This window comes from Paenibacillus sp. FSL M7-0656 (assembly GCF_038003225.1).
Classification (GTDB): Bacteria; Bacillota; Bacilli; order Paenibacillales; family Paenibacillaceae; genus Paenibacillus; species Paenibacillus amylolyticus.
On sequence record NZ_JBBOOT010000001.1, the window covers coordinates 6,343,849 to 6,401,519 of the forward strand.

A 57,671-nucleotide genomic window follows, 5' to 3' on the forward strand; every position below is an offset into this window, starting at 1 on the left:
TTGGTATTTCAAAATCAGAAGACCATTCCATCTATGGGTGGACTGCTGATGGCCAAGTGATTCGGTGGAATAAGGACAATGCGCATATACCAGTAACGAAACAATTCAATGGTGTGATTAAGGTATATGGTCATGGATGGGTTCAGCTTCAGGATGGAAACCTTTATAATTTTGATGATCAGGCTAAGGTTTTGGAATCGATTATCGATGCGGATTCTTATAGTTTTGGAAGCGATTCTTCTTATAGCGCATTATCTTCATCAGGAGATATATATTATGACAAATACAACAAAATACGTAAAGCTGGAAATGTACCTGATGGTAAAGCAATTGCAACGAATGGTGTTTACGCAGCAGTGCTGAAAAATGATGGCTCGGTAGTGATCGTAAGTATGCTGTATGAGGATGATTACATCACGGTTGCGAATAATGTGCAATCTTTGATTTGGTGGGGGAGTACGCATAAGCTGCTCACGGTGAAACAGGATGGAAGCGTCTGGAGCTACGATCGAACTGCCAAATATAAGGGCGAGCAACTGCCTGGTCTAAGTAACGTATCGCGGATGGTGTATGCGCCTAATCTGGATGAGCTATATGCACTATTACAGGATGGATCATGGGCTACATATGATAATGGAAAGTTAAATCCTCTATCAGCTCCCGCGTTAAATCAAGTGACACTTACGGCATCTTCCAAGGAAGCTAATATTGGGGATATGATCACCCTTACCGTTCAAGAGAATTATAGTAATGGTTTCAAGAACAAACGTTCACCTTTGCCTGAAGAACTTATAGTGGAGCAGCCCCAAGTTGCACAGATTCAGGCAGGAGGCAAACTGAAGGTTACGGGCATAGGAACAACCAAAGTGACTTTGAAGATAGGTGATTTGGCCTCAAGTCTTCAACTGAACGTTGATTCACAGCAAAAGTTAACAGGCGCCACATTGTTGGATGGAAATGTATACTTGCCAGTACAGTCGGTGTTCAAAACATTGGGAGCCAAAATTGATGTGAAGGGCTCATCTTTTGAAATTCAATTTGGAGATGACAGTATTGTTTTGCAAAAAGGGAGTGCTGTTGCGCGATTAAACAACAAAGAGCTGAAGTTAAAAGGGAAAGTACAAATCATTGGAGGACAAACTGTATTTCCTGCGGACTTGTTAAGACAGGCTGCGGGTATTCAGGTTCGATGGGATGCTGAGCTAAAGCAGGCCAAGGTGTTGGTTGGAAATTCTTCTATTGTGGTGGAATCGAAGGATACACTTGCACTGATCAAGAAAAAAGAGTTGGGGAATCTTGCTCGCTTCATTGGCAAGTCCTACTGGATCAACAGTGATACGAGTTTAGGGCAACGTTTCAGTAAAGTGACCATATCAGATATCAAAATTGAGAAGATTAAATACGGTGATCGAAGTTACTCTATTATCTTCCGTAATGCAAAAGGAAAAACCGTTTCTGCCTACGCAGGAGGTGCACCTTCCAGTGTGACGGAGATGCTTGCCGATTCCAACCAATTCTTCTCTTCTGATCCGTATAAGAAATACAATTGGTCCAAGTCCACTTGGAATAAAATCATTGCTGGAGAAGTAGCTTTAGGAATGAACATAACTCAGGTGCGCCTTGCATGGGGAGATCCATCGAGCATTACGTATGAAACGAGTTCAAAAGGCAAAATCGAGGTTTGGGTGTATGCCAGCTCCGCAGGCATAAGAGCTTTAGGGTTTCTCAATGGCAAACTGATGGCGATTTACTAATGAATATACCAATTAATCACTTCTTTTGATTGCAAGTCACAGTACAAAAAAAGCCCGCTTTCCGTTACCCCCCCAGGAGGGAGAATATCGGAAAACGGGCCATTTTTTCAAAATGTAGAAGAAATATAAGAGCTACTCTACGCCATCCTTAAAGTGTTTGCTCCAGTGTTTGTCGCCCTTGTGCAACAGATCTTCTACCGTTTTCTCAAGAGTCATCAATAGCTGTGCTCTGACATCCAGTACGGTTTCTCTGTACAAGCGTTCTTCCGATCCAACGATTTTATCGCCGTATAATGCCTGTGCAGCTACGTACTTCCGATGTTCCTCGACCAGAGTATCAATGGACTCCAATGCATGTTCAACAAAGTGGGAAATACTTTGATATTCTTTGGGCATTTGTTCTTTTAAAGCTTGAATTTTCGCAAGAGCTGGCATGCTCATCACCTCGTGTTTATGAATGTAAATTTACAATACACTATTTTCATGAAAATTGCATTAAAATCAGCTTAAATTTGGACAAATTTCGACTTTTTTTATTTTAGGAACCAAAAAAGTGCTTATCTATAATGTATGCCATTGCATTTGAATTGAGTCGTGTAAGTAATGGAATCCCTTTTGGATACGTTTGGTGACTCGTTATGCAATTTCTGTTATTCTAAGAGAAGATTTCAGCGGCCCTAATACATACGCCGTTATTTTGTTATGGCAAATTAAAAAAATACTTAACTTTGCAACAATTTTATTGATGATCACGTCTGTAAGGTTGCAGGGAGAGGGGGATCCTTTGTGGTAGAGCCGGAACTCATCAGAGCCGCTCAATCGGGCGATCGCGACGCTCTAATTACCCTATTGCGGGAGATTGAACAACATGTCTATCGGACCGCATATTACATTCTAAATAATGAACAGGATGCTTTGGATGCTGCGCAGGAAGCGTTGATCCGAATTTACACCAAAATCAATTCATACGAAGAAAAGGCCCAATTCAAAACATGGGTACAACGCATCGTCACGAACATCTGTATTGATAAATTCAGAAGAACCAAGCCGTCTGTCTCCATTGATGAACATGACATGGTTTTTCAGGATAATCAGGATGTGGAGTACGAGGTCATGTCTACATATGTGGCCCAGGACATTCAGGATGCGATCAACAAGCTTCCCGAGCATCATCGTACCGTTATTGTTCTAAGATATTTGCAGGACTTATCCTACAATGAAATTGCGGATTGTCTCGATCTTCCGTTGAATACGGTGAAATCTTATTTATTTAGAGCCAGGCAGCAATTACAGAATCTACTACAGGAATATCAGAAAGGTGGTGTGACAGGATGAAATGCGAAGAGGTGGTGGAATGGATGCACCGCTATCTGGATCATGATCTGGGCGAGGCGGAAACCGCGCAGATGCTACAGCATGTGGCAAAGTGTCCGGAGTGCGCCGAGAATTTTAGTTTACTCAGAGCTCTTTCCAGAGAACTGGAAGAATTACCGCAAGTAAGCCCGAAATTTAGTCTGGTTGATGCGATTATGCCACAGCTTGATGCCATTGACGAAGCGCGGAAGGAACAAAGTAGCACCATACAGGAAATGAATCCTGTCCCCGCTGCATTTGAGAATTTACAACGTTCAAGTGAGCGGAAAACGAAGCAAAAATGGCTTAACTCGATGGCAGGACGTATGTCCATGGGTGCAGCGGCTGCGGCAGTTATATTGGGATTTGCCATCTGGGGAAATCCGCCTGAACAGATTGAGAATGCCGATTCCATGCTGATGAGCTCTGGAGCTTCTCAAGAGAGCGGCAATTTGGATGAGAACTCATTAAGCAAGAATATTGAAAATTATGATCCTGCCACTTCGTCCCAACCAAGCAGCAACGATGTGTTTGTGGGTCAATCGAATGATTCACCAACTAAACCAGATAACCAAGACGTAGAAACAATGCCTGAAGAGAACGGTGGAGATGAGGTACAGGAGCCTGAAGTTCAGTCAGATCCGACACCTAAACAACCGGCTACTGAATCAACGCCTGCTCCGAATAAAGGACCGCAGGATAATTCGTCCAGAACTCCTTCGACCGATAATCAGAAGAATCCGGCTCAGAACCAAGATTCTGAGCAGAGAATTCAGGAATCAGGAGATTCTCCTAAATCTTCTGCAGATGGGGAAGAGAATGGAGTAACAGAAACAGAAACAGAAAATGGAGATGCCCAATCCTTCACTTCTCAGGATACAACACCTAATATGACTGAAGATGTTCCGGTTGAAGGTAACACTGTACCTGATTCCAGTGCAGGTGCAGACGCTTCTGGAGGGAACAAAGGATTCGCAGCAGGACCGGATCAGGGAATGACTACAACAGCAGCACCAAAAGAATGGAAGTCACCTGACGGTTCCTATGTAGTTATGCTTATTGGTGATCAAATCAGCATATACTCCAAACCTGTGAGCGAACCGGATGTTCTAAATTTGGTTGAACAACGCAGCATAGAGGGGACACTGAAGTCAGCGAGTTGGTCAAAGGATGGTACCCTTTTTAATTACGAAACGGACAAGGACGGAACAACGGCGAAGAACTCGTTTAATGTACCTGTTGTTTCAGGTGGAGCTCCTGCGAAATAATTAAAAATGGGGAGTGCGCTCCTCTAAACGAAAGAACATTTTCAGTATGACAAGCATATAGTGGAAGTAACAAAACGTCCTATCTCAGTTCAAACAACTGACGTCGTATGACCGCGCACCGGCTTTTTCTAGAACTGCTGGTGTCAGCGTTTATATAGATGTAGGACAGGGGACCTTCATCCATAACTGGATGTAAGGTCCCTTTGTTGTCTTGCGCTTTTTCTGGTAGGATAAGAGGGATAAGGAGGCGCCGTGAATGGATGTAAAAAGTGCAACAAAGGCAATACGTAATGGAGAAACGGCACCGATCTATGTGCTGTACGGAACGGAGAAGTACCAGATACAGCAATTTACGGATATGTTAAAAGAACAGGTTATTGAAGAAGAACATCGTGATTTTGCGATTATTCCATATGATTTGTCTGAAACGGCTGTGGAGGTTGTTATTGAAGAAGCAGAGACTGTACCTTTTCTGGTTCCACGCAAATTAATTATCGTAAGGGATGCGAGCCTGTTCACCGCAGGTAAAGAATCCAAGATTGAACATCAGGTTGATCGTCTGCTTACATATATGGAAAATCCGGCAGATTACAGTACGATTGTTTTCCTGGCCCAAGGGGATAAGCTGGATGAGCGTAAGAAACTGGTGAAAGCTGTCAAGAAACAGGCAGTAGTTCTTGCTTTTGCTCCACTCAGTGGAGAAGAGTTATTGAATTGGATAGTGAAACTTGCGAAGCAGCGGGATGTTTCCTTGGAGACGGGAGCGGCGGAAACGTTGATCAGCTATGCAGGAACAGGTCTTCAGACCCTGTCTGCTGAAGTAGATAAGTTATGTTTGTTTGCGGGTAATGGGGGGACAATCAAACGTGCTGATATCGAGTCACTGGTTGCCCGTAGTACAGAGCAGAATGTATTTTCACTGGTGGAGGAACTTGCTAATTTGCGACTGGAGAAAGCGTTGGCTCTTTTCTATGAGTTGTTGAAGCAGCGGGAAGAACCGATTAAAATTGCGGCTTTAATCGCACGCCAGTTTCGGATCATGATCCAGGTGAAAGAGTTGGGACAACAAAGTTACTCCCAGCAGCAGATTGCCAGTCAGCTTGGTCTGCATCCGTATGCTGTTAAGATTGCAGGTGAGCAAGCCCGTAAGTTTCAGCCGGAACGTCTGAGAATGATTTTGAGTCACCTCAGCGAACTGGATTACCAGATGAAAACAGGAGCGGTGGATAAAGTACTTGGTCTGGAGCTGTTCTTATTGAGACTTGGTGCATGAATGGATAAGTAAACGTAATAGATTACTAGTGTGAATAACAAACAAAGCGACCTTTGCTCCATGATCGTTAAATCATCGGAATAAAGGTCGCTTTATCTTTGTCTTATACTTATCGAATCAGATACTAAAAAATCCTGAAAGCCTATGCTGTTCAGGATTTTTCCATTGGATCGTATAAGTAACGCTTCTTACGCTTGTGCGGAAAGAGCGTTCAGTTTTTTCGCCAAGCGAGACTTTTTGCGTGCTGCAGCATTTTTATGAACCAGACCTTTAGTTACAGCCTTGTCCAGCTTTTTGGAAGCAGCTTGAATCGCAGCTTTTGCAGTATCAACTTCGTTACTTACCAGAGCAGCATCAGCAGCTTTAACAGCTGTACGGAGTGCAGACTTCTGAGAAGCGTTGAGTGCGCGGCGCTTGTCGCTCGTTTTTACGCGTTTAACAGCGGATTTGATGTTTGGCATTACATTCACCTCCTGTAAGGCATTTGCATGAATACAAACGTTTCACAACTTAAAATATTCTATCACGCTAGCATGTAAAATGCAACAGATATTCCTACGATGTTCGACATGCTGTATAAAGAAACCCTTTTTCCCACACAATATGCTCAAATGCGGTAAGGGAGGCAAGGACAGAATGACACTGGATTTGCAAAACTATACAGTTCGTACCGATTTGGCGATCGACTCCAAGGAAATGGCGCAAGGTGGACAGAAACAGACGATTCCCGGACTACGGGAAGATGTAGAGAAAAAAGAGGGCATTACGATTACACGTATTGATGTCCTGACTGAAGAAGCAGCCACGGCCATTGGTCGGGTGAAAGGTCACTATGTCACCTTGGAAGTACCTTCACTACGGAATGGTGACACCGAGTTACAGGAGCGAGTTGCTGCCGAGTTCACACGTGAAATGGAAGATTTTATGGTTAAGGCCGGAATTAACAAAACATCCAAGGTCTTGATTGTGGGCCTGGGCAACTTAAATGTCACCCCGGATTCACTCGGTCCACTTGTTGTGGAAAATCTGATGGTGACGCGTCAGTATTTTGAATTGGTGCCAGATCAGGTTGCGCCAGGGTATCGGGAAGTCAGCGCGATTGCTCCCGGCGTGTTAGGTACAACGGGCATTGAATCCAGTGACATAGTACAGGGGATTGTAGACCGGACCAAGCCGGATGCCATTATTGCGATTGATGCGCTGGCCTCCCGTTCCTTGGAACGTGTAAATACAACGATTCAGGTAGCGGACATTGGTATTCACCCGGGTTCCGGTATTGGAAATAAACGGCGTGGCCTAACTCGTGAGATATTAGGTGTGCCTTGCATCGCCATCGGAGTACCAACCGTATGTTATGCGTCCACTATTGTGAACAATGTGATTGAGATGATGCGCTCACACTTCCGCCAGGAAACGGATCAGACCAAACAGATCATGGGTATGCTGGACGACATCGGTGAGCAAGATCGCTTGAGTCTGGTGAAAGAGGTACTGGAGCCACTAGGTCATGACCTCATTGTTACCCCAAAGGAAATCGATGAGTTTATTGAGGGAATTGCCAATGTTATCGCTACAGGACTTAACGCTGCACTCCATGATGCCGTAAATCCGGATAACGTAGCGGCCTATACACATTAAAACTTAAAACTGCTGAGAAGAAGGTCCGAATCTATCGGACTTTCTTTTTTTTTGTTTCTGGAATCTTTCATTTTCCTGTTCTATCAAATTAGGCCGGCTCATAGAGTTGAAGTATAAGAGTTGTCCAGCAGGGAAGGAGACAGCAGAATGAACAAGATATTGGCCTGGAATATTGGAAAGTGGAAAAAAAGATGTCTGCACGTGCTGGCCATGGGCCGTACGTTGTTGCTGCTTATGATCATATCTGCCTTGTTTTTTGTTGTACTGGGTCTGGGGGGCATGGCAGAGAAACGTTTGAATAATTCACCCGTTTCTTCCATGAAAGGATTTGCGAGTGCCGTATCAAGCCGCTTTTTTGTTGATATGCTCGGTATGGAGATGCCCCATCTCACTCAGAAGGAACAGACGTCTGCTATATCCGGTGAAAACCTCACCTCATTTGTTTTTCAATTACTAACGAATGTAAATCCTCAAGATCCAAAGAGCCTGATTGCGAGAGAAATGCCGGGCATGGGTTCCAACCAACCTGTTCTGCTCCGTCCTGGATCTGGTAACGAAAAAGCCGAGGCTCCCGAAGATTATCAGCCCGGTCCCGGTCTTACGGATACGGCTTCCGCAGGTGGAGGGAAACCCGGTAGTGAGCTGCACATTCCTCCAGGCCAGGATAATACGGATCCACCTGAGTCGAGTGAGCCTGGAGATGGAGAAGGTAAAGAAGATCCCCCAGCAAAGAATGGTGAGAAAGACAATTCAGGCTCACCGACAACAGGCAAAAAGTCAATTCTTATCTATCATTCCCATCCACGGGAAGGCTACAATCCACTGCTAGGTACGAAAAGTGATAATCCATCAACAGGCAAATCAACAGGCAATGTGTTTCAAGTGGGAACCTACCTCTCAGACAGTCTGGAGAAGCTGGGAATCGGCGTAGAACACGCCAAGGATGATTACCCCACTAAAGTTAAGGACTACAACTGGAACTATTCTTATAAATACTCCCGTCAAACGGTAAAAGCGGCACTCGCTCAAAATGATGATCTGACGTATCTCATAGACATTCATCGCGATTCACAACGTCATGGCAAAACAACAACCACTATTAATGACTTGGGCTACGCCAAAGTGTATTTCATTATTGGACATGAAAATCCAAATTGGCGGCAGAATGAAGCCTTTGCAGCGAAAATTCATAAGAAACTGGAAGCCAAGTATCCTGGGGTATCCCGTGGTGTGTGGGGCAAAGATGGCGGAGGAGCTAACAATGGAGAGTATAATCAAACCCTTTCACCCAACAGCATTTTGATTGAGATTGGCGGCATCGACAACACAGGAGCTGAGCTCCAACGGACATCGAAGATTCTAGCAGACATGATTGCCCAAGTGTATTGGGAAGATCAGAAGGTGGACAAAGCCAGTGCAGAAACGTCATCACAGGGTGGATAGGGACTATATATGTATGAAGAACAAAATAGTAGAGAGTGACAGGAGGCAAAGCATATGTCCAGATTCGGTAAAAGACTGTTATCCATCGCTGTATTAATGTTGCTGGGTGTGGTGTTTGGAATGCAGCTGGCTGGCAGCAACTTTCATATGGGTAATTCATCAGACGGCACGTCAACCGCTGTGACAACAGAGCCAACTTCACAGGTTACCGAATCTGTCCCGACTGCACCTGTCCAAAAGGAAATCAAAGAACCACCATTTGTACCTGTTCAGTCACCAAGCCAAGTGCTTGGGGCAGATCAAAATAAGGCTCCGGTTGATGTGTTGGCAGACAAAACGGCTGGACTACTGCAAAATCTCTCACACAGTGGAATCAAATGGGTGGTCTCTCTTTTTAGCGGCGTTGCTGAATAAAATACCATAATTTTAAGGTACAATATAACCTCTGGGAGTGCATGAAGACACTTTATTATAAAGTTGAGACATCACGGGATTGATGCACTGTGCTTCAACTGTTATAATGAAGTGATTGACACTAGGCTGTTTCTGGGGGTAAGGAATGACTGACATTCGGGCAAGACAACGTAAAATTCGTAACTTTTCTATTATTGCACATATAGATCACGGCAAATCAACACTTGCGGACCGGATCTTGGAGCACACAGGTGCGCTCACTTCACGTGAAATGCAGGAACAAGTTCTGGATAAAATGGACCTTGAACGTGAACGTGGAATAACGATCAAGCTACAAGCAGTAGCCTTGACTTACAAAGCGGATGATGGTGAAGAGTATTTATTGAATCTGATTGATACACCGGGACACGTAGACTTCACGTATGAAGTATCACGCAGTCTTGCTGCATGTGAAGGTGCTCTGCTGGTTGTGGACGCGGCTCAGGGAATTGAAGCCCAAACACTTGCCAACGTGTATCTGGCATTGGATAATAATCTTGAAATTTTACCGGTTATCAACAAAATTGACCTTCCGAGCGCTGATCCTGAACGGGTGAAGCAGGAAGTGGAAGATGTTATTGGTTTGGACACAAGTAATGCGGTTTTGGCTTCGGCCAAATCAGGAATCGGAATCAAAGAAATTTTGGAACAAGTGGTGAAAAGTGTTCCGGCACCAACTGGTGATCCTGACCAGCCTTTGAAAGCGCTGATTTTTGACTCGCACTATGATCCGTACAAAGGTGTAATCGTATATGTGCGTGTTGTTGACGGCAAAATCAAATCCGGTTCCAAAATTAAAATGATGGCGACAGGTAAATCATTTGAAGTCATTGAAGTTGGAGCGTTCAAACCTCGGATGACCATCGTGGACGAGCTGAACGTCGGGGATGTTGGATTTATCGTTGCAGGTATCCGGCATGTTGGCGATACACAAGTCGGGGATACGGTAACGGATGCCAAAAATCCAACACCGGAACCTTTGCCGGGTTATCGTAAAATTAACCCAATGGTGTATTGTGGTCTCTATCCGATCGAAACATCGGACTATGTTGATCTGCGTGAAGCGTTGGAGAAATTGCAGTTGAACGATGCGTCTCTGAGCTTTGAACCGGAAACATCCAGTGCACTCGGTTTTGGATTCCGTTGCGGATTCCTTGGACTGCTTCACATGGACGTTATCCAGGAGCGGATCGAGCGGGAGTTTAACATTCCGTTGATCACAACGGCACCAAGTGTAATCTATCACGTCACCTTAACGAATGGTGAAGTGATGAAAATCGATAATCCATCCAACTATCCTGAGGTGGGACGGATTGATTACGTCGAGGAACCATACGTCAAGGCAGATATTATCGTACCGAATGATTATGTAGGTACCATTATGGAGCTGTGTCAGACTAAACGCGGTGAATATGTAAATATGGAATATCTGGACACAACCCGGGTTACCATTACCTATGAGATTCCGTTGTCCGAGATTGTATATGACTTCTTCGACCAGTTGAAATCCGGTACCAAAGGATATGCATCTCTGGATTATGAGTTGTCCGGTTACCGTCAGTCCAATCTGGCGAAAATGGATATTGTACTCAATGGCGAACAGGTGGATGCTCTGTCCTTCATCGTTCACCGTGACCGTGCCTATAATCGCGGACGCATTGTCTGTGAGAAACTGCGCGAGCTGATTCCACGGCAAATGTTCGAGGTGCCAATTCAGGCATCTGTAGGTACCAAGGTCGTTGCTCGTGAGACGGTAAAAGCAATGCGTAAAAACGTACTTGCCAAGTGTTATGGTGGTGACATCTCGCGGAAACGGAAACTGCTTGAGAAGCAGAAGGAAGGTAAGAAGCGGATGAAGCAGGTTGGTAACGTTGAGGTGCCACAAGAGGCATTCATGGCGGTACTGAAAATTGATGACTAGTAATTCAATTTCGGGTACATCACATAATGTGTGTATCGAAATTGAATTGTAGGACGTTTGCTTGCAAACATCGGTACAACACAGAATAATAAATAACTAAGCTGAAAGGGAAGCCGGATGGCTTTCCTTTTTTCAAATAGAGGGGGACTTGCCATGACATTGGCAGCACACAGCCGGAAGACAGGTGCGCCCCAAGCGGTGTATCTTCACATTCCCTTTTGCACGAATAAATGTTTTTATTGCGACTTTAACTCTTACGTTCTGAAAGATCAGCCCGTGATGCAATATCTCGAAGCGCTGGAACGGGAGATGGAACATACAGTTAAGGCCAATCCACCGGGCGAGATCAAGACGATATTTGTAGGTGGGGGTACGCCAACAGCTCTGAAACCGGATGAGATGGCCGTATTTCTTCGTTCCGTGAAGACGTATTTCCCAAATTGGGCGGACGATATTGAATTTTCGATGGAAGCCAACCCGGGAACAACGGATGCGGAGAAACTCGCTGTGATGAAAGAAGGCGGCGTCAACCGTGTCAGCTTTGGCGTACAGGCTTTTCAGAATGATCTGCTGACAGGCATTGGCCGTATTCATAATACGGATGATGTATATCGCAGTTTGGAGAATGCTCGAAAAGCAGGCTTGAATAACCTGTCCATTGACCTGATGTTTGGTTTGCCAAACCAGACTGTTGAAATGTTGAATGAGAGTATAGACAAAGCGCTGGAACTGGATCTGCCGCATTACTCCATCTACAGCCTGAAAGTGGAAGAGAATACACTTTTCCATACCCTGTATCAGAAGAACCAGTTACCACTTCCTCATGAAGATGATGAGCTGGAGATGTATCTTCTATTAATGAGACGTATGAAAGAAGCAGGTTATGGACAATACGAGATCAGTAACTTTGCCAAGCCGGGCTTCGAGAGTCGTCACAATATTACCTACTGGCGTAATGAGGACTACTACGGTCTGGGTGCAGGGGCACACGGATATGTGGGCCGCGAACGGCATATGAATATTAAAGGTATAAATCCTTATGTTGAAGCTTCACGAGCAGGGTTGCCTCGTCTGGATCATTTTGAGATTGCTCGCCCCGAAGCCATGGAAGATTATCTGATGGTTGGACTGCGAATGTTGGAGGGAGCTTCGGCCTCACGCTTTAGCGAACAGTTCGGAGAGTCCATGGAAGAAGTGTTTGCGAAGCCTTTGGGCAAAATGTTGAACGCAGGGTTGCTTGAGCGGACGGCAGACGGCTTCCGACTGAGCGAGCAGGGTATCCTGTTCGGAAATGACGTTTTTGCGGAGTTTATCGGGTCCATATCGCTGAATTCATAGCTTGAAATTCTATACGCTCTGTTGTATATTTATTCATATTGATTTTACAGAGCGTGTTAATTTAACAACTACGAAGTCAGCTTTCCTCTGGAAAGCTTGGTAATAGGAGGAGAGAAGGATGTCGGTAATATGCAGAAAAGCCGTGCCGGAAGATGTTGAACCACTGTATGAAATGATTAAGGGCTATGCAGAGCGTGGGATCATGCTTCCGCGATCACGGGAAATACTGCACCGACAGCTGGAGCACTTTGTTGTAGCCGAAGTTGATGGTGAAGTGGTGGGTTGCGGATCGCTTTGTCGTCTGGGGAATGATTTGGTGGAAGTCAGATCACTCGGTATCTCGGAAGGGCACAAAGGGCTCGGTATTGGCTCCCGATTGCTGGACCGACTTGTAGAAGAAGCGGAGAAACAACAGATTCCTAAGGTTATGGCGTTGACATATGAAGTATCCTTCTTCCTCAAAAACGGCTTTGCCGTAGTGGAAAAAGAGATTTTCCCTGAGAAAGTATGGACCGACTGTGTTCATTGCAGCAAGCAGGATTGTTGCGATGAGATCGCGGTATTAAAAGAGCTTAACGTTTCAGCATAACAACTGAATGGACTGCATGAATCGAGCCGAGTCAGCCTCTGCCCTACATGCAGTCCTTTTTTACTTCAAAGTATGTTCAATAAAGTTGTTAGGACTCGTCGACATTGGTCTATACTATAAATAGATGAGCCCACTCATCAAACTCACTTGACAATGTTCACGTCAGTTTGGTATTTTTGTATTACCGCTTAGCACTCATCTAACCGGAGTGCTAACGACATGGGGCAGTACAGTCAGAAGGAGGGATACTCACCATGTTAACAGAGCGTCAACGAATGATTCTGAACGCTATAGTGGATGACTATATCCGTTCAGCTGAGCCCGTAGGGTCCCGGAGCATTTCCAAAAGGGGAGATGTTGGATACAGTCCGGCGACGATCCGTAATGAAATGGCGGACCTTGAAGATATGGGTTTCCTGGAACAGCCGCATACATCGGCAGGACGAATTCCATCCCATAAAGGCTATCGATATTATGTCGATCATTTGGTCCCTTGGAATCAGGTGGAGCCTCAGGAGTTGGATGATCTCAAGTCGTTCTTCGCTGAAAAATTGAACGTCATGGAACAAGTTATTCAGCATGCATCCAATATTTTGTCACATATGACGAATTATACTTCGATCCTGCTTGGACCGGAAGTATTCCATACGTCCTTACGTCACTTCCAATTGCTTCCGTTGAACGAGAGTGAAGCTGTGGCAATTATCGTGACCAATACAGGTCAAGTGGAGAACAAGACGGTTCAGATTCCACCAGAAATCTCGGTAGCTGAGATGGAAAATGTGGTTCGCTTGTTAAATACCAAACTTGTGGGCGTACCAATCTACAAATTGAAATCCCGTCTTTATACCGAACTTGGGCAAGAGATGGAACGGCATATTACACGTTATGAGGAAGTTATGCAGGTGCTCAACAGTGCCTTTGACAATGAACATGATAATCGTCTGTTCCTCAGTGGTGCCACTAATATGTTGACTCAACCGGAGTTTAAAGATATCGAAAAGGTAAAAGATATTCTTGATCTGCTGGAAGAGACACCAACACTCATGAAATTGATGATGCCCGTGCCGGGTGGATCTGGTATTCAAGTGCGAATCGGCACTGAAAATGATCATGAAGCCTTTGCCAACTGTAGCCTTATTACAGCCTCCTATTCATTGGACGGTGAGGCTTTGGGTTCGATCGGTATTCTAGGACCCACGCGGATGGATTATGCACGTGTCATTCATATTCTAAATACACTATCCCGTGACTTGACGGCGATGCTAACACATCGTTTCAAATAAGATTCGGGAATGAACCATTTCATTCGTATAAGGAGGTGAACATCTTGAAAGAGGAGCAATCATTTACAGAAGAACAAGAGGTAACAGCAACTGAGCAGGAGCCTATTAATGAAGCTGGCGCTGCAAAAGCACAAGCTGAAGAGATGGCTGGTCAGGAGCAGGATGAGCTTGCACGTCTGAAGGCAGAAGCTGAGGAGCAACAACAGCGTTATGTCCGTGCACAGGCTGATTTTGATAACTTCCGTCGTCGTACGCAGAAGGAAAAAGAAGAATTGGCTAAATACGCTTCGATGAAGCTGGTCACCGAACTGGTACCGGTTATTGATAACTTCGAGCGCGCCATGGCTACTGTACCGGAAGGAGCAGAGGTCGAATCTTTCTCCAAGGGCATCCAAATGATTTTCCGTCAATTGGAAACCGTGATGAATAATGAAGGTCTGACGGCTATGGAATCGGTAGGACAACCGTTCAATCCTGAATTCCACCAAGCAATTATGCAAGTGGAGAGCGACGAGTACGAAGAAGGTATCGTTGTTGAGGAAGTCCAAAAAGGCTACATGCTGAAAGATAAAGTGCTTCGTCCAGCTATGGTTAAAGTCAGCTCATAAATTCCTTATAGGAAGGAATGAGTCGGCTCCATGGTTGAACAATGTGGGCGAAGTTTAATATAAAGGTTTGTACACATAGAGCACGATTAGCAACATGAACATCTAAATAAGGGTCAGATCAGACCCATTCATTTTAAATTGTTGAGGGAGGAAATTTTCGGATGAGCAAAGTAATTGGTATTGACTTAGGAACAACAAACTCATGCGTAGCAGTAATGGAAGGCGGCGAGGCTGTCGTAATTCCAAATCCGGAGGGCGCACGTACAACTCCATCCGTAGTTGGTTTCAAAAAGGATGGAGAGCGCGTTGTTGGTGAAACAGCAAAACGTCAAGCCATCACCAATCCGGATCGTACTATCATGTCGATCAAACGTCACATGGGTACTTCCCACAAGGAAACGATCGATAGCAAAGACTACTCTGCACAAGAGATCTCTGCAATCATCCTGCAAAAATTGAAATCCGATGCTGAAGCTTATCTGGGTCAAACGGTAACTCAAGCAGTTATCACTGTACCAGCTTACTTCAATGACAGTCAGCGCCAAGCGACTAAAGATGCGGGTAAAATTGCAGGTTTGGAAGTTCTGCGTATCGTCAACGAGCCAACAGCAGCAGCTTTGGCATACGGTATGGAGAAATCCGAAGACCAAACGATCCTCGTATATGACCTGGGTGGCGGTACGTTCGACGTATCCATTCTTGAACTGGGTGATGGCTTCTTCGAAGTTAAAGCAACTAGCGGGGACAACAAACTAGGCGGGGATGACTTTGACCAAGTGATCATTGATTACCTCGTAAGTGAATTCAAAAAAGATCAAGGCATTGACTTGAGTAAAGATAAAGCAGCGGTTCAACGTTTGAAAGATGCAGCGGAAAAAGCGAAAAAAGAACTTTCCGGCGTATTGACTACAACGATCTCCTTGCCGTTCATCACAGTTGCTGATGGCGTTCCTCAGCATTTGGAGTTGAACCTGAGCCGTGCGAAATTTGAAGAAATCTCTGAAGGTCTGGTTGAGCGTACGCTTGAACCAACTCGTCGTGCATTGAGTGATGCGGGTATGACGCCTAACGATATCGACAAGATCGTATTGGTTGGTGGTTCGACACGTATTCCAGCAGTACAAGAAGCAATCAAAAAACTGACGGGCAAAGAGCCACACAAAGGCGTTAACCCGGATGAAGTTGTAGCTTTGGGTGCTGCTGTACAAGCGGGCGTACTGACAGGTGACGTGAAAGACGTTGTATTGCTCGACGTAACGCCATTGTCCCTGGGTATCGAAACAGCGGGTGGCGTATTCACTAAAATGATCGAGCGTAACACTACGATCCCTACAAGCAAATCTCAAGTGTTCTCCACGTATGCAGACAATCAACCAAGCGTTGAGATTCATGTTCTGCAAGGTGAGCGTGAGATGGCAGCGGGTAACAAATCGCTTGGACGTTTCATGTTGGGTGATATTCCACCAGCTCCACGTGGCGTTCCACAGATCGAAGTTAGCTTCGATATTGATGCCAACGGTATCGTTAACGTATCTGCAACAGATAAAGGTACGAACAAAACTCAAAAAATCACAATCACTTCTTCCAGCGGTTTGAGCGATGCTGAAGTTGAGCAAATGATGAAAGATGCTGAGTTGCACGCTGAAGAAGATAAAAAACGCAGAGAACTCGTTGAAGCGAAAAACAGTGCAGATCAATTGATCTATTCTGTTGACAAAACGATCAAAGATCTTGGCGAAAAAGCAGATGCTGGCGAAGTTGAAAAAGCGAATGCTGCCAAAGAAAAACTGCAAGGCGTTCTGGCTTCCGACAACCTGGAAGATATCAAAGCTGCTACAGAAGAACTGACAGAGATCGTTCAACAACTGTCCGTGAAACTGTATGAGCAAGCTCAGGCGCAAGAGCAAGAAGCACAAGGTGCTGAAGAGCAACAAGGTTCTGCTAAACGTGACAACGTCGTAGACGCTGATTACGAAGTTGTGGATGAAGATAAAAAACAAAACTAATTCGTAGTTCTACGCGAATTAAACATCGGTGACGTTCGAATTAGAGGGAAAGTCATAGCCGGGGCTCCCGCGCTTTGGCTTTCCTTTTGTCACGATGTGCGATATGGTGAATGATATGGGGGTGGAAGAGTGGCTGAAAAGCGTGATTATTATGAGGTGCTTGGCGTTAGTAAAACGGCTAACGACGATGAGATTAAAAAGGCTTACCGTAAGCTTGCCCGTCAGTATCACCCTGACGTAAACAAGGCTGCTGATGCGGAAGCTAAATTTAAAGAAGTTAAAGAAGCTTACGACGTAGTGAGTGACGGTCAGAAGCGTGCACAATATGATCAATATGGTCATGTCGATCCGAATCAAGGTGGATTCGGTGGTGGCGGTGATTTTGGCGGCGGCGGATTTGGCGACATCTTCGATATGTTCTTTGGCGGCGGTGGCGGTGGACGACGTGATCCAAATGCTCCGCAACGGGGGAATGATCTGCAGTACACGATGACAATTGAGTTCAAGGAAGCTGTATTCGGTAAAGAAACCGATATTACGATTCCGCGTACCGAAGGCTGTGATACCTGTCATGGCTCAGGTGCCAAACCTGGAACGAAACCGGAAACCTGCTCGGTCTGCCAAGGTAGCGGTCAGCAGGAAGTCGTGCAAAATACACCGTTTGGTCGTATGGTTAATCGTCGTGCATGTTCGAACTGTAGCGGTTCGGGCCAAATTATCAAAGAAAAATGTACAACGTGCAGTGGTAGCGGTAAAGTCCGCAAGCAACGCAAAATCCATGTTCGCATTCCAGCGGGTGTAGATGATGGCGCGCAACTGCGTATGACAGGTGAGGGTGAAGGCGGCCTGCGTGGCGGACCAGCGGGAGATCTGTATATTGTCATTCGCGTGAAATCACATGATTTCTTCGAGCGTGAAGGCGACGATATTTATTGCGAAATCCCACTTACCTTTGCTCAGGCAGCTCTGGGAGATGAAGTTGAGATCCCAACGTTGACCGAGAAAGTGAAGTTGAAAGTACCAGCTGGTACACAAACGGGAACGTATTTCCGCCTCAAAGGCAAAGGTGTACCACGCCTGCGCGGTATGGGGCAGGGGGATCAGCATGTGAAAGTGGTTGTGGTTACACCTAGTAAGCTGAATGACGAGCAGAAGGATCTGCTTCGCCAAATTGCTTCGCTGGATGGAGAGCAAACACATGAGCATGAACAATCTTTCTTTGATAGAGTGAAACGCGCCTTCCGCGGCGACTGAGAATAAAATAAAGTAAGTTCAAAAGGACACCACAGCGGTTTTTACCGCGGGGTGTCCTTTTTTGTACGCCTTTTTTAGTGGTTCAGTGGTTTTTGTGAAATCCATGGATTTATGCTACAAAGAACGACAGCAATTTGTGGGAGCATTTCGGTATATTCTGAGCGAACTTGCGGAAAGATAGCATGGCGAGAATGATATGCATAGCTGATATGCGAGAAATTAGGGAAGCAGGTGAAGCGGATGACCGAGAAAAATATTTTGGCGTACTTTCACAGCCCGGAGCAGGCTCAAGGGGCGGCCAAAAAACTGGAGGCATTGCGAGTGGAGGACCTGTCAATTAATCGATTCAGCCGATATGCGGGTGTAGGACCAAGCGGGGCTTCCTACAAGCCGGGCGTTTCCGGCAGTTTTTCATCATGGGTGCCCGATTCGATGCAAACAAATGCCAGTGCTGGAATTATGGCTGCGGCGGACCCTTCTGCAAGCGGCATGAGTGATGGTGGACAGGGTGGACCTACAGGAAGAGATGTATTACTAACTGTCATCGTAGATGAATCGGTACATCACCGCGCTATGTCTATAATCGAACAAGCCGGTGGAATGATCTAGTTTCAGGAAATGTATATAAGATGGACAGATAATTACACTTTAACGGAGAGTGTAGAACCAATCTGAAGAAGCGAAGCGTTCGCCTAAAAGCTTTCGCAAGAAAGCTACTTCGGAAGCATACGCTATCCCCGGATTTCTCCCTTTAAGGAGGGAGTTGAAGGAATCTGGGGATAACAGCGATCGGAGGATGGGGCTACAATCGGAGTCTTACAGTGTAACAAATATTAGTTCATTTTAATTTGAAGGAGGAGCATTACAATGGCTGAACATGAACGTCCAGGTAAGATTTTAACAAAAACGGAAAAGATGAAACGTATGCAATCCGCGAAAAATGAGGACGTGGAATTCAGCGCTGAAGTTGCGGATCATGAAGATATCGAAGCACTACGCCGCAGTGAAGCGGCTGATCGAAGACAGGGACGGGAGCTTCATGACTGAAGATCGCTCGGCAGTGACCCTCGAAGCTGTTTTTACAAGCTGGACTGAGGCCGAGTCTGCACGCAGAGCCCTGGAATTTTTGCACCCGAACCAATTAAGCATTGAGAGCCTTGGCAATGAAGCGTCTGCATTGGGCTCAAACCATGTTACGGGCTCCGATAATTCTCCTACGGCCGTCGTCGGAGGATTTAGTGGCGAACTGAATGTACTTGCCTTGATTAGTGATGAAACGGAAATGTTGTCCAATGGTCAGGTGTATGATACACCCAAAGAGGACTCGGCCAACAGGCTAAAACAAGAAATTTTGCTAACCGTGTCCGTATCCAACGATTCGCTCCCGCAAGCCGCAGAGATGATCACACAAAACGGTGGGCGTTTTTGTTAAGTGAGATTCAAATTATGTAAAATGCTGAAGTAAATAAAACAGATATGTATGAATAGATGACAGGATATTCGAGCAGTCAGGCTGCGGATATCCTGTTTTGTTTTTCTTTTAGTTGTCGGCTTTGTGCTCCGGCTAGCTTGTGTAGTACAATAGTTGGGATGTTTGAATAATGAGGAGGAAAAACCAAGTATGTTATGGCATGAACTAACAATACATACCACAGAAGAAGCTGTGGAGATGATTTCGAATTTTTTACATGAAGCGGGTGCTGGAGGGGTTTCGATTGAAGAGTCCGGTACTTTAAATAAAAAACGGGACACAACGTATGGTGAGTTATACGACGTTCCATTGAATGATATTCCGGAAGGCTTTGCGGTCATCAAAGGGTACTTCTCCGAAGGTACGGACATGGTTGCATTACAGTCTGAAGTTAATCCGAGAGTTGAGGAACTCTCCGAATTCGGAATTGATACAGGTGAGGTTCGTTATGAGACGCGTACAGTGGATGAAGATGACTGGGCAACAGCCTGGAAACAATATTTCAAGCCGGTACGTGTATCGGAACGTTTGACGATCAAGCCAACGTGGGAAGAGTATACGCCTGAAAGTCCAGATGAGAAAATTATTGAGCTTGATCCAGGCATGGCTTTTGGTACAGGAACCCACCCAACGACCTCCCTCTGCTTGCGCACACTGGAAACGGTTATTCAGGGCGGCGAGGAAGTTATTGACGTAGGTACAGGTTCTGGTATTTTGGCTATTGGAGCGATAAAACTTGGGGCAAAACATGTACTGGCGCTTGATCTTGATCCGGTTGCGGTAATCAGTGCCAGGGAGAATGTGGAACTGAATGGGCTGGAACAACAAATTACGGTTAAAGAGAGTGATCTGTTGTCCGTCCTTGGGAGTCAGGACCCTGCACTTGGTGTACAACTGCCGGTTAAGATTGTCGTGGCGAACATTCTGGCTGAGATCATTTTGTTGTTCGTAGACGATGTCTATAATGCGCTTGAGTCTGGTGGCACCTATATTGTATCCGGCATTTGGAAGAACAAAGAGCAGGTTGTGCATGATGCACTGGTAGCCTCCGGGTTTGAAGTGAGTGCGATCCACCGTGATGAGGATTGGCTGGCGTTTGTAGCCAGAAAGGGGTAACGTATGGACTTCTGGAATTCGTTCTTTCGTTATCCGATCGATCAGCTTCCGTTTTTCCTGCTGACCATTCTGATCGCATTTACGGTGCATGAATTCTCGCATGCGTATTTTGCCAACAAATTTGGTGATCCAACAGCGAAGCTGTTGGGTCGGGTCACGCTGAATCCGGTTGTACACTTTGACTTGTTAGGTGTGCTGCTGCTCATTATTGCCGGCTTTGGTTGGGCACGTCCAGTTCCCGTTAATCGGGCTAACTTCGACAAACCTAGATTGATGGGCATCATCGTATCTGTAGCAGGGCCTCTGAGCAATCTTTTGCTCGCGATCATCGGTACAATCATCTATGCTTCACTGGTTGGTTCGGGAGCTCTCGGCGGCATTGATAATGAGCGTCTGCTCACAGCAATCACGACGTTTTTCGCTATCTTTAACTTAACCAACTTTTTCCTGTTCCTGTTTAACTTGATTCCGTTGCCACCACTGGATGGTTATCGGATTCTAGAGGATCTACTGCCACCTTCAATCAGCCGCAAGCTGCAAGGGGTGGAGCAATGGTCTGTTTTTATCTTCCTATTGATTCTTGTTATACCTCCGTTGCAAAATGTGACGATTCAACCTTTGTATGAGTTTGCGCAAACGATGTATGTGGATCTAGCAAAGGTGATTATCGAATTATATCGCTAAAAGCGCATTGTTTATGAACCGGAATACTGGTCAGAAACACGTAAAAGTTGTATGATCATCTGTGGCGATTGGATTCATGCCTGTCATCAGGTGGGGTGAATTCCAATCATAACAGGACAGAATGGGTGGATTGACTAATGCAGCGATATTTTATATCTGCAGAACAGTTTAATGAACACGCTGTGATTATCACAGGTGATGATGCACGCCATATTGGCAAGGTCATGCGTGGTAAACCTGGAGATAAACTGATTGTCAGTGACGGAAACTCCAGAGAAGCACTCGTGGAAATTGAGAGTATTGAAGTTGGCCAAGTGACAGCCAATATTGTGGAACCTCTCGAGATGGACCATGAAGCACGGATTCGTGTAACCGTGGCACAGAGTTTGCCCAAGGGTGACAAGATGGAAACAGTCATCCAGAGATGTACTGAGATTGGGGCGGTATCATTTGTACCCTTCCTATCAGAACGTACGATTGTGCAATATGATGCCAAGAAAGAAGGCAAACGGTTGGAGCGGTGGCGGAAAATTGCCAAGGAAGCTGCCGAACAGAGTCACCGGAATCGCATTCCATCCGTTGAGCAGCCGCTTTCCTGGAAAGGGCTGTTATCTTCTTTTGAGGGCTATAGCCTGGTATGTTATTGTTATGAGAAAGAAAACGGTAAACAGCTGAGAGATGCACTGAAACCGTTTATTGAGCAACTTGCACCTGATGCAAGTGCAGAAGTATTGATCGTGGTTGGACCGGAAGGTGGATTTTCTGAGAAGGAGACGGCAGAGGCTGATCAGGCAGGTGCTGTATCTGTTGGACTGGGCAAACGCATTTTGCGTGCTGAGACAGCTGGAATGGCAGCACTAACTTGCGTGCTATATGAATCCGGAGAAATGGGAGGAATGTAATTATGCCATCCGTGGCGTTTTACACCTTAGGCTGCAAAGTTAATTTCTATGATACAGAGGCGATTTGGCAATTGTTCAAAAACGAAGGTTACGATCAAGTGGACTTTGATGAACAGACAGCGGATGTATACTTGATTAATACTTGTACAGTAACCAATACCGGCGACAAAAAGAGCCGTCAAATTATTCGTCGTGCCATTCGGCGCAACCCGGAGGCGATTGTGGCCGTTACAGGTTGCTATGCGCAGACTTCTCCGGCAGAGATTCTGGACATCCCAGGGGTGGATCTGGTTATCGGTACACAGGACCGTGACAAGATTTTGCCATATGTTAATGAAATTCAGGAGTCCCGTCAACCGGTTAATGCGGTGCGTAATATTATGAAAACCCGTGTGTTTGAAGAAATGGACGTACCGGATTTTGCTGATCGTACCCGAGCATTCCTAAAAATTCAGGATGGATGCAATAACTTTTGCACGTTCTGCATTATTCCGTGGTCTCGTGGTCTCTCACGTAGTCGGGAAGCGAACAGCATTATTCAACAGGCGCATCAACTCGTACACGCCGGATACAAGGAGATTGTTCTGACTGGTATTCATACAGGTGGGTATGGCGATGACATGGAGAACTATGATCTGACCGATCTGCTGTGGGATTTGGATAAGGTAGAGGGTTTGGAGCGTATTCGAATCAGCTCGATTGAAGCCAGCCAGATCGACGACCGTATGCTCGACGTGATCAAACGTTCGGACAAACTTGTTCGTCACTTCCATATTCCGCTGCAAGCGGGTGATGATACGGTGTTAAAACGCATGCGTCGTAAATATACGACGGAAGAGTTTTACAACAAGATGCTTCGCATTCGGGAAGCAATGCCGGATGTAGCGATTACAACAGACATCATTGTTGGATTTCCAGGTGAGACGGATGAGATGTACCGTAATGGCTATGAGTTGATGCGGAAGATCGGTTTTTCCGAAATGCACGTATTCCCTTATTCCAAGCGTACGGGTACACCAGCAGCACGAATGGAAGATCAGGTGGACGAAGAAGTCAAAAATGCACGTGTGCATGAACTGATTGACTTGTCTGAACAGATGCAGCTGGAGTACGCTGAGCAGTTTGTTGGACAGGTACTGGATGTTATTCCCGAAGGTGAAGCCAAAGGCCGCGAGGGAAGTGGCAAGCTGCACGGTTATAGCGACAACTACATTCAACTGGTCTTTGATGGAACGATGGATATGGTCGGTAAAGTGTGCCGAGTCAAAGTGGTTGAAGCCGGCGTCAACGAGAGTCAGGCTATGCTGGTACGTGTTTTGGAAGAGAATCTTAAGTCCGCCGCGATGTAATCGAGGCGTCAGAAACAAGGATTTCATTTCCTTGGGGAGCTTACCCGGGGAGATGAGGTCCTTCTTTTGCAAAAAAATAAGATAAAGATATCGAAGTTGATGGGGGAGAGCACGATGAACAAAAAAGAAATTTCAGCAGGCGGAGTTGTTTATAGAACAGGGGAAGACGGACGTCTTCAAATTCAGCTTATCGTAGATCGTTATGGTAAAACAACTCTCGCCAAGGGCAAAATGGAAGATGGAGAAACAATTGAACAGACGGCACTGCGCGAGATTTTGGAAGAGACAGGTATGGTGGGCCGCATTGTAGAGCCGGTTGATATCATTGCTTACACGTACCAACATGCAGACTTTGGCCCGGTGGACAAGGAAGTTCATTATTATCTCGTTGAAGCCGAGAGTGGTGATCTACAGCCTCAGATTGAAGAAATCAAGGGTGTGGATTGGTATGCTCCGGAAGAAGCATGGTCCTTACAGCAGCAGAGCGGATATGATAATAACGATGATATCTTGCGTGTAGCCCTGAACAAGTTAGGCATTAACGTATAACGCACTATTGTTCGAGTCAGTTAGCCGCGAGCTCTGTGGGTCTGGATAGACAGATCATCAAGCCACGGGTGACTTCGCCGCGGGGGCGTGGACCGGTGGTTTTTTGTGCCAGATTGGCAAGTAACAAAATGGCAAAGCAAGCAGTGAACTGGTGATGTTAAAAAGGGTCTGGGCATGCGCAATCTGTGCCCCGTTGTCCGCTGACAGCCAGGCCGAAGCTGCATGCAGCTGGCCGATCAGCGGCATAAACAGCAACGCTCCCGCAATGTTTAATACAACATGGGAGGCTGCGACAAATTTGCCTGCGGATGCTCCGCCCGCGGCAGCAATCACAGCGGTGATGCAGGTCCCCACATTGGACCCGATCACAATGGCGATGCCGATCTCCACAGGCAATACCCCTGTGGCTGCCAGCGTAATCGCCATGCTAATGACAGCTGCGCTGCTGTGAATGAGCGCTGTCAGACAGGCACCTGCCAGGAAGCCCCACCACAAGCTGTCGGCCGAGCGGTCGAGAAACCATTGAAATACGCCCATGCTCCGCAAGGGTAAGGCAATGGATTGCATCACCTGAATGCCTGTCATAACAAGTGCAAATCCCGCAGCTGCGAGGAAACTGTACTGGATGTTAAACAGAGTCTGACGCGTGCGTTCAGGAGCGGCCAGATTGCGTTCACCAAGAACAACAAACATGGCCCAGCCCGTTAGCGACAGGACGAGTAGCGGTAGGGAAGCACGTCCGATCTGCAGTCCCACCAGCTCCGTCGTCAGGCATGTCCCGATGTTGGTGCCGAGGATGATGCCAAGTGTTCGTCCATAGGTAATTAATCTGGCATTAGCCAGTCCAATGGTGAGTACGGTGACCGCAGTACTGCTCTGTAACAGGGCCGTTGCACCTGCACTGAAGGCCATGCCTTTCCATGGAGCAGAGGTGGCACGATTGAGCCAATCTGCCAACATGGGCCCTGCCATGCGCTGCAAGGCCGTTTCCATCAGCTTCATGCCACCAAAAAAGATAATAAGCCCATAGAGTAAGGGCAATATAACATCTCTAAACATAGAAATATCATTCCTTCCGTCCGGTTCCTTAACTCATCCTATGAGTAAGAAAAGACAACCATGACAAGCCTAAAGGAATTCAGAGGGAAGTGACCTAAATTACCCCACCCCAATTCGAAAGATACGGTGATTCGTGCAAACGTAGTGGAGGGGACGAAATCGAATCTGAAGAAGCGAAGCGTGCGCCTTTGTCTCCGGATTTTCCCTTTAAAAAAGGGAATCAAAAAAATCTGGAGACAACAGCGATCAGAAGATCGATTCGTAACCGGAACGTCACTTAACTGCCCCACCCCAATTCGAAAGATACGGTGATTCGTGCAAACGTAGTGGAGGGGACGAAATCGAATCTGAAGAAGCGAAGCGTGCGCCTTTGTCTCCGGATTTTCCCTTTAAAAAAGGGAATCAAAAAAATCTGGAGACAACAGTGATCGGAAGATCGATTCGTAACCGAAACGCCACCTACGCGCCGCACCAAACCTATCTTTTGAACTATTAAATTAAAGGAAGTGGATCTTCGTACCGAAACGCCACCTTGCGCATCAGTTACTATTAAATTAAAGGAAGTGGATCTACCTTGCCATCAGTTACACTCGAACGCAGTCGCAAAAAGCGGCTTGAACATGCACATCCATGGATATTTAACAATGAAATTGCCTCTGTTGACGGAAACCCGGAACCGGGAGATCTGGTCAATGTATTGAATCATCAAGGTCGCTATCTGGCGACAGGATATTACAATCCCGCATCTCAAATCACTGTAAGAGTTGTAGCGTATCAACCTCTGGAGTCCGAACAGATGGACACCGCGTTTTTTGCAGCTCGTTTCCGCGATTGTTTGCGTCATCGGGAACGTTTTATACAGGATGGCGAGGCATACCGGCTCGTTTACGGAGAAGCTGATTTTCTACCAGGATTGATCGTTGACCGTTTCGGTAGCATCCTCGTTGTACAGTTGCTTACACTTGGCATGGATCGTTGCCGTGAAGCCATCGTACAGGCACTCATTGAAGTAATGCAGCCGGAAGGCATATATGAGCGCAGTGATGTCTCGATTCGTGAACTGGAAGGTTTGGAGCAGACCAAAGGTCCGCTGCATGGAGAGTGCCCACGGCATGTCACTGTTACAGAGAATGGACTACTCATTAAAGTGGATATCGTGGAAGGGCAGAAGACAGGTTACTTCTTCGACCAACGTGAGAATCGTGCAGCCATCGAACCGCTCATGAAGGGTTGGGGCTACAAGAGTGGAATCACACTTCAAACGACTGAGCAGGATGGCACAGAGCAGCTCTTGCCTGTGAATAAAAGCGGTAAGGTAGTTACATTCCCATATTGGGATGGTGCGACTGTTCTGGAGTGTTTCTCACACACGGGTAGCTTTACGTTGAATGCTTGCAAGTATGGAGCCAAAAAAGTGACTTGTCTTGATATTTCGGAGCATGCCATTGAGAGTGCACGAACAAATGTGGAGCTGAACGGTTTCACTGACCGGGTCGAGTTCGTAGTTGCTGATGCATTCCAGTACTTGCGTGAACAAGTGAAAGGGCTGGATGAACGTACACGTGCACGTGCAGGCGAACAGAAAGTGGATACATCCAAAGCGCTTGCAGCTGGCGGTAAAACATTTGATGTGGTCATCCTTGATCCTCCTGCATTTGCCAAAACGAAATCAGCAGTTAAAGGTGCATGTCGTGGTTATAAAGATATCAATCTGCAAGGAATGAAACTGGTCAATGAGGGTGGATATTTGGTAACAGCCAGCTGTTCGTATCACATGCGTCCAGACCTCTTCCTGGATACGATTGCCGATGCAGCGGAAGATGCAGGCAAAGTGCTTCGTTTGATCGACTGGAAAGCAGCTGGTAAGGATCACCCACAAATTTTGGGCGTGGATGAAGGACATTACCTGAAATTTGCTATTTTCGAAGTGCGCAGTAAAAAGAATTAATCGTATGATTTTCGTTCCAATCAAGTATAGATCAAGTCAAAAGTCCACAGTGTGATAGCTGCGGGCTTTTTGCTGTTTTGCTGTGTTAACGGAGATGATCTCCGGTTTTACCGGATAGTGGCAAACGTATGTTCCGAACCAAGTCAGATATGTTATACTGGGAATTAAAATCTTGTACGTGTGGTTTGGAGGATTAGACATGTCCGTTCGTTTTGTTATTGGCCGGGCAGGCAGCGGAAAAAGCTTGCTGATTACCCGGGAAATTACATCCCTGCTTCAAAAGGAGCCGCAAGGCACACCTTTGATTTTACTCGTTCCCGAACAGAGTTCTTTTCGAACAGAGCAGGCATTGGTTTCTTCTGGAGCAATTAAAGGTACCATGCGTGCAGAAGTGCTCGGCTTTCGCCGTCTAGCCTATCGTGTAATGCAAGAAGCAGGTGGTTCTGCTCGTATTCCGATCGGAGCCGAAGGCAAAAAGATGCTGCTCTACAAGGTCATCCAGCGCCGTAAGGAAGAATTAAAGCTGTTTGGTGCATCCGGCAGCCAGCTGGGTTTTATAGGCGAATTAAATGACTTATATAGTGAATTTAAACGTTATGAAGTTGATCCGTCATTGCTGGAAGAAGGGATGTCTGGAGGGAATACCTCATCCACTTCGCCGATTCTGGAGGACAAGTTGCATGACTTGAATCTGATATATCGTGACTATGAACAGGAATTGACCCATTTATATATTGATGATGAAGACACGTTGACCGAGCTGACAGATCGTTTGTCGGAAAGTGCATTGCTGCAGGATGCCCAGATCTGGATTGATGGTTTTCAGGGATTCACACCACAGGAGATGAGTGTGATCGGTCGGCTGATGTTGCAGTCCTCTTCCGTGACGATTGCCCTGACATTGGATCGTCCTTATGATCACGGCGCACTGCCTGGAGAACTGGAACTGTTTTATCCCACGGCAAGTGCCTATGCGCGTCTCAAAGGGATGGCTGACGAACTGGGTGTACCGAGCGATATAACCGTGCTAGATTCGGAGATTCCACCGAGATACAAGGATCGTCCGGGACTTGCTCATCTGGAGGCTGGTTTCGACCGCCGAATTCGTTGGAAAAGTGATGGCCTTAATTCCGGAATCCGACTGGTTGCAGCGGAGAACCGACGAGCTGAGATGGAGGGAGCACTGCGTGAGATGCGGCGCCTGGCACAAAACGAAGGTGCGCGTTATCGGGACATGGCGGTACTTGTTCGTCAGTTGGATACCTACGCTGATATAGCTGAACCTCTATTCAGGGATTATGACGTACCCGTCTTTCTGGACCGCAGAAGAAATGAACTTCATCATCCATTATCCGAGTTTATCCGTTCCGCACTGGATATTGTTCGGCGCCACTGGCGTTACGAGGATGTATTTCGCTGTGTCAAAACGGATCTGCTGCTTCCGCGTGATGGTTCCATCACTCGTGAAGATATGGACCAGCTTGAGAATTATGTACTGGCTTGTGGTATTCACGGGTATCGCTGGACTGACGGCAAACCGTGGAAGTATGTACCAAGCCTGTCGCTCGAAGACAACGGTCAGGATGGCCGTAGTCGAGGACGGGACCAGATGCTTTCTTTAATGGAGAGCTGCCGAACGGTCATTACAGATTCCTTGGGTGTTTTTGAGAAACGAATGAAAAAGGCAAAGACAGCTAAAGCCCAGTGCGAGGCACTATACAGATTGCTGGAAGATGCTGAAATCCCATGGAAGCTGGATAACATGTCTCCTGAAGCTAAGGCACAAGGTGACCCCGAACGGTCGAGAGAACATCGGCAGATGTGGGGAGCTGTGCTGGATTTATTGGATCAGATGGTCGATATGATGGGGAATGAACGGCTGGATATCACGCTGTTTGCCGGGATGATTGAGACCGGATTGACGGAACTGAAGCTAGGTCTGGTACCACCAGCACTTGATCAGGTATTGGTTGGTTCTATGGACCGTACACGACTTCAGGACATCAAATACGTATTTATCCTTGGCGCGGTTGATGGTGAATTACCTGCCGTACCTCAGGATGATGGCGTATTAACGGAACTGGAGAGATCGTTACTGACGGAAAGAGGCGTGGCGCTTGGACCAGGTGCAACAAGGCAGATGCTGGATGAACGTTTCCTGATCTATACGGCACTTACAGCGGCAAGCAGCCAGTTGTGGCTGAGTTACCCGGTTGCTGATGATGAGGGGAAAGCACTGCTTCCTTCCGAGATTGTCCGTCATGTACGGAAGATGTTTGGTTTACAAGAACAGCCATTGCTCGCTCAACCGCCGGTTGCGAACTCGGAAGAAGCGCATTGGTCCTATGTCACCCATCCGGGTCAGAGTCTGTCAACGCTCATTGGACAATTGCGCAAATGGCGCCGCGGAGAAGACATCCCTGAAATGTGGTGGGCGGTCTACAATTGGCATGTATCTCGAGAGACAAGCAGACCTCAGCTGGAACGGTTGATGGGATCAATCTTTTATCGTAATCGGGCATTACCACTACGTACAGTTACCAGTCGCAGACTGTATGGTACAGAGGTGAGGACGAGTGTCTCGCGAATGGAGCGGTTCGTCGCTTGTCCGTTCTCCCATTTTGCTTCGCATGGGCTGCGTCTCAAAGAACGGCAATTGTACCGCCTTCAGGCTCCTGATATCGGACAGCTGTTTCATGCTGCACTAAGCCAGTTGGCTATGCGATTGCGCGAAGAAAATCGTAGTTGGGGCAGTTTGACTCCAGACCAATGTCGTCAGGAAGCCGAGCAAACGGTGGAGCAGATTGCACCACAGCTGCAAGGGGAGATTTTGCTAAGCACCAAGCGATACGGTTATATTTTCCGCAAATTGAAGGACATTGTTAGCCGGGCATCGGTTATTCTTGGTGAACAGTCCAGACGTGGAAGTTTTGAACCGATTGGATTGGAGCTTGATTTTGGGCCCGATAAAACACTGCCGCCACTACGTTTTGAACTGGAGAACGGCTGTGTGATGGAGATCGTGGGTCGAATTGACCGTGTAGATGTCGCAGAAGGAGAGAATGGTCTGCTCTTGCGTGTCATTGACTATAAATCAAGCCAGACGGACCTCAAGTTACATGAAGTGTACTATGGTCTGTCATTGCAAATGCTCACCTATCTGGAGGTGCTGCTTAGTGCTGCCGAAGAATGGCTTGGGGAAACGGCGATGCCGGGAGGAACGTTGTATTTCCATGTGCATAACCCGCTGTTGCAATCCGCAAACGGCATGACATCAGAGCAGGCAGGACAAGAACTGCTGAAACGGTTCAAAATGAAAGGTTTGCTACTGGCGGATCGGGACGCAATTGCTCAAATGGACAACACCCTGGATAAGGGGTATTCAGCTATTATTCCAGTTGCTCTTAAGGCGGACGGAAGCTTTTATAGCAGCGCCGCTGTAGCTACGCCAGAGCAATGGGATACGCTGCTTGCTTCAGTTCGCAGTAATATCCGCGAGATTGGTACCCGGATTACGGATGGGGATGTGGCCATTGAGCCTTATCGTATTCAGCAGGAAGTGGCGTGCACGTTCTGTCCATATAAGCCTGTTTGTCAGTTTGATGAGAATATAGAAGGAAATGAGTATAACCTGTTGTCCAAACCGGGCAAACAGCAAATCTGGGATATGTTATCTCACACCAAGGGAGGGGAAACATCATGACGAATATGCCAAAACCGGAGGGTAGCTTCTGGAGTGATGACCAGTGGAGTGCCATCTCGGAAAGCGGAGAAGACATACTGGTTGCCGCAGCGGCGGGATCAGGCAAGACAGCCGTGCTGGTTGAACGAATTATTCGCAAGATCGCAGATCCCTCCCAAGGATACAGTGTGGATCGTTTACTTGTAGCTACGTTTACCAAAGCGGCCGCCGCCGAGATGAAACAACGGATTCGGGAAGCGTTGGAACGTGCGCTGGAAGAACAGCCTGGAGAAGAGCATCTGCGTAAGCAGCTGTCGCTGCTTGGACGGGCATCTATTACAACGTTGCATTCATTCTGTATGGAAGTCATTCGCCGTTATTATCAGCAAATTCCGTTGAACCCGGCTTTCCGTATCCTGAATGAAAATGAAGCGGAAATCATGCGGCAGGAACTGCTTGAAGAACTATTTGAGGAAAAGTATGGCGAAGAAGATGAAGGGAGTACATTCCGCGAATTAGTAGACTGGTTCAGTGGAGAACGAAACGATGATGCGATGCATCGACTGGTGCAACGTTTGTATGATTTCTCCCGCAGTCATTCCTGGCCGGATCATTGGCTCTCAGAGATGGCGTCTGCTTTTCAGGTGGAAAGTGTAGAGGCACTTGGACATTCAGCATGGGTTCAGAGTATTTTGCGTGATGCGGCTCTTGCTTTGAGTGGTGCAGCAGGATTGCTTCGTCAAGGCATTCATATTTCCATGCAGCCTGAAGGTCCGGCACCTTATGCAGATACGTTAAAAGAAGACCTGGTGATGGTAGAAGAACTGTTGTCTGCGGTTGAGATTATGCCATGGGAGAGGTTGCCTGAAGTGTTTCAACCCGCTGCATTTGGCAAACTGAAACCTTGCAAGAAAGATCAGACGGACCCTGCTTTACAAGATCAGGTGAAGGAACTCCGTGAGGCCGCGAAAAAGGCAGTTACCGACCTGAAAGGTTCATTGTTCGGAAGAAGTGCGTTTTCGTTCTGGCAGGAGCTGGAGCAAGCAGCACCACTCATGCAGGAGTTGTCGAGGTTGGTTAGTACATTTGGAGAACGTTATCGACAGGCCAAACAGGAACGTGGGCAAGTTGACTTCAGTGATCTGGAGCATTACTGTCTTCACATTTTGCGACATGAGGATTCAACGCCTGAACAGTCGATGCCTTCCGATGCGGCTATGGAGTACCGTTCGCGATTCGATGAAGTGTTGCTTGATGAATATCAGGATACCAATACGGTTCAGGAAGATATCGTGAAGCTCATCTCCAGAGAAAACCCGGGTAACCGATTCATGGTCGGTGATGTCAAACAGAGTATCTACCGTTTCCGATTGGCTGAGCCGGGTCTGTTTATGAACAAGTATCGCCAATATGGAGCGAGCACACGTGAAGATGGAATAGTGGAAAATCGTCTGCATCGTGCAGGTCAACGTATTGATCTTGCGCGTAATTTCCGCAGTCGTGCGGAAGTCGTGCATTCGGTCAATATGATATTCCGGCAACTCATGAACGAAGGTGTGGCAGAGATTGCTTACGATGAACGAGCTCAACTGGCATATGGGGCTACCTTCCCGTCAGAGACGCTTGGCGATGAGGCGTATACACCTGAACTCATGCTGGTCGATCGTCAGGGTGGTGGTCCTGATCTGACAGAGAGTACGGATGAGAATGGGGATGCAGCGGTTTCCGCAGAACTGGAGAGTGCCGAACTCGAAACAGCACAGTTGGAAGCGCGGGCGATCGCAAGGCGTATTCGTGAGATGGTTGGGGATACGGACAAACCTGCCCTCCATGTATATGACAAAGCCCTGCAAACGATGCGCCCGGCACGTTACGGTGACATGGTCATCTTGCTGCGTTCGACCTTGATGTGGGCTCCGCTCATGATAGAGGAGTTCAGACAGCAGGGAATTCCTGCTGGAGGAGAACAGAGCAAGGGCTATTTTCAGGCTACAGAAGTGGAAATCATGATGTCTCTGCTTCAGCTTGTTGATAATCCAAGGCAGGATATTCCGCTCGCTTCCGTGCTTCGTTCCCCGATTGTTGGACTGGATGAAGAGGAACTGGCACAGATTCGGCTTGGTGACAAAAGACAGTCATTCTATGATGCGGTTATATCGGCTGCGGGAGATTGGAGCGATTCCTCCACTAATGCCGTACAACAATCCCGGCAGGATAATCATCCTGATTCCAATATGGTCCAGTTGCAGTGGCCGGAAGCCTGGTCAGAGATGGAACAGGGACAGCGGGAGACAGCAGCTTCAGTCGAGGCAGAGATCCTGGATGATGTCTATGAATCCGATGTGCATACAGATGGAATGCAAGATGCTGGTGTTGCGGGACATGCAAGTGAGGATCCGGGCATAACGGAGATCTCAGGCTCGGAGTTACAGCAAAAGTTAATTCGTTTTATGCGTCAATTGGAGCAGTGGAGACTTGAGGCAAGACAAGGCAGTCTAAGTGAACTGATCTGGCGTATGTATCGGGAAAGCGGGTATTTGGACTGGGTTGGTGGTCTTCCAGGAGGACTGCAACGTCAAAGTAATCTTAAGGCATTGTACGACCGCGCACGACAATATGAGGAATCAACTGCGAATCGCGGCTTGTTCCGTTTCCTGACCTATGTTTCCAGACTGCGGGAAAACGGGGAGACCTCGGAACTGTAGCAAGTAGCTCTGGTGAGCAGGACAACGCCGTACGTATCATGACGATTCACCGGAGTAAGGGTTTGGAGTTTCCAATTGTCTTTGTCGGTGGCATATCCAAGATGTTTAATCAGCAGGACTTGAACGCACCGTTTCTAATGCATAAGGAACTGGGATTTGGTCCGAGGTTTGTGGATCGTGAGAACCGGGTTGCCTATCCTACATTAGCCAATCTGGCGATTCGTCGTCGTGCGCAATTTGAACTGCTTGCTGAAGAGATGCGTGTGCTGTATGTTGCGTTGACCCGTCCCAAAGAGAAAATGATTTTGCTGGGTACTGTAAAAGATGCCGCGAAAAAAGCGCTCGCGTGGTCTCAGGTCAAGGATAGCCCTGAATTGGCATTGCCAGACTATCTGCTTGCTGCTGGACGGAGTTACCTGGACTGGATTGGACCATCCCTGATGAGACATCCAGATGCGGCTGTGCTGCGTGAACTTGCTGGAAGCAATGATTCGTTCTCAGCTTGTCTTGCAGATGATCAATCACGATGGGCGATCTCTATTATTTCCGCAGATCAGGTATCCCGTGACCATGTGGTAGATCTGACACTCGGAGAAGAAGACGGGATAAATGAGGTACGGAAAGAACGAATTGCTGCACTAAAAGCCGTCCAACCCGTGAAGTTGGTTACATCTTCAACTGTAGAAGAGCTGACGAAGAGTGCACAAGATACGGCTAACCAAAACATTGGAGATGAAGGTGCAGACATAGTAGCTCTTCAACAAGAGGAGACACGGCTGATCAACGAGGTTGATCAACGACTTTCATGGACGTACCCCTATGAAGCAGCAACTCAAGTAGCAGCCAGTACATCTGTCACGGAGTTGAAAACGTTACTTGCGATGCAGGATATCCAGTCCGTAGAGGTGATGGAGGAACTGGGAGAACAGTCCGAGAAATTATTGGCTCACAACAACTCAGAAATCAATTACACCAAAGATGAAGCAGGCCATGTACTACGTGGCGTATCCGATGAATCTAACGAGCGTGAGACTGGATCACGGACAGATTCAAACGGTACGGTGAACCTTCCGGATGCGGGATCTGCAGGTACGTCTTTCAAACTGCACCTGCGTCGTCCCAAATTCATGGAGGCAACGCAGTTGACAGGGGCAGAACGGGGGAACGTGTATCATACGTTGATGCAGCATCTTCCTATAGATGGATCATCTGTTGATTCACAACTTATTGAACAGACAATTGAGCGATTGATTAAGCTTCAGATTTTGCTGCCCCATCATGCTGCGGCTATCGAACCTGAAGAACTGGCCGGATTTTTCAATACAGAACCAGGGAAAGAATTATTGCGTGCAGCGTGGGTGAAACGGGAGATTCCGTTTGTGTATGGACTTCCGGCACATCAGTCTCCTGTGGAATGGCTACATGAACGGGCGGCGAACTCAGATATGCAGATAATAAATGAAGATAGCAAAATGCAGGCAACGATTGAAAATGAAACCGTGCTTGTACAGGGGATTATCGATTGTCTGTATGAGGTGGACGGCGAGCTTGTCTTGCTTGATTACAAGACGGATCGGGTATTGGAGCATCGTGGTGGTTTGGATGAACTCACCAAAAATTATCGCTTCCAGCTAGATCTGTATGGACGGGCCATTGAAGATATATTGGGTCGGAAAGTTGACCGGAAATGGCTGTACTTTTTTGATGGTGGACATGCAGTGAAATTGTAAAAGATCGGAATTTAAAACCATGGATATCACATGGGAGAGGGGTGGAACGGACGATGCGTATTTTGCATACAGGGGACTGGCATTTGGGAAAAACGCTGGAAGGACGAAGCCGACTGCGTGAACAGGAAGATTTCGTTGATGAACTCGTCAGGGTCGCTGATGAGCAACAGGCGGATGCCATATTGATGGCCGGAGATGTGTATGATTCGGTGAATCCTCCCGCAGCGGCGGAACAGCTTTTTTATGAAGCGGCAGCGCGTCTGACGGAGCATGGAAGACCCCTCGTGGTGATTGCAGGGAATCATGATCAGCCAGAACGTGTAGCTTCTGTAACTCCACTTGTGAACAGACAGGGCATTACACTCGTAGGGATGCCTACTTCAGAAGCGGTAACCATCCATGCAAAGCGAACCGGAGAAATTGCACAGATTGCCGCATTACCTTATCCTTCTGAAGCCAGATTGAATGAATTGCTGACAACAGATGGGGACGAAAATGTGCTTCGTCAGGCATACAGTCACCGGGTGGGCATGTTAATGCAACGTCTGGCAGCTTCTTTTCGCCCGGATACCGTGAACTTGGCCATGAGCCATATCTATGTGCTCGGCGGACTTGAGAGTGATTCGGAACGTCCGATTCAAATCGGTGGGGCCTACACGGTGGATCCATCATCTTTATCGACTGGTGCGCAATACACGGCGCTTGGGCATCTCCATCGTGCACAGGCTGTCAAAGGAGACGGTGTGATTCGATATAGCGGTTCTCCTCTCGCCTACAGCTTCTCGGAAGCAGGGCAGAGCAAGTCTGTCACGATGGTTGATCTGGCGCCGGGTGGAGCAGCACAGGTAGAAGAAGTTTTGTTAACGTCCGGGCGTCCGCTTGTACGTTGGCAGGCCCGTGGTGGTTTGGCAGAAGTATATCGTTGGCTGGATGAAGGGCGTGATCCACAGGCTTTTATCGACATGGAAGTGTGGCTGGACGAGGCGATGTCCCTAAAGGAGATTCAGCAGCTGCGAAAATCACATGAAGGTATCATCCATATTCGCCCGGTGTATCCCGAGATGGCTGCAACAGGACTTTTGGAGCAACGATCCGAGCTGCCGGTCCACGAACTGTTCCGTAAATTTTATCAGCGTCAGACTGGTGGTGCACAACCGGAAGACAGCTTGGTACAGCTTTTCCTGGAACTTGTGGATGAAGACGAGCCGGGTGCGCGTGAGGAGGTCGAGGAAAGATGAAGCCGATTTTATTAAAAGTTGCTGGACTGCAAAGTTATCGGGAGATGCAGGAGATTGATTTTACCGTGCTGACGGAGACGGGACTATTCGGTATTTTCGGTCCAACGGGTAGTGGTAAATCTTCTTTGCTCGATGCCATCACACTCGCCATGTACGGAAAAGTGGAACGCGCGGTGAACGGGACGCAAGGCATTATGAATCATGCAGAGGATTCGTTGTCGGTTGCTTTTACATTTGAACTGATGTCGGCGGAAGGCACTCGAAGGTTCCGGGTAGAGCGACGTTTCAAACGAAATAATGAAGTTTCGGTGAGTAACACAATCAGCAAATTCATAGAGACGGTTAATGGCGAAGAACAGGTACTTGCCGACAAATTGGCAGATGTGAATCGCTGCGTTGAAGATGTGATCGGTTTGAAGATGGATGATTTTACACGGGCAGTGGTGCTTCCGCAAGGGAAGTTTGCCGAGTTTTTGTCACTCAAAGGCAGTGAACGTCGTCAGATGCTGCAACGATTGTTCCATCTGGAGAAGTATGGGGATCAGCTGGCCATCAAATTAAGTCGGCGGGTTAAGGATAATGATATGGTTCACCAATCTCTTGCTGCGGAGCAACAGGGACTTGGGAATGCCAGCAAGGAGACGCTGGAAGAAACGAAACGTCTTCTTCAAAACGCTGTTCAGCAGTCTGAATTGTCCCGCAAAGCGCTGGATGAAGCTGTGAAGGAAGCTGAACAACTGGGCAAAATTCGTGAGTTAAGTAACGAACGGCAGGCCCGACGGATGAACAGCAGAAGCTGAAAGCACTGGAACCACAGATAGAGGTAGGCGAACAACGGCTGAAACAATCCGTTGCGGCAGATGCAATACTGCCTGCATTGCAGACGGTTCGAGATGCCATGACTACACAGAAGCAGCGGCAGGATACTGCCGAGACAGCTCATCAGCAAGCACTGGAACATGAGCGTCTGGCTGTTCAGGAAGCGGAGAAGGCTGAGACGGCACGCAAGCAAATGACTGAGGAAGAACCGAAACTTCTGCTGCGCCTGGAGCAACTCGAACAAGCGAAAGAGCTGCAACGTGAACGGGACGGACTTCAAGCCGATTGCTCGCGCCTCGCGCAGTTGCTGGAACAGGGGCAGAGCGAACAAACTACGCTGGGACAGCAGCTTGAGAAAGAAAAGGAACTGCAACAGCGCGGACGCAAACGGCGAGAGGAACTACAGGAGAGCCTCAAGCCAAATGAAGTGAAGTCAGAGGAACGCAGGCAACTTCAAGCTGCGCTAGAACTGAAACATCGTGTGGATACTGCCGCGGAGCAGTTGCAGCAAAATAAGGCTGACATGCAAGCCTATAAGCAATCGGCAGAACAGGGAGCCGACAAGCTGAAGGCGGCGGCTGAGGAAGAAAAACGCCTGAGTGATCAGCGTCAGCATCTGGTAGAACAGGCGTCAGCAGGTCTTGAGGCCTTGCTTGCCTGTGAGCAGGATATTAGCCGCGAACAAAGCCTGCTGGCCCTTGCGGAGGAACGGCTGCGTGGCACGATGCGCGAGCAGGAGCTACACCGGCTGTCCTCCGCCTTGCGCGCCGAACTGCACGACGGCGAGCCATGCCCGGTGTGCGGCTCGCCGCACCACCCGCTCCCGGCTGCGCCGCCGGGAGAAGGTCCGCACGCAGGCGATGCGGACCTGGAACTGCTGCGCAGCCTGCACGCGGAGCTGCAGGAGCTGCGCTTTGGGCTACGCCAGCAGCTGCACGAACGTCGCAGCCTGCTGACGCAGCTTGGCGCTGCGGCCGGCGAAGCTCCGGCCGCAGCCGAGGCCGCGCCTGCGGCAGCGGAGCCCGAGCCCGCCGGGTCGCCCGAACACGGGCGCTCCCCGGCAGGCTGGGCATCGCGTGCCGCTGCGCTGCGCGAAGCCGCGCAGGCGCTGGCTGCCGCAGCAGCGCCGCTCCAGGCCGAAGCCGCCGCGTTGCAGCAGGCGGCTGTGGGCGCGCAGCAGCGCCGCATGGAAGCGGCAGCTGCGCAAGAGGCCGGCCGTGCCGGGCTCGCCCAGGCGGAGCGTAAGCTTGCCGAGAGCGAGGCCGTAGCGGATGCCTTGCAGGGCCGCTGGGCCGCGGAACTGCCGGGCATCGCTCAGGAGGAGGCCAAGGCCCTCTATCAGGCGATGCAGGAGCGCGATGCGCGCGCCGAAGACATCAAGGAACGTCTGAACAAAAGCGTGACGTTCCTTGAGGAAAAAGACCAGATCATCCAATCTCTCCAGCAGAAACTGGTTGAATTGGATAAACAACTGATTCAGTGGCAAACGGAGTGGCAGGGCAATAGCAAACAGCTGGCCGAGAAGGAAGAACGCTTGCGCCAGTGGGTTGGGGAGCAACGGGTAGAAGATCTGATTACTGCGGCTCAGGCTCGTCTGGATGGACTGCGGAAAACAGCTTCGGACTCGGCACAACGCTTCAAAGAGGCGGACACGCTGAAGCAGGAATCAGCTAAGAAAGACGTTATGGCTCAACAGGCAGCCGCCTCGGCTACAGAACATCTGCAACAAGCACAGGAACGGTGGAAGCAATTGCTGGAACAATCTCCGTTTGACTCAGATGATGCTGTTGTATCCGCGGCAATTCCTTCACAGGAAGCAGAGCGACTGGCAGGGGAGATCCAGCAGCACCGTGAACGTGAGCGTGAACTGGCATCCCAGTTGCGTGAACTGGAACAAAAGCTGGGTGGTGCTGTCGTATCGGAGGAACAGTGGTTAGCCTGCACCGAGCGTTTGCAGCAGGTCCGAATTGAGGATGAGGCTTCCCTTCGTGCCAAAGCACGTGCAGAACGTGATTTGGAGGATGTGGAGCAGCGACATGTTCGCTGGACCGAACTGGAGAACAAGCGGGTGGAGGTAAGTCGTCAAGGCGAACTGCTCAGCAAGCTGCAATCCGCGTTCAGAGGCAATGCTTTTGTTGAGTATATTGCGGAGGAACAACTGATGCAGGTTAGTCATGCGGCATCTCAGCGTCTGCGTTTCCTGACCAAACAACGTTATTCACTGGAGGTGGATTCCGGTGGTGGTTTTGTAATCTGTGATGATGCCAACGGGGGAGTCAAACGACCGGTATCAACGTTGTCAGGTGGCGAGACGTTTTTGACTTCGTTGTCACTGGCCTTGGCACTGTCGGCCCAGATTCAGCTGCGAGGTCAGTACCCGCTCCAATTCTTCTTCCTGGATGAAGGGTTTGGTACACTTGACCCTGAGCTGTTGGATACCGTCATTACTTCTTTGGAAAAATTGCATGACGACCGATTGGCTGTTGGTGTAATCAGTCACGTGCCTGAACTGCGCGCACGCTTGCCGCGCAAACTTGTGGTGATTCCGGCAGGTGAGGCCGGAAACGGCTCACGTGTGGTCTTGGAGACCCTGTAGAGGGCAATGTGTAAGCAATATAGATCATAGAAGCGCCTCTAATAGTCCAAGCGAAATGAATATTAGAGGTTGTTCAAAAAGTCCACTTTTGATTACGAATGGTGCCTAGCGGCATCATCAACATCGAATATGGAATTCAGCCGAAATAAGTAGGGGCTTACGAAGGTTGTTTCCTTCGGAAATATTGCGGTTGCTCACGTAGCTCTATCTATGCTCCGCTACTCCATTTCTAGCTTTATCCCGTCTTTTTGGTACTGAAAACCGCCCTTTTTAAACACGCACTATTACGGAATATTATCTTGTAAAAATATTTCATTTCTTTTCTTGCTTTTATAACTTAGCGGAGTGAGTTACATCACAGATACAGGTTCATCCCGCTGTTATACTACAGTTAAGCCGACAAACTTTATTTAAGTACCCCGGCGGACATCTGATCAGGACGTTTCCTGAATAGATGTCCGCGCAGCAGACTTCCAAGGAAGCCGCTCACGGGGTGCTTCTTTTTTTGTGTTTTTTCGTCAGTAGTGTCAATTCGCCCAGTTCTGAATACCATGAAAAGGTGATCAAGAGCTGAATCAGGGAGGCGTTGGCAAGTGGAAAAAGTGGAAGCAAAGAAAATATGTAAGGAACACATGCACCGTTATGTATGTGTACAGATGAATGACGGTATGCACTACGATGGCATTATGGAAAATGTGGATGACGAAATGATCTACCTGGCTGTTCCCGTTGGACCGGAAGCCATGGTGAATCATGCGAACTGGGCTCCAAATGCAATGCCTGGAGCAAACTATCCAATAGGTCATACTCGCGGATTTTATCCAGGTTACGGCTACCCTACACCTTATCCGTATTATGGTTATGGCCGTAGACGTTTTAACCGACTGGTGCTCCCGTTATTTGCGCTTACAGCATTAACCCTTTTACCGTACTATTGAGATTAGAAAAAACAGTCATAACTAATGTGACACATTCTTATGTACACTATGGGCACCTTATGAAAATCCTTGAAAATAACAAGCTGAGGATGGATGTTTCATTCATGGTACCGTACAGCATGAAATAGAGAGGTCTTATCACATATGTAGTCTCAGCCTGATGTATCGCGATATTCATTGCAATACAACTGGCAACATACCGAATATCCAAAAGGTCATGCCTGTGCAGAAGCGAACTTCTGTAAGGCATGACTTTTTTTAAAACCTAATTAGTGTAAGATCGAAGATGAACGGGTAGCACTTAACGTGTATCAAACTTACTGAAAACAGAAGCTTGCTCTGAACGTATCCGCAGCAGCAATGGGTGTACTGAATCCTGAATATGCGAGAACGTTCATATGTGCAAGCTAACGATCAGGACACCGGAAAGCTTTAATTCTCTATTCCGATAAAAAGCTTCGATTCGTGTGGAATCGATGCTGTTCTCTTACCCGCGGTTGGAGGAGCGGAGCATGATGTGAGCGCTGACGAATCTCAGGCATCTTATTCAAGGCTTTGAAGCGCCCTCAGAATTTTAAGGAATCTGATACACGTTATAACCGGATAAACAGCCGTTTTTAGCATTTTTTGAGGGTGTTTTGGGAAATAACGTGCCTGCTGTTCCTTGTAATTTCAAATGAGAGCCTGAACGCCAAATAAGACTTCCTGTGTTCCTTAGAAAATCGTCCACTACACCTTCTCCAAGATCAGCCAGCATGGACTTCAAAATGCCCTTAACTTAATGCTGATTTCAAATCCTCAAGTAAATCTTCAACATCCTCGATCCCAACGGAGATACGAATCAAACCATCCGTGATCCCCAATTCTTGCCGACGTTCATAAGGAATGGAGGCATGCGTCATTCGGGCAGGGACAGAAATTAAACTTTCCACCGCGCCCAGACTTTCAGCCAATGTGAAATAACGGACTTTGCTTAACACGTCATCTACTTTTTCAGCACTGCCTACATCAAAGGAAACCATACCGCCATAACCTCTCGCTTGCGTGGAAGCAAGCTTATGCTGTGGATGGTCGGGCAACCCGGGATAATAGACTTTGCTTACTGCTGGATGTTGATTCAAAAATGTCACAAGCTGCTCTGTATTGCGTTCTTGCGCTTCCATCCGTAATCCCAATGTTTTAAGACCTCGCATTAATAGCCAGGAATCCATAGGGCCCAGGACTGCGCCAATTGCATTTTGAATAAAATGCAGATCTTCACCAAGTTGCTCGCTGTTGACAACCGCAAGTCCTGCCACGACATCGCTATGACCGCCGATATATTTCGTTGCAGAATGTAGTACAATATCCGCTCCCAGAGCCAGCGGGGTTTGCCAATAAGGCGTACTAAACGTGTTATCCACGATGAACATCAACTCATGTTGTTTTGACCATTTCGCTACAGCAGTAATATCGGTGACCTTGAGTAACGGATTGGTAGGTGTTTCTACATAAATGGCCTTTGTATTGGATTGCAAAGCCTTTTCCAGTGCTTGTGGTGAGGTAGTGTCTACAAAGGTAGACTCGATCCCCAGACGACTCAGCACCTTGGTGAAAATACGGTAAGTCCCGCCGTATACATCATCCGTCAGAATGACGTGATCTCCAGTTTTCAGCAGAGACAGTACAGCGTGAATCGCAGCCATGCCCGAACTAAAAGCAAAACCTCGAACGCCATCCTCCAGCTCTTTAATGACTTCTTCCAACGCATGACGGGTAGGGTTGCCTGTTCGTGAATACTCGTATCCTTTGTGTACGCCAACCGATTCTTGCTCATACGTGCTTACTTGATAGATCGGTACACTCACTGCTCCAGTGTGTGGATCACCAACAATACCTGCATGAATCAGCTTGGTTTTTGGTCTCATTTCATTGTCCTCCATTATAGATATTTTGGCTTAAATACCGTTCGCTGCTATCCGGGAAAATAACGACGATGTTACTTCCAGGAGCTGCGTGAACAGCTTCGTTTAATGCGGCTTGCATAGCTGAACCTGAGGAACTTCCTACCAGTAAGCCTTCCAACAAGGCCAGATCCTTTACCCGCTCAAAGGCATCTTCATCTGAGATCGTATGAATGGCATCAAAGTAACTCACATCCATAAAAGAAGATAACGTTTCGACCCCTATTCCTTCTGTACGATGTGGTCCCGATGGACCTCCTGCGAGTATCGAACCTTCGGGTTCTACGATACATGTTTTAATTAACGGTTTTTGCTCCTTCAAATAGCGAGATACTCCCATGAAAGTTCCGCCAGACCCGGCTCCGGCGACATATACATCCACCTGCCCGTTCAGATCACGCCAAATCTCAGGACCCAGATGTTCATAATGTGCGAGTGGGTTATCTGCATTGGAGAACTGACCTGGAATATACGAACCCGGTATTTCTTTCGCCAGCGATTCCGCCTTGCGTATGGCACCAGTGATTCCTTCGGATGTGGGTGTGTTGACGACCGTAGCACCAAGGGCTTTCATCAACTGCTGCTTCTCAACACTGAACTTCTGAGGTACCGTGAAAATGACCTTTAAATTCAGGCCTACAGCCGCCATTGCAAGACCAATTCCTGTGTTGCCTGCAGTAGCTTCGATCACCGTTCCACCTGGTTTAACATCTCCTCTTGCCAAGGCCTTCTCCAATAAAAACTTGCCGATCCTGTCTTTCACACTTCCTCCGGGATTCATGAATTCCAGTTTGGCGAACAGGCGGATTCCTTCCGGTAATGGATAACGAGTTAATTCAAGCAGAGGTGTATTACCTATAAGTTCCTGCACATGTTGATAAACGGTCAAATTAACCAATCTCCTTTTGTCTGTCATTAACCATACATATTTGTTTAATTGGGAAAAGTGCGTGATAAAACCATATTTCGATAAAAGAGCTTGGTATACATCCAATGTTGTTTAGTGTTCGGCTCGATGATAGATGGAGAGTTGACCTAGAATACCTGGTTGTGTGTCTAAAGATTGGACGTGGGTTTTTACTTTTAGTATGATAGAGGGGAATACATACACTGGAATACAAAGGAGGGTATGAACTATGGATTGCTTATTTTGCAAAATTGTAGAGGGCAGCATTCCCTCCAATAAAGTACTGGAGAATGACCATGTTATCGTTTTTCATGACATCCAGCCCGCCGCACCGACACATGTTCTTGTCATTCCGAAGAAACATATTGCTTCCATGAATGAAGTTACTGCAGAAGATCTGCCATTGATCGGCGAGATTCATCTGGCTGCTCAAGAAGCGGCGAAGCGTCTTGGCGTGGAGGAAACAGGATATCGATTAATCAACAATTGTGGTAAGGATGGAGAACAAACCGTTCATCATCTGCATTACCATTTGTTGGGTGGTACCAGACTTGGCGTGTTAACAAGTCTGTCCGATTCTCACAAATAAACGAGCTAATGGGTACTAATATTGAGGATTTAGTCATATGCATTAAATCCACGAATGTGTGACCAAATGCTTATATAATGAATTCATTTCATAATACCTTTGAGTTATAAAATGGATTCAAATAAGTGATCATTACATTGAGGTTGACACCTTTATTATCTTTCGCCTATAATGTAAGATGATGAACCGTGTTATTGCTCTTGGACGGTCTGGTCGGAGGGAGGGAAAACTGGTGTCTGAAACTAAAGTTCGCAAAAACGAGACTATTGATGCTGCACTTCGTCGTTTTAAACGCTCCATCGCTAAAGATGGCGTATTGGCTGAGGTGAAGAAACGTAAGCATTATGAGAAGCCAAGCGTAAAGCGCAAGAAAAAGTCCGAGGCTGCTCGTAAGAGAAAGTTTTAGGAGGATTTTAATTACATGAATCTTAGCGAACGATTGAACGAAGATATGAAGCAAGCGATGAAGAGTAAGGACAAGTTCAGACTCTCCAACATTCGGTTGATTCGTTCGACGATCAAGAATCTTGAAATAGATTTGAAAAGAGATTTGGATGACAACGAAGTGCTTGATATCCTGAGTCGTGAAATCAAACAGCGCAAAGATGCCCTCCAAGAATTTGACAAAGCGGGCCGTGAAGATCTCGCGGCAAATGCAAAAGCGGAAATTGAAGTACTCATCCAGTACCTTCCCACACAGCTTACCGAAGAAGAAATTAAAGTTATTGTACAGCAGACCATCCAGGAAACCGGTGCTTCTTCGAAAGCCGAGATGGGGAAAGTCATGGCGGCCCTTATGCCGAAAGTTAAAGGCAAAGCGGACGGCAAACTGGTAAATCAAGCAGTTCAACAATTTCTGCAATAAAGCAAATCAATAAACACCTTCTGACTTGTCAGGAGGTGTTTTTTCCATTTATCAGAAGGCATGAAGTCCTTAGGGTGACGAAATTCCTTTTTAATGGTTAATATATATTATTATGGATTTTTATTCTTGCAATTGATCGAGTTTTCAAATATAATTTTAAGATTTTGAAACGAAATGTTGCATTGCACGTAATAAATACCATAAGCTGGACAGTATAACATTAATGGAAAAGGGGGGACTATTGTGAAGGGAAAGCGCCGGAAGAAGCTTACGGGGCCATTGATGCTCTTAATGCTGCTGACGCTGTTGCTTCCTGTCTGGATTGGATCACCGTCAGCGCATGCAGCTGAGAAGAGTGGTGCCGTATATATTATTCCGGTTGATAAACCAATCGAGCAGGGACTTGGCAAGTTCATGGAACGCGGGTTCAAGCAAGCAGAAGAGATGAATGCTGGCCTGATCGTTCTTGATATCAATACGCCGGGAGGCCGTGTCGACACTGCAGAAGCATTGGGTACCCTAATTAAGGACAGTCCAATCGAGACTGTTGCATTTGTCCGTGGAGATGCTGCTTCAGCCGGGAGTTTTCTGGCTCTGAATGCTGATAAGATCGTAATGTCACCAGGCAGTATGATTGGTGCGGCAGCAATGGTGGACAGTACGGGTAAACATGTTGATGATCCAAAGCTTGTTGCATTCTGGAAAAGCAAAATGCAGGGAGCGGCTGAAATCAGTGGTCGTGATGGCAAGATTGCAGCTGGAATGACGGATGTTAACATCGTTGTTGAAATGCCAGAGATCAATAAAACCAAACAAAAAGGTGAAATTATTGCTCTCTCGGCTGAAGAAGCGCTGAAAGTTGGTTATGCCGACCACATCAGCAACACACCGGAAGAAGCGGCAGCTTGGCTCGGTTACAGTCAGGATGACGTATTTAAGGTAGAAAGAACAACAGCGGAGAATATCTCCTCTTTTCTTACCAATCCGGTTGTGATGACTGTGTTATTGTTCCTCGGAATCGCGGGTGTGATCATTGAATTGATTGTTCCTGGTTTTGGAGTTCCTGGTATTGTAGGTATCGTGTGTTTCGTGTTGTATTTCTCGGGTAATTACATTGCGGGATTTGCCGGAGCAGAGACATGGGTGCTATTTACCGTCGGACTCATCATGATGATTCTGGAGATGTTTATTCCGAGCTTTGGTATTCTGGGGATTTTGGGATCAATTGCGCTTGTGGCCGGTGTTGTAAGGGCTGCTTATGATACGAGTGATGCATTTGTATCTCTGGGTATCGCTTTTGGAGCAGCACTGGTAGTCATTGCGATCATCTCAATTATCTTTAAGGATCGAGGGATATGGAATCGCTTCATACTGAGTGATAGCATGTCTGCGGATCGGGGTTATTCATCAGCCACAGAACGTAAAGAGCTGGTTGGTCTGCAAGGAATCAGTCTGACACCGCTTCGTCCTTCGGGAACAGCGATGTTTGAAGGGGAACGAATTGACGTTGTGACCGACGGAGATTTTATTCCCATCGATACTCCGATTATTGTGATTAAAGCGGAAGGTACCCGGATTGTGGTTCAGCAAGCTTTGCCGGTGTAACTCGCTCTGTTGTCGAAGCGCATTAACGCTTCGGCAATGTACATAACCACGTGCTGAAGCTGCCAGCGAGGTGGTGCATTCTTTCATTTAGCAGCGGACTCATGAGTGTCTTCTCAAACATTTTTATCAAATTCAAATTGCAAATGGAGGAAATTAAACAATGGACACATCTATGATTACGATTTTGCTCATTGCGGTAGTAGGTATTATCGTATTGAGCGTATTCTTCAGCTTTTTCCCGGTTATGCTCTGGGTTTCAGCGATTGCATCCGGCGTACGCGTAAGTATTATTACACTGGTAGCGATGAGACTGAGACGTGTAACGCCTAGCCGTATCGTTAATCCAATGATTAAAGCAACTAAAGCCGGTCTTAAACTTTCAATGAACCAACTGGAAAGTCACTTCTTGGCCGGTGGTAACGTTGACCGTGTTGTAAACGCTCTGATTGCTGCACAACGTGCCAACATTCCACTCGAATTTGAACGTGCTGCTGCGATTGACCTCGCAGGTCGTGACGTATTACAAGCCGTACAGATGAGCGTTAACCCACGTGTTATCGAAACACCAATTGTGTCTGCAGTTGCCAAAGATGGTATTGAAGTTAAAGTTAGAGCGCGGGTTACGGTTCGTGCCAACATTGATCGTCTCGTCGGTGGTGCTGGTGAAGAAACGATCATCGCCCGTGTTGGTGAAGGTATCGTAAGTACGAACGGTTCCTCCAATTCTCACAAAGACGTCCTGGAAAATCCGGATCTGATCTCTCGTACTGTATTGTCCAAAGGTCTGGATGCTGGTACTGCTTTTGAAATCCTGTCCATTGATATTGCGGACGTTGATGTAGGTAAAAACATTGGTGCCTTCTTGCAAACAGAGCAAGCAGAAGCTGACAAACGTATCGCTCAGGCAAAAGCCGAAGAGCGTCGCGCAATGGCCGTAGCCCAAGAGCAAGAGATGAAAGCACGCGTAGTGGAAATGAGAGCACGCGTTGTTGAATCCGAGTCCCAAGTACCTTTGGCAATGGCTGAGGCACTTCGTAACGGTAAAATCGGTGTGATGGATTATATGAACCTGAAGAACATTGAAGCGGATACTCAAATGCGTAACACATTGGGAAAACCTGGTGAAGGTTCGAATTCCAACGATCAGGGTGATTCCAAAAACGGAAGATAGGCGGTGAGTGCATATGGGCCTATTTGAATGGATTTTTGATAATCTGTATATTGTGGCCGTCATCGGTTTTGCACTCTTCTCCTTCTTGGGGAAAGCTGCCAAATCGGCTGATCCGAACAAAAAGCGTCCTGCCAACGGGATGCCTACATTTGGAGGCAGTGGTGATTCAGGCCGGGATGAACGTTCAAGAGACAATTCATCTCCGCAGCAGTCTTCCGGACCTACAGACCCCCGCTATGATGAACAGTATGATGATCGGTATGATGACGTGCAATATGAGAATCAGTATGATGAGCCGTATTCGGAGCCTGCTGCATCTTCTCGCCCCGCAACTGACTACAGAAGTGAGGGCACGATGAGTGCGATGGCAAATTCACTTGAGGAACAGATGAGAGGCATGGAAGAACAGCAACGTTTGATCGAAGAACGCTTGAATCGCATCTCTTCTGCGAATCGGCCAGTTGTGTCTGATTCCAGTTGGGATGAGACCAGCAGCGATGGATCGGGAGCGTCTCCGCTTCGTCCGGCAGACATTCGCACAGGTGTCCTGTGGGCAGAAGTACTGGGTTCTCCTCGTTCCAAACAGCCGTTTGGTACAAGAGGGAAACTGTAAATAAGTTAAGTTGCTGGACGGAAATAAAGCCGTCTCTGGTGAGCATGAAGCCGCCGGAGACGGCTTTTTCTGTGTTCTATCCTTTTTTCTCAACATTCGTCCCTAACACGCCCCGGAATTTTCATAAATTCTTGAATCTGCGCATAAGTTGAACTGTAGAGGAAGGGGGAAGACCTTCGAATGACCCGGATCAGCCGCAAGCTGCGCAGATGGACCAGTGAAGTGTTGGATCTGCCGCAGGATGTGCTTTATGATATGCCACGGTTAACCCTGATCGGCAGTAAGCAACTGTATATAGAGAATCATCGCGGTGTCATCCATTTCACGCCGGATCGTATCGTGTTGGCTCTTTCCCAAGGCCAGTTAGAGATCAAAGGAACTGCCTTGGTGATACGTAATATTTTGCCGGATGAAGTAGCTGTTGAAGGAACGATTCTGGATATTCATATGAATGGAGTGGAGGGGAACGGATGAAGCAGCCCAGTCTGTATAAACTGCGGGGAGCAGTCCGAATCACGGTCACTGGGGGAGACATTGAAACATTAATCAACACGGTGGCAGAGCAGGGACTGGAAGTTTGGAACCTGCGTGCTCACGATGGACGCGTGGCAGAGATGAACATTCTGCTGCCGCATTTTTTCAGGTTGCGTCCTGTGTTGAAACGGACAGGCTGCAGGGTGAAAGTAACCCATCGCAGCGGTTTCCCCTTTTTTGCGGCCCGTTTACTGCGGAGGAAGTTCTTTCTTGGGGGTATGCTGTTTTTTGTGGCAGCTTTGTTTGCGTTGTCGTCCATGGTATGGAGTGTGGAGGTCAAGGGTAACGTCACCATTCCCACCGACGAGGTGCTTGCAGCAGCGAAGAAAGAGGGCATATATCCTTTGCAATGGGGGTTCCGTCTGCAAAGCCAAGACAAGCTCTCCAGGCAGCTTGCACTCGCTCTGCCGGATGTAACCTGGATTGGCGTGAGCAAAGAGGGGACAACCATTACCATTCAGGTCGTAGAATCTGCCCAACCAAAGCGCGAACCATTACTGAACCCCAGACATCTGATCAGTAAGTCAGATGCTGTGGTCACTCAAATCTATGCGGAGCAGGGACGCCCTGTTGTTCAGAAGGACATGCGTGTCAAAAAGGGTCAGGTATTGATCTCGGGGATTCTCGGAGATGAGGAGAACACCAAAACCATCGTTGCCAAAGGCGAAGTTCGTGGTCTGGTATGGCGTGAGTATCAGGTAGAGGTTCCGCTGGTGCAAAAACATAATACAATGACAGGTGAGAGCAAAGAACGTTTTTACATGGTGCTGGGGAATTGGGCGATTCAACTGTGGGGGTACGGAAGTACACCTTTCAGTTCATTTGATACCGAGAGTAATCATAAACCATTAACGTGGCGATCCTTTACACTTCCCATGGGTTGGCTGACAGAGAAAGATCTGGAGACCCGAGAGCATGAGCAACAACAGACGATAGAATGGGCCAGAACGAAAGGATTGGAAGGAGCAAGGAACGATATTATCGCCAAAAACGGCAAAGGAACAAAAATTATAAGTGAAAAAATTTTGCATGAGAAGAAAGAGAATGGTAAAGTTTATATGAAAGTCTTATTTGAAGTAGAAGAAAGCATTGCGGAAGAACTTCCGCTAGTCCATAGTCAAGGAGAATGAGGATATTTGTCAGAGCAAACACGCAGCATACAAATCTCCCTCCAGAGTGCGGGAGAGGGCCAATCTCTTTTTGGACCCCAAGATACTTTTCTTAAACTGATTGAATCCGAGATTCCCGCCCAGATTGCATCCCGTGAAGCGGAGATTGTGATTTTTGGCAACGCACAGCAGGTGGAATCGCTTGAACAATTATTTGATGTGTTACTGCAATTGATACGCAATGGATATGTGTTAACCGAGAGAGATGTGAAGTATGCGATTGAACTTGCCAAGGATATGCGGGCAGACCAGCTATTGGATCTGTTCAAGGGCGAGATTACAACGACATACCGAGGTAAACCAATCCGTGTTAAAACCATTGGACAGAAGCACTATGTAACTACAATTAAAAAACGTGATATTGTATTTGGCATTGGTCCTGCTGGTACGGGTAAAACCTACCTTGCTGTTGTACTGGCTGTTGCCGCAATTAAAGAAGGCAGCGTCAAACGCATTGTACTCACACGGCCTGCTGTTGAAGCGGGAGAGAGTCTTGGATTTTTGCCAGGTGATCTTCAAGAGAAGGTAGACCCTTATCTGAGACCGCTGTACGATGCCCTGTATGACGTTATGGGACAGGAACAGACCGCGAAGGCACTGGAGCGAGGGTTAATCGAAATCGCGCCACTCGCCTACATGCGGGGGCGTACGCTGGATGACTCCTTCATCATTCTGGATGAAGCACAGAACACAACGCCGGAACAGATGAAGATGTTTCTAACCCGTCTTGGTTTTGGCTCCAAAATGGTCATCACCGGAGACGTGACACAGATTGATTTACCGCGTGGTAAGAAATCCGGGCTTGTGGAAGCGAATACGATCTTGAACGAAGTTAACGAGATTGGATTTGTCTATTTTGCCGAGCAAGATGTTGTACGGCATTCCCTTGTCCAGAAAATTATCGTGGCTTACAACCACGCCGCAGAAAATCAAGCATAGAAAGGGATTGTCTAAAGTGACCTCGAAGGAACCGTCAAAAGGCAAATCTTTTCAGAATAAGGCTACAGGATGGAAGTATAGCGTGTGGGCACGCTATCTTCTGTTTTTGTTTCTGGTGATTCTTTTCTACGTCAGTCTGGCTTCCAAACTGCTCCCTGAGCGCTATGATATTCAGGAAGGGACACGGAGTGAAGTGGACATTGCTGCGCCCATGCAGATTCCGAATAACAAGGCCACACTCAAAGCACAGGAAGAAGCTGCTGAACGGGTACAGCCGATATTTCAGATTGTCCAGTTGCGAAACGAAAATTTGATGACTACCCTGCTTGATCGTGTAGATCGATTAAATCAGGATGATCAGATTTCAAGTCAGGATAAGATTGATATTTATCGGGATGAAATTCCACAGCGCCAGAAGGATTTTGTGACCAACTATATCAATAATAATCGGAAAGCCGGTACATACTCCGAGACTCTTTTGGAAGAAATCAGAAATGTGGTACAGGAGCAAAGCTACCGTATTCCCGAAGAAACTTACATCAAAATTTCACGTCTGACATCGGATGATATCCAGGAGATGAAGCCGGTTGCGAGGGATATTGTTGCCCGGTTAATGACGGATCAGATCAGCGATGCAACCACTGCTCGTGCCAAAGTAGCCGAGATGGTGAGTGTCAGCTCTCTTGGTAAGCGTACGCAACGTGAGGTCGTGCAAGAGCTTGCTCGCCTTGTGGTGACCGCGAACCGCTTCTACGATGAAGAGGGAACTAAGGAAGCCAAAGTACAGGCGCGTGAGAACACGCAAACCGTCTTTATCAAGCAAGGGGACACATTAGTTGCCAAGGGTGAGATGATCACCCCGGAGATGTATACTTTGCTGGGTGAGAATGATTTGCTGAAAAATGAAGTGAACTACTGGCCGCAGCTTGGACTTCTTATGTTTTCCTGCCTGTTGTCAGCAGCCATTCTGATGTATATTCAGCAAGGCAGCGGAACACATTTTAAGTATAATAATGCCCAGCTGTTGATGCTTGTTCTCATTTTTATTATTACGATTGTGGTTATGCATGTGACGGCGATTATCCAGACCAATGAGAGGTCTTATGTTGGCTTCCTTGCACCTGTTGCGGTAGGAGCGATGTTAATTGCCTTGTTACTGGATACCTCGCTTGCCTTTGTATGTTCGATTTTGATCGGTATGTTGTCCAGCATTATTTTGAATACACATCAGGGTCAACTTTTTGACTTCGAACTAGGTTTCTTTGCTGTATTGGTTTCATTTGTTGCGATCTTCGCAACTCATAAGGCTAGCCAGCGATCAACGATCCTGAAAGGGGCCATTATGGTCTGTCTGTTCGGGTCCATAGCCGTCTTCACCTTGGCTTTGATTGACTCGGGCGATTGGAACCGAACCACGACACTGTATGGTGTTGGGTTTGCATTTGCTGGTGGCGTACTGACTGCCATTCTGGTTATTGGGCTGATGCCATTTTTTGAAACTTCATTTGGCATTTTGTCAGCGCTCAAACTGGTAGAACTATCTAATCCGAACCATCCGCTTCTTCGCAAGTTGCTGACGGAGACACCGGGTACCTATCATCACAGCGTTATGGTAGGAAATCTGTCCGAAGCAGCAGCAGAAGCCATAGGAGCTAACGGATTGCTCTGCAGAGTCGGTTCGTATTATCATGATATTGGCAAGACGAAGCGCCCCATCTATTTTATTGAAAATCAGAACAATATGGAGAATCCACATGATTCAATTGATCCGAAACTGAGCAAATCCATTATCGTTGCCCATGCGCGCGATGGGGTGGAAATGCAGAAGGATTATAAGTTGCCTAGACCTATTCGGGATATTGCTGAACAGCATCACGGCACGACATTTCTCCACTATTTCTATCACAAAGCACTGCGCCAGGCGGAAGAAGCAGGCGTTGAGCCTGATTTCACGGAAGAAGATTTCCGTTACCCTGGGCCGAAGGCTCAGTCCAAGGAATCGGCTATTGTTGGCATTGCCGATAGTGTGGAGGCTGCTGTGAGATCTTTGCGCAAACCGACAGTGGAGCAAGTGGAGTCCATGATTGAGAAGATTATTAAAGGACGATTGGACGATCATCAATTTAATGATTGTGACCTTACGATGCGTGAACTGGATATCGTCGCCAGAACATTGAAGGAAACGGTGATGGGTATCTTCCACTCCAGGATAGAATATCCGGAGGAGATTAAGAAACCAAAGCCAACTTCACCCGAAGCAGGCTAATTTAATAATAGTTCGTGTTCAAAAAGGTTGGTTTCAGTACCGAGAAGATGGGATGAAGCTAGTAAGGCTTTTTGAACAACCTCTAATATGAGCAGACAGGAGTTATGAAAGAATGAGTCTTAATCTGGCATGGAATAATGAACAACAGGATAAAGAAATTACAGAACCGATGATTGCAATGCTGGAACAGTTGCTGAATCTCGCAGGAGAAGCGGAAGGTGTTGCAGACGGGGAAGTGGCTCTGACTTTTGTGAATGATGAGCAGATTCATGAGTTGAACCGTGATTATCGCGGTATTGACCGTCCTACGGATGTATTGTCTTTTGCAATGAACGAGACGGTGGATGAAGAGCTCGATATTATCTATGAGCTGGACGAAGATGAAGAAATGGAAGAAATGCCGGATGTTCTTGGAGACATCATCATTTCCGTACCACGGACCATCCTGCAAAGTGAAGAGTATGGACACTCATTTGAACGTGAACTTGGTTTTCTGTTTGTCCATGGTTTCTTGCACCTGCTTGGATACGACCATCAGGATGAAGCAAGTGAGGCTGAAATGATGGGCAAACAAGAAGCGGTATTGGCCCAGGCCGGGTTGACACGATAATGAGAAGACGCTCCTGGGGTCTGGTATTCCGCAATGCTGCGGAAGGAATCGCATATGGGTTGCGGACTCAGCGTAATGTGAGAGTTCACACGGGAGTGGCTATTTTGATGTGTTTAGCCGGCTTTTTTTTCAGAATCTCAAGAACGGATTGGATGTTTGTGCTGACCGCTGTCTTTTTGGTCCTGGTGACTGAATTGATGAACACGGCTGTAGAGGCAGCGGTTGACTTGGCACACCCCCATATCCACCCGCTGGCAAAAGCGGCAAAGGATACCGCGGCCGGGGCAGTTCTGCTGGCTGCGGTATTCGCTGTCATCATCGGTTGTATCGTTTTCATTAAGCCGGTGATGAGCTGGCTAGATTTGTACTGATTTTGTTTTAACCTTGTTTTGATTTGATTTTAATACTACACACTAATATAAATTTACTTGATGCAAACACGATAACGGAGAGGTCAGAAAAAACCTGAAGAAACGGAGTGTGCGCCTTTATCCCCGGATTTTCCCTTATTAAAAGGGATCAAAAAAATCTGGGGATAACAGCGCTCGGAAGGTTGTTCTGACAGCGGAGTGTCCAGTGTAAATGCACTAGTTTGATTTTATATTGCACCCTAAGGGAGAGATTATTAATGGATAACAGTTTGTTAATGCAAGAAGCAATTAAGGCACGTACGAAGGCGTATACGCCTTACTCCCATTTTGGTGTTGGCGCGGCTTTGCTTGACAGTGAAGGTCATGTGCATCATGGTTGTAATATTGAGAATGCTGCGTATACACCAGGTAACTGTGCTGAACGTACAGCGATGTTTAGTGCCATTGCAGGTGGGCAGAAGCCTCGCAGCTTCACAGCGATTGCCATTGTGGGAGACACGGATGGTCCGATTGCTCCATGTGGCGTATGTCGTCAGGTCATGTACGAACTGTGTGAACCTGATATGAAAGTCATCTTGGGGAACTTGAAAGGTGATCTGCAAGTGACCACCGTTGCTGAACTGTTACCTTGGGCTTTTGGGCCTTCTGATCTGAATTCTGCCAAAAAATAAACCAATATTCCAGGCCTAGGCGCCTGAGGAGGAACATATGAAAAAACAAGCATTTAAATCCGGTTTTGTAGCCATTATTGGACGTCCAAACGTAGGTAAATCGACACTGATGAACCAAGTGATCGGACAGAAAATTGCGATTATGTCGGACAAGCCACAAACCACACGTAATAAAATTCATGGTGTGTATACATCCGAACATCAGCAAATCGTATTCCTGGACACACCGGGTATTCACAAACGTCAATCCAAACTTGGCGATTACATGAACCAGACTGCTCTGAATACGCTCGGAGAAGTAGAAGCAGCACTGTTCCTGATTGACGCTTCAGAGGGTTTGGGTGGCGGTGATCGTTATATTGCGGAACAGTTGAAAAATATCCGTACACCTGTCATTCTTGTCATGAATAAAATTGACAAAATTGAGCCGGAAGCGCTGCTGCCACTCATTGAGACGTATCGCAAGCTTCACGATTTCGCTGAAATCGTTCCTGTCTCTGCCATGCTTGGCAGCAATGTCAGCACGTTGCTGGAACAGCTCGGTAAGTATTTGCCAGAAGGTCCACAGTACTATCCTGATGACCAAGTTACTGACCATCCGGAGCAGTTTGTATGTGCCGAGTTGATTCGTGAAAAAATTCTGCAAATGACTCGTGAAGAAGTGCCTCACTCCATTGCTGTAACGATCGAAGATATGAAAGTACAGGATAATGGTGTCGTTTATATCTCAGCCGTCATTTTTGTGGAACGGGATTCCCAAAAAGGGATCATTATCGGCAAGCAAGGTGCCCTTCTGAAAGAAGTGGGTAAACGAGCTCGACACGACATTCAGAATTTGCTTGGCTCCAAAATTTTCATGGACCTATGGGTTAAAGTGAAAAAAGATTGGAGAAATCAGGATCGGGTTCTGCGTGACCTTGGCTTTGGCCGTGACTGATCCTCGGAATTGTATCCAGTAATTGCAACACATAGTTTACCTTGCAAGACTCCATCCTATTTGGTAGATGCAGACGTCATTTCCGAAGAGAGGATGAAATTCCGATGCGAGATTTTTCGTGGAAGGTTTTTGCGATGACGGGGGATGTGGAGTCCTATTTGTTATATACCGAGGCGTGTAACTCGTTAGGACAGGAGTCGGATAATGCAAGGGAAGTGATTGAAGATGAAGAAGCCGAAGGATAACTGGCTGATTCGGGAATGGTTAGGTGACGAGGCATGCTATACAGGGTGGAAGGGATTGTCATCCGCAGCATGGACTACGGCGAAGGGAACAAAATCATTACACTTTGCACCGAAAGCGGCGGGAAAGTAGGGGTACTCGTCCGCGGTGCCAAAAAGCCCAAGAGCCGACATGCTGCACTGGTGCAGCCGTTTACGTATGGTCAATATGTATATTTTCGCAATACAGGTCTAGGCACACTGAACGCTGGAGAAATTGTTGAATCCTATCATGAGTTGCGTGAAGATCTGGTCAAGGCCTCTTATGCCTCTTATGCGTGTGAACTATTGGATCGGGTGCTTCAGGATGAAGAGACAGGTACATTTTGGTTCAAACAGTTAAAGGCGTGTTTGCAGGCGTTGAAGGAAGAGAAAGATCCGGTTGTTATTACAAGTCTGTACGAAATGAAAATATTACAGGCATCCGGATATGGTCCACAGTTCGATGAGTGCATCTCCTGCAATCAGGAGCGACCAGATGAGCAGTTGTTTATAAGTCCCAGACTTGGTGGCGTCTTGTGTCGAGCATGCAAACATTTTGATCCTCCAGCGATGTCAGTTAGTCCAAAGGCTCTGAAGTTGTTGCGTTTGTTCGCACAGTTGGATCTGCAACGCTTGGGGAATATATCAGTGAGTGAATCTACCCGTGATGAGATCAAAAAGTTGATGCGTGCTTTTATGGATCATCAGCTTGGTCTGAATCTTAAATCCCGTTCTTTCCTCGATCAGATGGAGAAGTACGGGATTTGAGGCGTTTTGGTGGAAGTGAAACTATATCTTGACTTCATACTAGATTTTATATATTATGAAATATAATTTCTCTTTATGAGACATGCATTGAACGAGAAAGTAAAAGACTGGATTTATTACATTTATGGAGACAAGTCGTTGTATAACACTTGGGAATCATGAATGAGCGAGTCGGGGATGGTGGGAGCCTGGCTGAATCGGTTTTTGAAACGGCACTCGGGAGCATGAATGGACACGGAAAAGTGGGCTGGAACGAACAGGATCATCTTGTTTGATCTAAGCCAAGTAGGGTGGAACCGCGGGAATAGCTCTCGTCCCTACGTCTGTACAACAGGCGTAGGACGGGGGCTATTTATTGTTGTCTTCACCGTCCTAAGCTTGCTAACAAACCATTGAAAAGGAGCATGATTATGAATTTTCAGCAGATGATTCTAACGCTGCAACAATTCTGGGCCGAGCATAACTGTATTATTGTCCAGC

At 47.2% G+C, this 57,671-nt stretch carries 48 protein-coding genes and 2 pseudogenes (2 of these 50 only partly in view); 45 read left to right on the forward strand and 5 right to left on the reverse strand.

What is annotated here, in order from left to right; all coding sequences use genetic code 11:
- On the forward strand, positions 1–1,754 hold the 3' portion of the coding sequence (locus MHI01_RS27775) for a copper amine oxidase N-terminal domain-containing protein (protein WP_127545191.1). 265 nt of this gene lie to the left of the window's left edge; the window shows 1,754 of its 2,019 coding nt (coding positions 266–2,019); its start codon lies off the left edge, out of view; its stop codon occupies positions 1,752–1,754.
- A gap of 132 nt (positions 1,755–1,886) precedes the next feature.
- On the opposite strand, the gene MHI01_RS27780 is transcribed toward MHI01_RS27775, so the two are convergent.
- Positions 1,887–2,189 (reverse strand): hypothetical protein, encoded by a 303-nt coding sequence (locus tag MHI01_RS27780; protein WP_017687204.1) that lies wholly within the window; start codon positions 2,187–2,189, stop codon positions 1,887–1,889.
- Between the two features lie 351 nt (positions 2,190–2,540).
- On the opposite strand from MHI01_RS27780, the gene MHI01_RS27785 reads away from it, so the two are divergent.
- The 3 genes from MHI01_RS27785 to holA all read left to right on the forward strand — a co-directional run bounded on the left by MHI01_RS27785 (position 2,541) and on the right by holA (position 5,648).
- Positions 2,541–3,089 (forward strand): RNA polymerase sigma factor, encoded by a 549-nt coding sequence (locus MHI01_RS27785; protein ID WP_017687205.1) that lies wholly within the window; start codon positions 2,541–2,543, stop codon positions 3,087–3,089.
- Positions 3,086–4,375: a zf-HC2 domain-containing protein gene (locus MHI01_RS27790; RefSeq protein ID WP_340984605.1), complete on the forward strand. Its 1,290-nt coding sequence runs from the start codon at positions 3,086–3,088 to the stop codon at positions 4,373–4,375. The genes MHI01_RS27785 and MHI01_RS27790 overlap by 4 nt, the downstream gene beginning before the upstream one ends.
- Before the next feature lie 256 nt (positions 4,376–4,631).
- The gene (gene holA, locus MHI01_RS27795) at positions 4,632–5,648 is read left to right on the forward strand and encodes a DNA polymerase III subunit delta (protein ID WP_036668560.1); all 1,017 of its coding nucleotides are present in this window, start codon (positions 4,632–4,634) and stop codon (positions 5,646–5,648) included.
- Between the two features lie 188 nt (positions 5,649–5,836).
- On the opposite strand, the gene rpsT is transcribed toward holA, so the two are convergent.
- On the reverse strand, positions 5,837–6,109 hold the full coding sequence (gene rpsT / locus MHI01_RS27800; RefSeq protein WP_024628504.1) for a 30S ribosomal protein S20: 273 nt from the start codon (positions 6,107–6,109) through the stop codon (positions 5,837–5,839).
- 175 nt (positions 6,110–6,284) lie between these two features.
- Here rpsT and gpr point away from each other — a divergent pair, with 175 nt between their 5' ends.
- The 18 genes from gpr (at position 6,285) to MHI01_RS27890 (ending at position 24,255) form a co-directional block, all read left to right on the forward strand.
- A complete protein-coding gene (gene gpr / locus MHI01_RS27805; protein ID WP_091013937.1) occupies positions 6,285–7,286 on the forward strand; it encodes a GPR endopeptidase in 1,002 nt (333 codons plus the stop codon).
- 147 nt (positions 7,287–7,433) lie between these two features.
- Positions 7,434–8,729: a stage II sporulation protein P gene (locus MHI01_RS27810; RefSeq protein WP_315372316.1), complete on the forward strand. Its 1,296-nt coding sequence runs from the start codon at positions 7,434–7,436 to the stop codon at positions 8,727–8,729.
- 54 nt (positions 8,730–8,783) lie between these two features.
- Complete coding sequence (locus MHI01_RS27815; protein ID WP_340984606.1) at positions 8,784–9,143, forward strand: hypothetical protein; 360 nt, start codon at positions 8,784–8,786, stop codon at positions 9,141–9,143.
- A 145-nt stretch (positions 9,144–9,288) separates the two neighbouring features.
- Positions 9,289–11,103 (forward strand): translation elongation factor 4, encoded by a 1,815-nt coding sequence (gene lepA / locus MHI01_RS27820; protein WP_036615097.1) that lies wholly within the window; start codon positions 9,289–9,291, stop codon positions 11,101–11,103.
- Positions 11,104–11,256: 153 nt separating this feature from the next.
- Positions 11,257–12,441, forward strand: a complete 1,185-nt coding sequence (hemW, locus tag MHI01_RS27825) for a radical SAM family heme chaperone HemW (protein WP_017687213.1) — start codon at positions 11,257–11,259, stop codon at positions 12,439–12,441.
- A 118-nt stretch (positions 12,442–12,559) separates the two neighbouring features.
- Positions 12,560–13,030 (forward strand): N-acetyltransferase, encoded by a 471-nt coding sequence (locus MHI01_RS27830; protein ID WP_017687214.1) that lies wholly within the window; start codon positions 12,560–12,562, stop codon positions 13,028–13,030.
- Positions 13,031–13,284: 254 nt separating this feature from the next.
- Positions 13,285–14,316 carry a heat-inducible transcriptional repressor HrcA gene (gene hrcA / locus MHI01_RS27835; protein WP_036615092.1) on the forward strand — a complete coding sequence of 344 codons (1,032 nt, stop codon included), beginning with the start codon at positions 13,285–13,287 and terminating at the stop codon, positions 14,314–14,316.
- 44 nt (positions 14,317–14,360) lie between these two features.
- A complete protein-coding gene (gene grpE / locus MHI01_RS27840; protein ID WP_340984609.1) occupies positions 14,361–14,924 on the forward strand; it encodes a nucleotide exchange factor GrpE in 564 nt (187 codons plus the stop codon).
- A 161-nt stretch (positions 14,925–15,085) separates the two neighbouring features.
- Positions 15,086–16,930 (forward strand): molecular chaperone DnaK, encoded by a 1,845-nt coding sequence (dnaK, locus tag MHI01_RS27845; protein WP_047843796.1) that lies wholly within the window; start codon positions 15,086–15,088, stop codon positions 16,928–16,930.
- A gap of 129 nt (positions 16,931–17,059) precedes the next feature.
- Complete coding sequence (gene dnaJ / locus MHI01_RS27850) at positions 17,060–18,184, forward strand: molecular chaperone DnaJ (RefSeq protein WP_036615086.1); 1,125 nt, start codon at positions 17,060–17,062, stop codon at positions 18,182–18,184.
- A 240-nt stretch (positions 18,185–18,424) separates the two neighbouring features.
- Positions 18,425–18,793, forward strand: a complete 369-nt coding sequence (locus tag MHI01_RS27855; protein WP_017687219.1) for a hypothetical protein — start codon at positions 18,425–18,427, stop codon at positions 18,791–18,793.
- A gap of 258 nt (positions 18,794–19,051) precedes the next feature.
- Positions 19,052–19,231 carry a YfhD family protein gene (locus MHI01_RS27860; protein WP_036615084.1) on the forward strand — a complete coding sequence of 60 codons (180 nt, stop codon included), beginning with the start codon at positions 19,052–19,054 and terminating at the stop codon, positions 19,229–19,231.
- Positions 19,224–19,616, forward strand: coding sequence for a hypothetical protein (locus MHI01_RS27865; protein WP_340984610.1), 393 nt, complete (start codon positions 19,224–19,226; stop codon positions 19,614–19,616). The genes MHI01_RS27860 and MHI01_RS27865 overlap by 8 nt, the downstream gene beginning before the upstream one ends.
- Positions 19,617–19,805: 189 nt before the next feature.
- On the forward strand, positions 19,806–20,771 hold the full coding sequence (gene prmA / locus MHI01_RS27870; protein WP_340984611.1) for a 50S ribosomal protein L11 methyltransferase: 966 nt from the start codon (positions 19,806–19,808) through the stop codon (positions 20,769–20,771).
- 3 nt (positions 20,772–20,774) lie between these two features.
- Positions 20,775–21,455, forward strand: coding sequence for a site-2 protease family protein (locus MHI01_RS27875; RefSeq protein WP_340984612.1), 681 nt, complete (start codon positions 20,775–20,777; stop codon positions 21,453–21,455).
- 137 nt (positions 21,456–21,592) lie between these two features.
- The gene (locus tag MHI01_RS27880) at positions 21,593–22,357 is read left to right on the forward strand and encodes an RsmE family RNA methyltransferase (RefSeq protein ID WP_127545212.1); all 765 of its coding nucleotides are present in this window, start codon (positions 21,593–21,595) and stop codon (positions 22,355–22,357) included.
- A gap of 2 nt (positions 22,358–22,359) precedes the next feature.
- Positions 22,360–23,706, forward strand: coding sequence for a tRNA (N(6)-L-threonylcarbamoyladenosine(37)-C(2))-methylthiotransferase MtaB (mtaB, locus tag MHI01_RS27885; RefSeq protein ID WP_340386915.1), 1,347 nt, complete (start codon positions 22,360–22,362; stop codon positions 23,704–23,706).
- Between the two features lie 114 nt (positions 23,707–23,820).
- Entirely contained in the window at positions 23,821–24,255 is a 435-nt protein-coding gene (locus MHI01_RS27890; protein WP_036615070.1) for an NUDIX hydrolase, read from the forward strand.
- A gap of 57 nt (positions 24,256–24,312) precedes the next feature.
- Here the strand turns inward: MHI01_RS27890 and MHI01_RS27895 are convergent, their stop codons facing one another.
- Entirely contained in the window at positions 24,313–25,314 is a 1,002-nt protein-coding gene (locus MHI01_RS27895; protein WP_076250688.1) for a Na/Pi cotransporter family protein, read from the reverse strand.
- A gap of 574 nt (positions 25,315–25,888) precedes the next feature.
- Here MHI01_RS27895 and MHI01_RS27900 point away from each other — a divergent pair.
- The 6 genes and pseudogenes from MHI01_RS27900 (at position 25,889) to MHI01_RS27930 (ending at position 40,970) form a co-directional block, all read left to right on the forward strand.
- On the forward strand, positions 25,889–27,262 hold the full coding sequence (locus MHI01_RS27900; protein WP_340984613.1) for a class I SAM-dependent rRNA methyltransferase: 1,374 nt from the start codon (positions 25,889–25,891) through the stop codon (positions 27,260–27,262).
- A 199-nt stretch (positions 27,263–27,461) separates the two neighbouring features.
- On the forward strand, positions 27,462–30,965 hold the full coding sequence (gene addB / locus MHI01_RS27905) for a helicase-exonuclease AddAB subunit AddB (protein WP_340984614.1): 3,504 nt from the start codon (positions 27,462–27,464) through the stop codon (positions 30,963–30,965).
- A pseudogene (gene addA / locus MHI01_RS31070) lies at positions 30,962–35,379 on the forward strand (helicase-exonuclease AddAB subunit AddA). Before addB ends, addA begins: the two are co-directional and overlap by 4 nt.
- A gap of 53 nt (positions 35,380–35,432) precedes the next feature.
- Positions 35,433–36,617, forward strand: a complete 1,185-nt coding sequence (locus tag MHI01_RS27920) for an exonuclease SbcCD subunit D (RefSeq protein ID WP_340984617.1) — start codon at positions 35,433–35,435, stop codon at positions 36,615–36,617.
- A pseudogene (locus tag MHI01_RS27925) lies at positions 36,614–40,032 on the forward strand (AAA family ATPase). The gene MHI01_RS27920 and the pseudogene MHI01_RS27925 overlap by 4 nt, the downstream one beginning before the upstream one ends.
- Before the next feature lie 593 nt (positions 40,033–40,625).
- On the forward strand, positions 40,626–40,970 hold the full coding sequence (locus MHI01_RS27930; protein WP_036674796.1) for a hypothetical protein: 345 nt from the start codon (positions 40,626–40,628) through the stop codon (positions 40,968–40,970).
- 773 nt (positions 40,971–41,743) lie between these two features.
- On the opposite strand, the gene MHI01_RS27935 is transcribed toward MHI01_RS27930, so the two are convergent.
- Together MHI01_RS27935 and MHI01_RS27940 are read right to left on the reverse strand one after the other, a co-directional pair.
- Entirely contained in the window at positions 41,744–42,877 is a 1,134-nt protein-coding gene (locus MHI01_RS27935; protein ID WP_282320712.1) for a bifunctional cystathionine gamma-lyase/homocysteine desulfhydrase, read from the reverse strand.
- A gap of 1 nt (position 42,878) precedes the next feature.
- The gene (locus tag MHI01_RS27940; protein WP_340984618.1) at positions 42,879–43,802 is read right to left on the reverse strand and encodes a PLP-dependent cysteine synthase family protein; all 924 of its coding nucleotides are present in this window, start codon (positions 43,800–43,802) and stop codon (positions 42,879–42,881) included.
- Between the two features lie 247 nt (positions 43,803–44,049).
- Here MHI01_RS27940 and MHI01_RS27945 point away from each other — a divergent pair, with 247 nt between their 5' ends.
- The 17 genes from MHI01_RS27945 to glyQ form a co-directional block, all read left to right on the forward strand.
- The gene (locus tag MHI01_RS27945; RefSeq protein ID WP_024628477.1) at positions 44,050–44,409 is read left to right on the forward strand and encodes a histidine triad nucleotide-binding protein; all 360 of its coding nucleotides are present in this window, start codon (positions 44,050–44,052) and stop codon (positions 44,407–44,409) included.
- 232 nt (positions 44,410–44,641) lie between these two features.
- Positions 44,642–44,815, forward strand: a complete 174-nt coding sequence (rpsU, locus tag MHI01_RS27950) for a 30S ribosomal protein S21 (RefSeq protein WP_005547957.1) — start codon at positions 44,642–44,644, stop codon at positions 44,813–44,815.
- A gap of 15 nt (positions 44,816–44,830) precedes the next feature.
- Positions 44,831–45,274 carry a GatB/YqeY domain-containing protein gene (locus MHI01_RS27955; RefSeq protein WP_017687237.1) on the forward strand — a complete coding sequence of 148 codons (444 nt, stop codon included), beginning with the start codon at positions 44,831–44,833 and terminating at the stop codon, positions 45,272–45,274.
- 282 nt (positions 45,275–45,556) lie between these two features.
- A complete protein-coding gene (locus tag MHI01_RS27960) occupies positions 45,557–46,879 on the forward strand; it encodes an NfeD family protein (protein WP_051450046.1) in 1,323 nt (440 codons plus the stop codon).
- A gap of 160 nt (positions 46,880–47,039) precedes the next feature.
- Positions 47,040–48,050, forward strand: coding sequence for a flotillin-like protein FloA (gene floA / locus MHI01_RS27965; protein WP_036615045.1), 1,011 nt, complete (start codon positions 47,040–47,042; stop codon positions 48,048–48,050).
- A gap of 13 nt (positions 48,051–48,063) precedes the next feature.
- On the forward strand, positions 48,064–48,663 hold the full coding sequence (locus tag MHI01_RS27970) for a hypothetical protein (RefSeq protein ID WP_076318858.1): 600 nt from the start codon (positions 48,064–48,066) through the stop codon (positions 48,661–48,663).
- 180 nt (positions 48,664–48,843) lie between these two features.
- A complete protein-coding gene (gene yqfC, locus MHI01_RS27975) occupies positions 48,844–49,137 on the forward strand; it encodes a sporulation protein YqfC (protein ID WP_017687241.1) in 294 nt (97 codons plus the stop codon).
- Complete coding sequence (gene yqfD / locus MHI01_RS27980; protein ID WP_282320716.1) at positions 49,134–50,327, forward strand: sporulation protein YqfD; 1,194 nt, start codon at positions 49,134–49,136, stop codon at positions 50,325–50,327. The genes yqfC and yqfD overlap by 4 nt, the downstream gene beginning before the upstream one ends.
- A gap of 6 nt (positions 50,328–50,333) precedes the next feature.
- Positions 50,334–51,305: a PhoH family protein gene (locus tag MHI01_RS27985; protein ID WP_017687243.1), complete on the forward strand. Its 972-nt coding sequence runs from the start codon at positions 50,334–50,336 to the stop codon at positions 51,303–51,305.
- Between the two features lie 16 nt (positions 51,306–51,321).
- Positions 51,322–53,571 (forward strand): HD family phosphohydrolase, encoded by a 2,250-nt coding sequence (locus tag MHI01_RS27990; RefSeq protein WP_036615038.1) that lies wholly within the window; start codon positions 51,322–51,324, stop codon positions 53,569–53,571.
- 112 nt (positions 53,572–53,683) lie between these two features.
- Positions 53,684–54,181, forward strand: a complete 498-nt coding sequence (gene ybeY / locus MHI01_RS27995; RefSeq protein WP_036674804.1) for an rRNA maturation RNase YbeY — start codon at positions 53,684–53,686, stop codon at positions 54,179–54,181.
- A complete protein-coding gene (locus tag MHI01_RS28000; protein ID WP_340984620.1) occupies positions 54,181–54,552 on the forward strand; it encodes a diacylglycerol kinase family protein in 372 nt (123 codons plus the stop codon). Before ybeY ends, MHI01_RS28000 begins: the two co-directional genes overlap by 1 nt.
- 257 nt (positions 54,553–54,809) lie before the next feature.
- Entirely contained in the window at positions 54,810–55,223 is a 414-nt protein-coding gene (locus tag MHI01_RS28005; RefSeq protein WP_340386901.1) for a cytidine deaminase, read from the forward strand.
- Between the two features lie 37 nt (positions 55,224–55,260).
- Entirely contained in the window at positions 55,261–56,160 is a 900-nt protein-coding gene (gene era, locus MHI01_RS28010) for a GTPase Era (protein WP_047843779.1), read from the forward strand.
- A gap of 104 nt (positions 56,161–56,264) precedes the next feature.
- Positions 56,265–56,405, forward strand: coding sequence for a YqzL family protein (locus MHI01_RS28015; RefSeq protein WP_074095877.1), 141 nt, complete (start codon positions 56,265–56,267; stop codon positions 56,403–56,405).
- A gap of 33 nt (positions 56,406–56,438) precedes the next feature.
- Positions 56,439–57,191: a DNA repair protein RecO gene (recO, locus tag MHI01_RS28020; RefSeq protein ID WP_047843778.1), complete on the forward strand. Its 753-nt coding sequence runs from the start codon at positions 56,439–56,441 to the stop codon at positions 57,189–57,191.
- 410 nt (positions 57,192–57,601) lie between these two features.
- On the forward strand, positions 57,602–57,671 hold the beginning of the coding sequence (gene glyQ / locus MHI01_RS28025) for a glycine--tRNA ligase subunit alpha (RefSeq protein ID WP_017687252.1). It continues 818 nt past the right edge of the window; only the first 70 of its 888 coding nucleotides appear in the window; the start codon lies at positions 57,602–57,604; the stop codon falls past the right edge of the window.

Excerpts from the sequence above, each read along its gene's own strand:
- MHI01_RS27960 (WP_051450046.1), top strand. The coding sequence starts at position 45,557 with ATGCTCTTAATGCTGCTGACGCTGTTGCTTCCTGTCTGGATTGGATCA.
- yqfC (WP_017687241.1), top strand. The coding sequence starts at position 48,844 with ATGACCCGGATCAGCCGCAAGCTGCGCAGATGGACCAGTGAAGTGTTG.
- dnaK (WP_047843796.1), top strand. The coding sequence starts at position 15,086 with ATGAGCAAAGTAATTGGTATTGACTTAGGAACAACAAACTCATGCGTA.
- MHI01_RS27830 (WP_017687214.1), top strand. The coding sequence starts at position 12,560 with ATGTCGGTAATATGCAGAAAAGCCGTGCCGGAAGATGTTGAACCACTG.
- MHI01_RS27955 (WP_017687237.1), top strand. The coding sequence starts at position 44,831 with ATGAATCTTAGCGAACGATTGAACGAAGATATGAAGCAAGCGATGAAG.
- ybeY (WP_036674804.1), top strand. The coding sequence starts at position 53,684 with ATGAGTCTTAATCTGGCATGGAATAATGAACAACAGGATAAAGAAATT.
- MHI01_RS27880 (WP_127545212.1), top strand. The coding sequence starts at position 21,593 with ATGCAGCGATATTTTATATCTGCAGAACAGTTTAATGAACACGCTGTG.
- MHI01_RS27895 (WP_076250688.1), bottom strand. The coding sequence starts at position 25,314 with ATGTTTAGAGATGTTATATTGCCCTTACTCTATGGGCTTATTATCTTT.
- MHI01_RS27860 (WP_036615084.1), top strand. The coding sequence starts at position 19,052 with ATGGCTGAACATGAACGTCCAGGTAAGATTTTAACAAAAACGGAAAAG.
- MHI01_RS28005 (WP_340386901.1), top strand. The coding sequence starts at position 54,810 with ATGGATAACAGTTTGTTAATGCAAGAAGCAATTAAGGCACGTACGAAG.
- MHI01_RS27815 (WP_340984606.1), top strand. The coding sequence starts at position 8,784 with ATGTCCAGATTCGGTAAAAGACTGTTATCCATCGCTGTATTAATGTTG.
- floA (WP_036615045.1), top strand. The coding sequence starts at position 47,040 with ATGGACACATCTATGATTACGATTTTGCTCATTGCGGTAGTAGGTATT.
- holA (WP_036668560.1), top strand. The coding sequence starts at position 4,632 with ATGGATGTAAAAAGTGCAACAAAGGCAATACGTAATGGAGAAACGGCA.
- mtaB (WP_340386915.1), top strand. The coding sequence starts at position 22,360 with ATGCCATCCGTGGCGTTTTACACCTTAGGCTGCAAAGTTAATTTCTAT.
- MHI01_RS28000 (WP_340984620.1), top strand. The coding sequence starts at position 54,181 with ATGAGAAGACGCTCCTGGGGTCTGGTATTCCGCAATGCTGCGGAAGGA.
- MHI01_RS27920 (WP_340984617.1), top strand. The coding sequence starts at position 35,433 with ATGCGTATTTTGCATACAGGGGACTGGCATTTGGGAAAAACGCTGGAA.
- MHI01_RS27865 (WP_340984610.1), top strand. The coding sequence starts at position 19,224 with ATGACTGAAGATCGCTCGGCAGTGACCCTCGAAGCTGTTTTTACAAGC.
- rpsT (WP_024628504.1), bottom strand. The coding sequence starts at position 6,109 with ATGCCAAACATCAAATCCGCTGTTAAACGCGTAAAAACGAGCGACAAG.
- era (WP_047843779.1), top strand. The coding sequence starts at position 55,261 with ATGAAAAAACAAGCATTTAAATCCGGTTTTGTAGCCATTATTGGACGT.
- MHI01_RS27890 (WP_036615070.1), top strand. The coding sequence starts at position 23,821 with ATGAACAAAAAAGAAATTTCAGCAGGCGGAGTTGTTTATAGAACAGGG.
- MHI01_RS27810 (WP_315372316.1), top strand. The coding sequence starts at position 7,434 with ATGAACAAGATATTGGCCTGGAATATTGGAAAGTGGAAAAAAAGATGT.
- hemW (WP_017687213.1), top strand. The coding sequence starts at position 11,257 with ATGACATTGGCAGCACACAGCCGGAAGACAGGTGCGCCCCAAGCGGTG.
- recO (WP_047843778.1), top strand. The coding sequence starts at position 56,439 with ATGCTATACAGGGTGGAAGGGATTGTCATCCGCAGCATGGACTACGGC.
- MHI01_RS28015 (WP_074095877.1), top strand. The coding sequence starts at position 56,265 with ATGCGAGATTTTTCGTGGAAGGTTTTTGCGATGACGGGGGATGTGGAG.
- MHI01_RS27945 (WP_024628477.1), top strand. The coding sequence starts at position 44,050 with ATGGATTGCTTATTTTGCAAAATTGTAGAGGGCAGCATTCCCTCCAAT.
- prmA (WP_340984611.1), top strand. The coding sequence starts at position 19,806 with ATGTTATGGCATGAACTAACAATACATACCACAGAAGAAGCTGTGGAG.
- MHI01_RS27875 (WP_340984612.1), top strand. The coding sequence starts at position 20,775 with ATGGACTTCTGGAATTCGTTCTTTCGTTATCCGATCGATCAGCTTCCG.
- hrcA (WP_036615092.1), top strand. The coding sequence starts at position 13,285 with ATGTTAACAGAGCGTCAACGAATGATTCTGAACGCTATAGTGGATGAC.
- gpr (WP_091013937.1), top strand. The coding sequence starts at position 6,285 with ATGACACTGGATTTGCAAAACTATACAGTTCGTACCGATTTGGCGATC.
- MHI01_RS27935 (WP_282320712.1), bottom strand. The coding sequence starts at position 42,877 with ATGAGACCAAAAACCAAGCTGATTCATGCAGGTATTGTTGGTGATCCA.
- MHI01_RS27855 (WP_017687219.1), top strand. The coding sequence starts at position 18,425 with ATGACCGAGAAAAATATTTTGGCGTACTTTCACAGCCCGGAGCAGGCT.
- MHI01_RS27970 (WP_076318858.1), top strand. The coding sequence starts at position 48,064 with ATGGGCCTATTTGAATGGATTTTTGATAATCTGTATATTGTGGCCGTC.
- addB (WP_340984614.1), top strand. The coding sequence starts at position 27,462 with ATGTCCGTTCGTTTTGTTATTGGCCGGGCAGGCAGCGGAAAAAGCTTG.
- MHI01_RS27780 (WP_017687204.1), bottom strand. The coding sequence starts at position 2,189 with ATGCCAGCTCTTGCGAAAATTCAAGCTTTAAAAGAACAAATGCCCAAA.
- lepA (WP_036615097.1), top strand. The coding sequence starts at position 9,289 with ATGACTGACATTCGGGCAAGACAACGTAAAATTCGTAACTTTTCTATT.
- yqfD (WP_282320716.1), top strand. The coding sequence starts at position 49,134 with ATGAAGCAGCCCAGTCTGTATAAACTGCGGGGAGCAGTCCGAATCACG.
- MHI01_RS27790 (WP_340984605.1), top strand. The coding sequence starts at position 3,086 with ATGAAATGCGAAGAGGTGGTGGAATGGATGCACCGCTATCTGGATCAT.